The organism is Bradyrhizobium sp. JYMT SZCCT0428 (assembly GCF_018131075.1).
GTDB lineage: Bacteria > Pseudomonadota > Alphaproteobacteria > Rhizobiales > Xanthobacteraceae > Bradyrhizobium.
In genome coordinates this window covers 57,672-113,324 of record NZ_JAFCLS010000003.1, presented here as the reverse complement: position 1 = coordinate 113,324, position 55,653 = coordinate 57,672, and the positions used below count along the sequence as shown (strand labels likewise).

Below are 55,653 nucleotides of genomic sequence, written 5' to 3'. Positions count from 1 at the left end.
CGATCCGTCCAGCACCCGCGCACCGGCATCGAGCGCAGCGGAGGCGTTGGCGATGCCCATGCCGCGGGTGTCGTGCAGATGAATGCAGACCGGCTTTGGTCCCGCGATCTTCACCACGGCCGCCGTCAATTCCCCGACCTGCTTCGGCCCGGCATAGCCGACGGTATCGGCGACCGCGACCATGTCGACGCCGGCCTCGAACAGCTTTTCCGCGATCCTGATCACTTCGTTCGGGTCGACGGCACCGACAATCGAACAGCCCAGCGCCATCGAGATTGCGGCGTTCACGACAGGTTTGTGGACGGTTGCACCGCGGAGCTCGCAGAGCCGCCTGACGTTGGCGATCGCGGAGTCCCGGCTGCGGTTGGCATTGGCCTGGCTGTGCTCTTCGGTCGCCGAGACCACGGTGGCCACTTCGGCCACGCCTGATGCCAACGCCTCGTTGACGCCGCGCTCGTTCAGCGTCAGCGCGATGCCATAGGCGCCCGGCAGTGACGCGATGGTCGCGATGATGTCGCGCACATCGGTGAATTGCGGGAAGGTTTTGGCCGGCAGGAACGAGCCGACCTCGAAATGCCGCACGCCGGCGGCGTATTCGTCGCGGATCCAGCGCTGCTTGGCGGCGGTGGACGGAAACTTCTTCACCAGCTGCAGCCCGTCGCGCAAACCGACTTCGCGCAGAATGATCTTGTTGTCGGGATAGACGTCCTGAAGACGGGTCATGGCAGCCTCACGCAGCGTTGTCGGTTGAAGTCTGTTTGTTCAGTTCGGCTCTGACGGAATCGGTGTCGGCGCCGAGCACCGGCACCTTGAGGCCTTCGCCGATATTGCCGCCGTTCCATTCCACCGGCAATGCGGGCACGCGGAACGGCGCGCCATCGGCGTTGAAATTGTTGACGAGCCCGCCGGGGCGCAGCACATGCGGGTCCTGCAGCAAATCCTCGGGGCGGTTGATCGGCGAGAAGCAGATGTTGAGCGCGTCGAGCCTGGCCGACAGCTCGGTGACGTTCCAGCCTTTGACCACCTCTGCGACGCGCGGAATGATCCGGTCACGCGTCATGATCCGCTCCGTGGTGTTGCGCAAGGTCGGATCGTCCAGAAATTCCTGCAAGCCGAACTCGCGGCAGAAACTCTGCCAGTGACCTTCGGTGACCACGCCGATGAAGATGCGGTCGCCACCGGCGGTGTCGAAAATATCGTAGATCGGCCAGGCATGTTCGCGCTCCGGCATCGAGCGCGGCTTGCGGCCGGTCATTTCATACTCGACCATGTGCTGCGCGACGAGAAACAAACAGTTCTCGAACAGCCCGATCCTGATATCAGCACCACCCTTGTTGCCGCCGCGCTTCTGGTAAAGCGCGGCCAAAATCGCGATCACGCCGAACATGCCGCCCATGATGTCGTTGGCAGACGAGCCGACCCGCTGCGGCTTGTCGCGCGTGCCGGTCATGGCGGCGATCCCCGACATCATCTGCACGACCTCATCGAGCGCCGGACGATGCTCGTAGGGACCGGACAAAAAGCCCTTGTGGCCCGCGACGATCAGATGCGGATGTTTTCTGCGCAGCTCTTCGGTGCCGAGCCCCTGCTTTTCGAGCGCACCATCGCGAAAATTCTCCACGAACACGTCGGCGCTGGCGAGCAGCCGGTCCATGGTCTCGCGGTCCTCCGCCTTGGAGAGATCGAGCACGACACTGCGCTTGCCGCGGTTGAACAGCGGGAAGAACGAGACCCCCATGCCCCCTAGGCTGCGGGTCTTGTCGCCAACGGGCGGTTCGACCTTGATCACCTCTGCGCCGAGCTGCGCCAGGATCATGCCGCAGGTCGGGCCCATCACCATATGGGTCATCTCGACGACCCTCACGCCCTCCAGCGGCAGTCCCGTCCCGGTCATGGTTTCTCCCTTGCGCCGTCTTTCGACAGCCAGACTAGGCCTTCCGGACTTCTCGGGAAAACATAATCTGCCTGATGGTGCCGCCACGGCTGCATGACGCAAATGCATGGGCGGGATCGTCACCGGCGATCCCTGCCCGGGTCTTCTGCCGGGTCTTGCCGAAGCCCGATTGCATCTCTACCTCTCGCGAGGGTTTTTCGAGCGAAACAGAGGCCATCATGCTGGACGCCGCCGTCAAGGCGCTTTCCCAAATCCTGTCGCCGCCGATGCGCACCATTCTGTGGCGCTCGATCGGGCTGGCGCTGGTGCTGATCACGGTGTTGGCAATCGGATTGCAGCGGCTGCTCAGCTGGTTCGCCGAATATGGCGAGGTCTGGGCGGAAGGGCTACTGGGACCTGGCTTTCACACGCCGCTGAACATCCTGGCCTGGATCGTCTCGATCGCGGCCGGGCTCAGCGTCGTGGTCGGCGGCATCTTCCTGATGCCGGCGATCACCTCGCTGATCGCCAGCGTGTTCGTCGACGACGTCGCCGACCATGTCGAGCGCGAGCATTATCCGGCAGAAAAGCCCGGCTCCGCGCTGCCGCTTGGCGTCGCAATCCCCGAAGGCATCAAGACGGCGCTGCTGACCATCCTGGTCTATCTGATCGCGCTGCCCTTCTTGCTGTTCGCCGGCGCCGGCTTCCTGATTTTCTTCTTCGCCACCGCCTGGCTATTGGGCCGGGAATATTTCGAGCTCGCGGCAATGCGCTTCCGCTCGCCCGCGGAAGCCAAGGCGATGCGCAAGGACAATGCGGCGACCGTGTTCACAGCGGGACTGTTCATCGCCGCCTTCGTCTCGATCCCGATCGTCAATCTGGCGACACCGCTGTTCGGCATGGCCTTCATGGTCCACATGCACAAGCGACTGAGCGGCCCGCGGCCCGAGTTGATCGAGCCCGGGCGGCGAACGGGGATGCCGGTGGTGTGAGGCGAGATCGCGCTTCTCCCTCGCCCCGCTCTTGCGGGGAGAGGGTCGGGGTGAGGGGCTTTCTCCCCGGGAGTAGTCTATCGATAGACCTGTACCCCCTCACCCGGAGTGCTTCGCACTCCGACCTCTCCCCGCAAGCGGGGCGAGGTTAGAACCTCACACCGTCTTCTCCGGCCAGCGGCAGAGATCGTTGATCAGACACACATCGCAGCGCGGCTTGCGGGCGAGGCAGATGTAGCGGCCGTGCAGGATCAGCCAGTGGTGGGCATGCAACATGAACTCGGACGGGATTATCTTTTCCAGCCCGAGTTCGACCTCGAGCACGTTGTTGCCGGGCGCCATCCCGGTGCGGTTGCCGAGGCGAAACACATGGGTATCCACTGCCATCGTATGCTCGCCGAAGGCCATATTGAGCACGACATTAGCCGTCTTGCGGCCGGCGCCGGGTAGCGACTCGATCTCGGCGCGGGTGCGCGGCACTTCGCTGCCGAACTCGGCGATCAGTTTTTCCGACAACGCGATGACGTTCTTGGCCTTGTTGCGAAAAAGCCCGATGGTCTTGATATAGTCGCGCACGGTGTCCTCGCCGAGCGCCAGCATCTTCTCGGGCGTATCCGCCACCGCGAACAGCGCGCGCGTCGCGCGGTTGACGCCGGCGTCGGTCGCTTGCGCCGACAGCACCACGGCGACCAGCAGCGTGTAGGGGTTGAGATGTTCGAGCTCGCCCTTCGGCTCCGGATTGGCCTTGCGAAAGCGGCTGAATGCCTCATGGACCTCGGCTGAGGTCCAGGGTTTTGGCTTTGGTGCTTTCTTCGCCGCGGGCTTGGACGCCGCTTTGGCTGGCTTGCTGGCCGCGGCCTTTGCCGCCTTGTTTGCTGTTTTCCCGGGCACGGATGGAACGCTTGGTTTTTTGGCAGCTTTAGCGCGGATGATTTTGGCCATGATCCGGGTATACTGACCGGCGATGACCGCAAGCAACGACTTTGATCGGGATGTTGACCGGCCGAAGCTGTTTTCGGCGCGGCTGACGCCGCATCGTTCGCTCAACCGCACCGGCTTCCTGGTGCTGATGGCATTCCTATGTGCGGTGAGCTTTGTCGCGGGCGTCGCGTTTCTGTTGATGGGCGCCTGGCCGGTGTTCGGATTCTTCGGGCTCGACGTGCTCGTGATCTACTGGGCGTTCCGGGTCAATTTCCGCAGCGCCAATGCGTCGGAGGAAATCACGGTGACGCCGTCGGAGCTGCGAGTGCGCCGGGTCAGCCATCGCGGTCATGTGGTGGAATGGGTGCTCAATCCGCTCTGGGTGCGGCTTGACCAGACCGGCGACCCCGAATTCGGCATCGAGCGGCTTTATCTGGTCTCGCGCGGACGCCGCGTCTCGGTCGGGCATTTTTTGGGACCGGACGAAAAAGCAAGCTTTGCCAAAGCCTTACTGGCCGCGCTGCAAGCCGCCAAACGCGGCATCACCTACAATCCCATAACGTGAATCCGTATCGGAAATCGGGTGGTTGGAACGTCAGATGAGCCCTAAATCTGATCCCATGATGACACTCGCCATACATGACCAGCGCCTGGCCAAGCCGGGCCCCCAGAACGCCGCGCTGCGCGACTATGATTCCGTGCGCCGCGCCATCGCCTTCATCTCGGAACACTGGCGCGCGCAGCCGACCATCGAAGCGATGGCGGATGCCGCCTCGGTGACGCCAGACGAATTACACCTTCTGTTCCGCCGCTGGGCCGGACTGACGCCCAAGGACTTCATGCAGGCGCTGACACTCGATCATGCCAAGGGATTGTTGCGCGACTCGGCCAGCGTGCTCGACGCCGCCCTCGATTCGGGACTGTCGGGTCCGGGCCGGCTGCACGATCTGTTCGTGACGCATGAGGCGATGTCGCCGGGCGAATGGAAGAACGGCGGCGCCGGCATGACGCTGCGTTACGGTTTCCATCCCTCCCCGTTCGGCACTGCCATCGTGATCGCCAGCGGCCGTGGCCTTGCCGGACTTGCCTTCGCCGATCCCGGCGAGGAGCCGGCATCTTTCGCCGACATGAAGCGGCGCTGGCCGAACTCGACCTATTTCGAGGATCGCGACGGCACCGCCGGCCTCGCGCAGCGCATCTTCGACACCAGGATGTGGCGGCAGGACCAGCCGCTGCGCGTCGTCCTGATCGGTACTGACTTCGAGGTGCGGGTGTGGGAGACTCTGCTCAAGATCCCGATGGGCCGCGCGGTCAGCTATTCCGACATCGCCAACAAGATCAAGAATCCGAAAGCCTCTCGCGCCGTTGGTGCCGCGGTCGGCCGCAACCCGGTGTCGTTCGTGGTGCCCTGCCATCGCGCACTCGGCAAAGGCGGCGCGCTCACCGGCTATCACTGGGGCATCACCCGCAAGCAGGCGATGCTGGGCTGGGAAGCCGGACAGGTGGGGCTGCATTGAGATCGTTGTTCGTAGTTCGTAGGATGGGTTGAGCCCTTGCGAAACCCATCACGTTTGTCGCGCAATTGATGGGTTTCGCGAAGAGCTCAACCCATCCTACGGCCTCCCATTACCCATAGCTGATATGCCAACCTCGCAGAGCCCCCGACCGGAACACTGACGGCGCGCGTCGATTGACGATCGCGTATCGATCGCTCACAACCACCCTGGGGTAAACAGCGAAAGGCCCGTCGATGCAGAAACGCCGCCCGGTGATGCTAGCGATATTGGATGGTTGGGGCTGGCGGGAGGATCCGGCCGACAATGCTGTTCGTCAGGCCAAAACACCGAACTTCGACCGCCTGTGGAACGCGGGTCCGCGCGCCTTCCTGCGGACGTCGGGACGGGACGTCGGGCTGCCCGATGGGCAGATGGGCAATTCCGAAGTCGGGCACCTGAACATCGGCGCGGGTCGCGTGGTGATGCAGGACCTGCCGCGGATCAACGACGCCATTACGTCAGGCGAAATCAAATCCGCGACGGCGCTCACCGGACTGGTCCAGGCGCTGAAGCAGAGCGGCGGCACCTGTCATCTGATCGGCCTGGTGTCGCCGGGCGGCGTCCACTCGCATCAGGACCACGTCGCCGCACTGGCCGCGATCCTCGCTGAGCACGGCGTGCCGGCAGTCGTACACGCGCTCACGGACGGACGCGATACGCCGCCGCGATCGGGGGCCGATGATTTGAAGCGGCTGAGCGCTGCGCTGCCGCCACAGGTTCCGATCGCAACCGTTGTCGGGCGATATTATGCGATGGACCGCGACAAGCGCTGGGAACGCGTCGGCAAAGCCTATGACGCCATCGTCGAGGGCGAAGGTCCGCATTTTGCCGACGCACAATCGGCAATGTCAGATGCCTATGCGCATGATGTCACCGACGAGTTCGTCGTACCGTCGGTGATCGGCAATTACGCCGGCATCAAGGATGGCGATGGCGTGCTGAGCTTCAACTTTCGCGCCGATCGCGTCCGCGAGATTCTTGGTGCGATGCTCGATCCGTCGTTTGACGGCTTCAAACGCAGACGCAGCGTCCGGTACGCTGCCGCGGTCGGCATGACGCAATACAGCTCTGATCTCGACAGGCTGATGCAGACGATATTTCCGCCGCAGGCGTTTCCAAACATCCTGGGCGAAGTCACATCAGCGGCAAACCGGACGCAATTGCGGATGGCCGAAACGGAAAAATATCCGCACGTCACTTATTTTCTCAACGGCGGACGGGAAGAGCCTTTTTCCGGCGAGGACCGCATCATGGTGCCATCGCCCAAGGTCGCGACCTATGACCTGCAGCCGGAGATGTCGGCTGCCGAGCTGACCGCGAAGGCCGTGGAGGCGATCGATTCAGGCAAGTACGATTTGATCGTCCTGAACTACGCCAACCCGGATATGGTCGGCCACTCGGGAAATCTGGCGGCTGCGATCAAGGCGGTCGAAACCGTCGATACCGCGCTCGGGAAAATCTCGGAGGCGATCGAGCGATCCGGCGGCGCGCTGCTGGTGACCGCCGATCACGGCAACTGCGAAATGATGCGCGACCCCGTCACCGGCGGTCCGCATACAGCTCATACGACGAACCCGGTGCCCCTGCTGCTGCAGGGCGGCGGCGGCGCGACCTTGGCGGAAGGCCGGCTGGCGGATATTGCGCCGACAATGCTCGACCTGATGCAATTGCCGAAACCGCCGGAGATGACTGGCAAATCATTGCTGCGTCCGAAATAGCAAAGAGAGGCGCTCGTGGACGATGTGACACGAAACGAACTGGACCTTCTCTGGAGCGAGAACGTCGGAGCTTCGATTGTGGACGAATTGTTGGTCGCTAAATTGATCAAGGAAGATCAAGCTGAATGGGCCCGCCAGATAGTCGCCCAAGACATTCATATCAAACTTGTCTCGGGCTACAGGCCCCCAAATTCAAACTGAGACACTACCGAGTCTCGGCGCGTCGTCGAATTTCAGAAGTCGCCGAGGCCCAGCACATCGGCCATCGAATACAGGCCGGGCGTCTTGCCCTGCGCCCACAACGCCGCCTTGACCGCGCCTTGCGCAAACATCGTGCGGTCCTCGGCGCGGTGGGTCAGCTCGATGCGCTCCATCGCACCGGCAAAGATCACGCTGTGTTCGCCGGTGACGGTGCCGCCGCGCAATGCCGCAAAGCCGATATCGCCGGCCTTGCGCGCGCCGGTAATGCCGTCGCGTCCGCGCGCCGAGTGCAAATGCAGGTCGATGCCGCGGCCCGCGGCGGCGGCCTCGCCCAGCATCAGGGCGGTGCCCGACGGTGCGTCGACCTTGGCCTTGTGGTGCATCTCGAGGATCTCGATATCGAAATCGGTATCGAGCGATTGCGCGACGCGCTTGACCAGCGCCGCCAGCAGATTGACGCCAAGGCTCATATTGCCTGACTGCACGACGATGGCACGGGAGGTCACGCTCTTGATCACGGCCATGTCGGACTCCGACAGCCCGGTGGTTCCGACCACGTGCACCAGCTTCCGTTCGGCGGCGATCGCCACATTGGCGATGGTGGCGGCGGGAACCGTGAAATCGAGAATGCCGTCGGCGTTGGCCGAGAGCGCCCAGAGATCGGCCGAGAGCTTGACGCCATTTTCGGGCAGGCCGGCGAGGACGCCGGAATCCTTGCCCAGCAGTTCCGAACCCGGCGCCTCCAGCGCGCCGGCAAGCGCCGCACCTGGCGTCTCCGAAATGACGCGTGTCAGCGCGCGGCCCATCCTGCCGCCCGCACCAGCTACGATCAAACGCATGTCGGCCATGGCTTCACCTCTTTACGGGTATAGCGGGGGCGGGCTGCTACGGCAACTTCCCGTCATTGCCTGCGACAAACGCGAAGCGATTGCGCAGGGGAGCGAAGCGACGAAGCAATCCAGCTATCCCCGCATGGCGAGGGGCGAGGTGGATTGCTTCGCTTCGCTCGCAATGACGGCAACTCTCACGCGGGCTGCGGGCCGTCATAGCCTTCGATGATGACGAGATCGCCTTCCGAATGCGGGCTACGGAGCGCGACCAGGCGGGCGTATTCCGGCGAATTGTAGCAGGCCAGCGCAGTCTCGTAGTCCTTGAATTCGAGCACCACGTTGCGCGATCGCGAGGTGCCTTCCCGGGCCTCATGCGTGCCGCCGCGCACCAGGAATTTGGCGCCATACTTGGCGAAGACCGCGCCGTTCTGTGCGATGTAGTCCTTGTAGCCGTCCATGTTGTGGACGTCGATGCGCGCGATCCAGTAGCCTTTTGCCATCTTCGGTTCCTCCTTCTGTGGCCTTGTTTTCTCGCCTTGCTCTCAGCCCAGCGTCTGCGCGATTTCGGTTTGAATGGCATCCGCGGCGGCTTTGGGGTCGGCGGCCTCGGTGACCGGCCGTCCCACCACCAGATAATCCGCGCCGGCGGCAATGGCGCGCGCCGGCGTCATGATGCGCTTCTGGTCGCCGGTCGCCGAACCCGCCGGCCGGATGCCCGGCGTCACCAGGTTCATCTGGTGGCCGACGATCTTGCGCAAACTCGCCGCCTCTTCCGGCGAACTCACCAGCCCGTCGACGCCGAGCACCTGCGCCTGCTGGGCGCGCGCCTCGACCAGATCGGAGACGTTGAGGCGATAGCCGGCGGCATGCAGATCGCCGTCGTCATAGGAGGTCAGCACGGTGACCGCGAGGATTTTGAGATCCGAGCCCGCACGTGCTTCCACCGCCGCCTTCATGGTCTGCGGATAGGCGTGCACGGTGAGAAAGGTGGCGCCGAGTTTTGCGATGCTCTCGACACCGCGCGCAACGGTGTTGCCGATATCGTGCAGCTTGAGATCGACGAACACTTTCTTGCCCGCACCGGATAATTGACGGACCAGCGGCAGGCCGCCGGCATAGGCGAGCTGATAGCCGATCTTGTAGAACGTCACGCTGTCGCCGAGCCGCGCCACCATCGCTTCGGCCTCGGCGACGCCGGGCAGATCGAGCGCCACAATCAACCGGTCTTTCGGAGCGATACTGGCAGGCTGCATGTCACCTCACATCATGCGTTGGGAATGATCGATCAGCTGCCGCACCAGCGCTTGCAGCGCCTCGACATCGGCAGGATGCTTCAGACGGTCCATCTCGTCATAGGCCTGGTCCGCGAACGACAATGCGAGCTGGTTCGGAACCACGCTGGCGTGACAGGCCGACAGAATGAGGCGCAGCGCCGCCAGCGCGCGCGTGCCGCCGAGCCGCCCGCCCGAAGCGGAAGCGATCGCAAACACGGCGCCGCGAAACACCTGGCCGCGGGTTTCATGCGTATCCTGCACCCGGCTGATCCAGTCGATGGTGTTTTTCACCAGCGCCGGCACCGACGAATTATACTCCGGCGTCACGATCAGGACGCCGTGATGGGCACCGATCATGCGCTTCAGATTGACCGCGTGCTTCGGCACGCCGGACTTCGCCTGCAGGTCGCCGTCATAGATCGGCAACGGAAAATCCGACAGCGAGATGCGGGTCACTTCGGCGCCGGATTGCACCAACTCATGCGTGATGGCGGCCGCCAGCCGCGCATTGTGCGAGCCTGTGCGAAGCGATCCCGGGATCACGAGGATTTTCAGCGCGGACATATTTTATAAATCGCGGTTCGGGCCAATCCCGCCGCGCAGACGCGCCGGGCAGTCTTAGCCCTTGCGATACACCCAGACCCGGGCGGGCGGAAGGTTCATCCAGATCCGCTCGGAAGCTTCTGTGGACACGCCGGGCAGCGATTTCGGGATCGGCGGCGCGACCGAATAGGTGAACTGCACGAAGGGCGCCCCTGGCGCGAGCGCCGTAAAGGCGTCGCGGATCAGTTTGAGCCGCGTCAGCATCGGCTTTGTGACCAGCGGCAGGCCGGAGACCACGGCCGAGGCCGGCACGTCGAGAACCTTCAACAGCGAGTCGCGAAGTTTGTAGGCGTCGCCTTGCACCACTTTGGCGTGCGGATAACGGTCGCGCAGCAGCGCGCAGAAGCCCGGATTATACTCAACCAGCACGAGACGCTTCTGATCGACGCCATGTTCGATCAGCGCGTTGGTGATCGCGCCGGTGCCGGGACCAAGTTCGACGACCGGTCCTTTCGAATTGACGTCGACATACTGCGCCATGGTGCGCGCGAGCAGCTTGCTGGACGGCATCACCGCGCCCATGTGCAGCGGCTTTTCGATCCATGAACGGAGAAAGCGCACCTCGTCGTCAAGACGGAGAGGTTTCTTCAACGCACGCACGGACGATTGCAGAGGCATGTCGCTACCAGGCGGGACCGCGAACGGCGGTTATGTCAGAAAACAGTCATAAAGAAGTATAGGTCGCAGCTCTTATGGTCAAGCAAAAGGCTCACTGCGGGGCAGCGCGGCTACCGAAGAAGTCCTTGACCTTAGTAAAGAAACCCGCCGCTTCCGGCTGGGTCGCACCCGACGACAGCTTTTCGAACTCGGCCAGCAATTCCTGCTGCTTCTTGGTCAGATTCTGCGGCGTTTCGACCATCACCTGCACATACATGTCGCCGGTCTGGCGCGAACGGAGCACCGGCATGCCTTTTGATGCGATGCGGAATCGGCGGCCGGACTGTGTTCCCGACGGCACCTTTACCTTGGTCTTGCCCTTGTCGATGGTCGGCACCTCGAACTCGCCGCCAAGCGCGGCCGCCACCATCGAGATCGGGACCCGACAATGCAGGTCGGCGCCGTCGCGCTGGAAGAATTCGTGGGTCGCCAGCGACAGGAAAATATAGAGATCGCCAGGCGGTCCGCCGCGGACGCCGGCCTCGCCCTCGCCGGCGAGCCGAATGCGGGTGCCGTCTTCGACGCCTTGCGGAATGTTGACCGACAGGGTCCGGTCGCGCGTTACCCGGCCCGAGCCCGCGCAGGAAGGACAGGGGTCTTCGATCATCTGGCCGCGGCCCTGACAGCCCGGACAGGTTCGTTCCAGCGTGAAGAAGCCCTGGGCTTGCCGCACCCTTCCCTGCCCGCCGCACAGCGAACAGGTCTTCGGCTTGGTGCCGGCCTTGGCACCGGTGCCGGAACAGGATTCGCAGGTGACCGAAACCGGAATCTCGATCTGGGCGGTCTTGCCGAGGAAGGCTTCCTCCAGCGTGATTTCCATATTGTAGCGCAGGTCGGCGCCGCGCTCGCGGCCGCCGCCACCGCGCCCGCGTTGTCCGGCCATGCCGAACAGATCCTCGAAAATATCCGAGAATGACGAGGCGAAGCCGGCGCCGAATCCGGGCCCGCCGCCACCCATGCCCTGCTCGAACGCCGCGTGGCCGTAGCGGTCGTAGGCGGCGCGCTTGTCGCCGTCCTTGAGGACCTCATAGGCTTCGTTGATTTCCTTGAACTTCACTTCGCTGGAAGCATCGCCCGGATTCTTGTCCGGATGCCATTTCATCGCAAGCTTGCGGAACGCGGCCTTGAGCTTGCCGTCGTCCGCGCTCCGTTCGACTTCCAGGGTTTCGTAATAGCAGCGCTTGGTGGACATCCGTCAGATCCGTCCGAATTTCGTCTTCATGCCGCAAGGGTGCATTGTTGAGGATGCCGCCTCGCGCTTAACGAAAAATGACCCCCACCCATCGAGACGCAGCAGGCGCTCTTTGGTGTGAGGGTCATGATCGAAAGCCCGCTTACGCCGACTTCTTGTTGTTCTTGTCGTCGTCGACCTCGGTGAACTCCGCGTCGACGACGTCATCCTTGGCCGCATCCTTCTTGGCGTCGGCTTCGGCCTGCTGCTTGTACATGGCCTCGCCGAGCTTCATCGAAGCCTGCGCCAGCGTGTTGGTCTTGGCCTTGATCGCCTCGGCATCGTCGCCCTTCAGCGCTTCCTTGAGGTCGCTGACGGCGTCCTCGATGGAACGGCGCTCGCTCTCCTCGACCTTCGAACCGTGTTCGGCCAGCGCCTTCTCGGTGGAATGCACCAGGCTGTCGGCATGGTTCTTGGCGTCGACCGCCTCGCGGCGCTTCTTGTCCTCGGCCGCATTGGCCTCGGCGTCCTTGACCATCTTCTGGATGTCGGCGTCCGACAGGCCGCCGGAGGCCTGAATCCGGATCTGCTGTTCCTTGCCGGTCGCCTTGTCCTTGGCCGAAACGTTGACGATGCCGTTGGCGTCGATGTCGAAGGTCACCTCGATCTGCGGCATGCCGCGCGGCGACGGCGGAATGCCCATCAGGTCGAACTGGCCGAGCACCTTGTTGTCGGCCGCCATTTCACGCTCGCCCTGGAAGACGCGGATGGTGACGGCGTTCTGGTTGTCCTCGGCGGTCGAGAACACCTGGCTCTTCTTGGTCGGGATCGTGGTGTTGCGGTCGATGATGCGGGTGAAAACGCCACCCAGCGTCTCGATGCCCAGCGACAGCGGGGTCACGTCGAGCAGCAGCACGTCCTTGACGTCGCCCTGCAGCACGCCGGCCTGGATCGCCGCGCCGATGGCGACGACTTCGTCCGGATTGACGCCCTTGTGCGGCTCCTTGCCGAACAGCTGCTTCACCACTTCCTGAACCTTCGGCATGCGCGTCATGCCGCCGACCAGCACCACTTCGCCGATCTCGGCGGCGGTGAGGCCCGCATCCTTCAGCGCCTTGCGGCACGGCTCGATGGTCTTCTGCACGAGATCGTCGACCAGCGCCTCGAACTTCGAGCGGGTCAGCTTCATCGTCAGATGCTTCGGACCGGTCTGATCGGCCGTGATGAACGGCAGGTTGATTTCGGTCTGCGTGGTCGAGGACAATTCGATCTTGGCCTTTTCGGCGGCCTCTTTCAGACGCTGCAAGGCAAGCTTGTCGTTGCGCAGGTTGATGCCCTGCTCCTTCTGGAACTCATCGGCCAGATAGCTGACGAGCCGCATGTCGAAGTCTTCACCGCCGAGGAACGTGTCGCCGTTGGTGGATTTCACCTCGAACACGCCGTCGCCGATTTCAAGAATCGAGACGTCGAAGGTACCGCCGCCGAGGTCGTACACCGCAATGGTGCCGGTCTTGGTCTTGTCGAGGCCGTAGGCGAGCGCGGCCGCGGTCGGCTCGTTGATGATGCGCAGCACTTCAAGGCCGGCGATCTTGCCGGCGTCCTTGGTGGCCTGACGTTGCGCGTCGTTGAAATAGGCGGGAACCGTGATGACGGCCTGCTCGACCTTCTGGCCGAGATGGGCTTCCGCGGTCTCTTTCATCTTCTGCAGGATGAAGGCGGAGACCTGCGAGGGCGAGTAGGTTTTGCTGTCGGCTTCGACCCAGGCGTCGCCGTTCGATGCCTTGACGATTTTATAGGGGACGAGCTTCTTGTCCTTCTCGACCATCGGGTCGTCATAGCGGCGGCCGACGAGGCGCTTGACCGCGAAGAAGGTGCGCTCGGGATTGGTCACCGCCTGACGCTTGGCAGGCTGGCCGACGAGGCGCTCGCCATCATCGCTGAAAGCGACGATCGACGGGGTCGTGCGCATGCCCTCTGCGTTCTCGATGACTTTAGCTGTCTTGCCATCCATTACGGCGACGCACGAATTGGTGGTGCCGAGATCGATCCCAATGACCTTTCCCATGGTCCTCATATCCTTCTTTTTGCGGCAGGTTGGCTGGGCCCTGGACGGCGCACCTAACCGAACCCCCAACGATCAATTACTCGCGATATTGCGACGGTGAGCCTCATATAGGAGGGGGGGTCCTGCCCGCAAGGACCGAACGCAACCTTAGGGCCTGAAAATGCTGACGTTTGAAAGATTGTGTCAGCTCAGGGCAGGTCAAGGTTCAGGCCCTTAGCCGTGTTAACAAATCGGCAAGGAGGTGAGCGCGCACTCATCACCACGTCCGGAAAACCCGGCCAACGCAGATCGCCACCAGCGCGGTATTTGGCCGCTCCGCAGACCTGACCGACTGTCGGGCAGGCCCGCCAAAATTGCCCATATCGCGCGAAAATTCCGGTGTTTCGGAACGTGATGAGGGAACGGACGCCGCCCTGCCCTGTTGCAGGGACATCAAAACCGCTAAAAGCGGGCTGACTGAACCGAGCCCTCGAACCCTTGAGGGCTGCGCTGGCCGACCATTGAACGGCCTCAATGTAAACCCGGTAGACCCTTCATGAAGCCTGTTCGATACCTCGCTGCGGTTGCCCTTACCATCGCCGCGACCTGCGCCGCGTTCGCCGCCGACCCGGTCTTTCCGCCGGGCGCGCGGGTCGGCATGACACCGCTGGTCGGCCTGGTCAAAGCCAGATCATTCGTCGGCTTCGAGACCGAGGATCAGGGCGTCAAGGTACTGGTGGCGGACCTGCCCGCCGAGGCCTATGGCGAGGTCGCCAATGCATTCAAGGCAAATCCCGGCGGCACTGGCGGCATCAAGCCGGAGAGCATCGAGACGGCGGCGGGGCTCGCCTATTACACCGCAGAGAATGCCAAGGACGGCGCCACCAATGTCCGGCGCTACTCGATGATCGTGCCGGGTCCGACCTTCTCCGGCTACGTCGCCGTGCAGGTGCCGGAGAATGCCTCCCGGATCTACACCGACGACGCCATACGGCAGATGTTCGCTTCCGCCGTGATCCGAAACGAAGTTCCGGTCGATGAGCAGCTCGGCCTGATGCCGTTCAGGATGGCCGAGCTCAGCAATTTCAAGACGATCCGCACGCTGGCGCCGGGCGCAGCCCTGATCATTGCCGATGGCGACGAAAAAAGCGGTTTTGAAACCGCGCCCTTCATGATCGTCGGCGTGGTCGGATCCGCGCCGGCGCAGCCCGACGACCGCGGACGTTTTGCCCAGCAGATGGCGACGACGATCCCCGGCGTACGCGACGGGCGGATCACGATGTCGGAGGCGGTCCGCATCGACGGCCAGCCTGGATACGAAACCCGCATCGAAGCCACCAGCGGCAAGGACAATACGCCGGTGACGATCGTGCAATGGCTGCGGTTCGGCGGCCAGAATTCGCTGCGCATCATCGGCAGTTCGCCGCGCGACGGCTGGACCACCGCGTTCACGCGTTTCCGCGCCGTGCGAGACGGAATTCGCCCGCGCTAAACACGACCCGTTCGGTGCCGAAGTTTCAGCCGCAGGCCGCCGCCTAAAGCTGCTTTACGCTGTGCCTGCGACCTGATTTGCTGAAGCTCTTTTCTTGACGCGTTTTCTTCACGCGAACCGGTCCCCACTTCGCTCGAAAACGCTATAGAAGTTGACCTCTTTGACAGGGAGATGCACCATGTTCGAGCGCAGGCAAATTCTCACGGGCTTCGGCACGATTCTCGGCACGGCGGCAATGGCGACCATTCTTTCGAAGGCAGCTTTGGCCGCGTCGATCAAACCCGACAATGCATCGGCGTTGCTGGTGATCGACGTTCAGAATTGTTTCCTGCCGGGCGGCAGCCTTGCGGTGAAAGATGGCGACCAGGTCGTTCCCGTCATCAACCGCATCGCCAAGAGCTTTGCCAACGTGGTGCTGACGCAGGACTGGCACACGTCTGGCCATGTCTCGTTCGCCACGACGCATTCGGGCAAGAAGCCGTTCGAGACGATCGACCTGCCCTACGGCAAGCAGGTGCTGTGGCCCGATCACTGCGTGCAGGGCACCGAGGGCGCTGCGCTGTCAAAGGACCTCTCGATCGCCCATGCCGGACTTGTCATCCGCAAGGGCTCCAACAAGGACGTCGACAGCTATTCGGCCTTCACCGAAGCCGATGGCAACACCACGACGGGGCTTGCCGCCTATTTGAAGGCGCGCAAGGTGGAACGCGTGTTCCTCGCCGGTCTCGCTACTGACTTCTGCGTGGCATGGAGCGCGCTCGACGCCCGCAAGGCCGGCTTTGAAACCTATGTCGTCGAAGACGCCTGCCGCGGCATCGATACCCAGGGCTCGCTCGCGAAAGCCTGGGCCGATATGAGCGCAGCCGGCGTCAAGCGCATCCAGTCGAGCGATATCGCAGCTTAAAAAGTTCTCTCACGAGAGAGCAGCAATGCCGGATTTAGCCGCGCCGCTCGCGTTCGAGCTGATCCGCCGTGCACCCTCACAGCGCACGGCGGGCCTGATCACGGGAATGACGGGCTATCGCGAGACCGCCCCTGGCCGGTTTTCGCAGCGTGAAGCCGCGCACCTGATTGTGCCGCTGATCATCAGCCTCGGCAGCCCGTTCCTGATCGCGCTGGGCCGGGAGCCTTATGCGGCCGACCGCCAGCCAAGCTTCGCCGCGGGCCTCTATGCCGGGCCTGTTCATATCGAGTCCGATGGCGGCGCCGAATGCGTGCAGGTGGATTTCACGCCGCTCGGCGCCTACCGCTTGTTTGGCGGGGGGGTGGTCGACCTCGCCGCGCGCATGGTCGATATGTCAGACGTGCTCGGCCGCGACGGCCGGCAATTGCGCGAGAGAATGGGCGCGACAACCTGCTGGCAACACCGCTTCGACCTGCTCGAGGACTTCATCGCCGGCCGCGCCAATCATCTGCCATCGCCGGAGATCGCCTTCGCCTGGCGCCGGCTGGCGCTGACCGCAGGCAACGCGCGGATCGCGGCGCTGGCCGGCGAGATCGGCTGGAGCCGCAAACATCTGGTCGAGCGTTTTCGATCCGAGCTTGGCCTCGCGCCCAAATCGATCGCGCGCATGATGCGCTTTGATCGGGCCTGCCGGCTGGCACGCAGCGGCACGGCTCCGGGTTGGGCCGGGATTGCCGCCGAGAGCGGCTTTGCCGACCAGGCCCATCTGGTCCGCGAATTCGGCGAACTGGCGGGCGAGACGCCGACGGCCTGGGCGCGGCGGCTGGCGCTGATTGACAGCCGGCTGACGCGCCCGAACGAAGCGCTTTCGGGCTGGTAACAAATCTTCAAGCCGCCACCGCGTCGGGTCCGCATATTAGCGGAAGTCGAACGAAGGAGTGTGCCATGACCAATAGCAATGACGCGCAGCGCATCTATCCGACGATGCGCTGCAGGGATGCCGAGGCGATGATCCGCTGGTTGAAGGACGTGCTTGGTTTCACCGAGCATGTCGTCTACCGCAGCGATGGCGTGGTGCAGCACGCGCAACTTGCCTGCGGCGCTTCGCTGCTGATGCTTGGTCAGGCTCGCGACGATGAATACGGCAGACTGGTTGGCGATATCAGCGGCCGCCGCACCGATGTGCTTTATGTCGCCGTCGAGGATCCCGACGCGCTGTGCGCCAGGGTGAAGGCATCAGGCGCCAAAATCGAAATGGAACTGCACAACACCGACTACGGCAGCCGCGATTTCGCCTGCCGGGGTCCGGAAGGCAATCTCTGGAGTTTTGGCACCTACTGGCCGAAGGCGAATGAGAAGCCGATGGATGCGTAAGTCGGATCGGCTCTTTCGCCTCAGGTCGTGATGTCGGCGGCAGGCGCCGCCTTGGCGCCGCCCTTGGATACCCCGACCAGCGCCGGACGCAGCACGCGCTCGCCGATCATGAAGCCGGCCTGCACCACCTGCACCACGGTGCCCGCCGGCACCGACGCGTCAGGGACTTCGTACATCGCCTGCTGGAAGTTCGGATTGAACTTCTCGCCCGACGGATCGAATTTCTTGACGCCGTTTTTCTCCAGCGTGTTGAGCAGCGACCGCTCGGTCAGCTCGACGCCTTCGATGAACGCCTTCAGCGCCGGATCGGCCGAGGCTTTCATTTCAGCGGGAACCGCATCCAGCGCGCGTTGCAGATTGTCGGCGATGTCGAGGATGTCGCGCGCGAAGCCGGTGATGCCGTAAGCCCGCGCATCGGCAACTTCCTTGGCGGTGCGCTTGCGCAGATTTTCCATCTCCGCCAGCGTGCGCAGCATCTTGTCGCGCGCTTCAGCCGCTTCCTTCGTCAACGCCTCGACCGATCCCTCCTCGGGATCGTCGGGCATGATGTAGGGCTTTGAGACCACGGGCTCGCTCGGCGCCGCCGCGTCATCATTCGGCCGGTTGGGATCGGTCATAAGTCTGCCTTCTCAAAAGAACCGTTCGGTTAAATGGGGATTTGCTGCCCGGGATATCGTGCTTTAGCGGGCGAAAATCAAGCGTTCCATGGCGTTTTCGAGCGATGCCTGCACCGGACCCGATCCGGGGTGGACCCCGGTTCGCGCCAGGAAGGGCAGTCAAAACAACAAAGCGAAGCTTTTTTCGGGCCGGATCAACCACCGAGCATCCGGCTGACGATGCGCGCGGCATAGTCCACCGTCGGAATCACCCTTGCATAGTTGAGCCGCGTCGGCCCGATCACGCCGAGCACCCCGACGATGCGGCCGGCGGCGTCGCTATAGGGCGCGATGATGGTGGAGGAACCGGACAGCGAGAACAGCTTGTTCTCCGATCCGATGAAGATCCGCACGCCCTCGGCACGCTCGGCGCGACCGAGCAGATCGATGACGCCGCGCTTGGTCTCGAGATCGTCAAACAGCGACTTCACGCGCTCGAGATCTTCCAGCGCATGCAGATCCTCCAGCAGATTGGCGTGACCGCGCACGATCAGCTGGCGGTCCTCGCTTTCGCCGCCGGACCAGCTCGCAATGCCGGCCGCGATGATCTTCTGCGTCAGCTGATCGAGTTCGGCGCGGCTTTGCGTCAACGCAGTTTCGAGTTCGAGGCGCGATTCGGCAAGGGTCCGGCCGCGAATGCGGGAATTGAGGAAATTGCTGGCTTCCGTCAGCGCCGATGAGGGAACGCCGGGCGGCAGGGTCAGCACGCGGTTTTCGACCTGGCCGTCTTCGCTGACCAGCACCACCAGCGCGCGTTCCGGTTCCAGCCGCACGAATTCGATGTGCTTCAGCCGCGAATTGGATTTGGCGGTCAGCACCACCGCAGCGGCGCGGGTCAGGCCCGACAGCCGCGTCAGGGCTTCGCCGAGCGCCGCCTCGACCGATTGCGCGCGGCCGACGGAGGCAAGCTGGGTCTGGATCGACTGCCGTTCGTCTTCGGTGAGGTCGCCGACCTGCATCAGGGCGTCGACGAAGAAACGCAGGCCGAGTTCCGTGGGCAGGCGGCCGGCCGAGGTATGCGGCGCGTAGATCAGGCCGAGCTGTTCGAGGTCCGACATTACGTTGCGCACCGAGGCCGGCGACAGCGGCATCGCGATCAGGCGCGAGATGTTGCGCGAGCCCACCGGTTCGCCGGTTGCGAGGTAACTCTCGACGATTTGACGAAAAATGTCGCGCGAACGCTCATTGAGCTGGGCCAGCCCGGCATTCGGTGCGATCAGGCCAATCGGATCGTGGTGGGCCACAATTACTCCCTCACAGCTGCCCCTAATCTGTCTATCCGGAGGGCCGGTGACAAGCACGCATTCAAAGCGTTTTCGAGCGAAGTGGGTGCCGGTTCGCGTGAAGAAAACGCGTCAGAACAAGAATCTAGGGCTTCGACCCGAAGCCCTAGCCCTCAAAGAGGTGGCAAAGGCCCTTGCCGCTGCCCGCTCCCCCTCCTACAAGCACCGCGAACCGCTTTTGCTTGATTTTCCGGAGGATTCCCCATGCGGCCAAGCCGCCGTGCGCCCGATGAGCTGCGCCCCGTGTCGCTGGAACGCGGCGTCGTCAAATACGCCGAAGGTTCCTGCATGGTGAAGTTCGGCGATACCCATGTGCTGGTCACGGCCACGCTGGAAGAACGCCTGCCGCCCTGGCTCAAGGGTCAGGGCCGCGGCTGGGTCACCGCCGAATACGGCATGCTGCCCCGCGCCACCCTGGAACGCACCCGCCGCGAGGCCGCCACCGGCAAGCAGGGCGGCCGCACCGTCGAAATCCAGCGCCTGATCGGGCGCTCCTTGCGTGCGGCGGTCGACCTTGAAGCGCTCGGCGAGCGCCAGATCACGGTCGATTGCGACGTGATCCAGGCCGATGGCGGCACCCGCACCGCCTCGATAACAGGCGCCTGGGTGGCGCTGGCCGACTGCATCTCGTGGATGAAGAACCGCAACATGCTGAAAGCCAATGTGCTCCGCGACAATGTCGCGGCGATCTCCTGCGGCATCTATCAGGGCACGCCGGTGCTCGACCTCGACTATGCCGAGGATTCCGAGGCCGATACCGACGCCAATTTCGTCATGACCGGCGACGGCCGCATCATCGAGGTGCAGGGCACCGCGGAGAAGACGCCATTCTCGCAGGACGAGTTCCTGGCGCTGATGGCGCTGGCGCGCAAGGGCGTCGCGCGTCTGGTGGACTTGCAAAAGATGGCCGTCGCGTAGTCTGATTGATCATGCACCGTCGAATCACAGGCCGCCTGGTGATCGCGACCCACAATCCCGGCAAGCTTGCCGAGATGCGCGAGTTGCTGGCGCCGCATGGCGTCGAGGCGATCTCCGCGGGCGAACTCGGCCTCGATGAGCCCGAGGAGACCGGCGAGACGTTTCGGGCCAATGCGGCGATCAAGGCGATCGCGGCTGCGAAAGCCGCGCAGCTTCCGGCCTTCGCCGATGATTCCGGCCTCGTGGTCGATGCGCTGGACGGCGCGCCCGGAATCTATTCGGCGCGCTGGGCCGGCAAACCTGCGGATTTTCTGGCGGCGATGACGCGGGTCGAACGCCTGTTGCAGGAGCGCGGCGCCAAAACACCTGACAAGCGCAAGGCGCATTTCGTATCTGCATTGTGCGTCGCCTGGCCCGACGGCCACGTTGAGGAGGTCGAGGCGCGGGTCGATGGAACCTTGGTGTGGCCGCCGCGCGGCACCGAGGGTTTCGGTTACGATCCGTCGTTCCTGCCCGATGGACACGGCCGCACCTTCGGCGAGATGGCCAGCATCGAGAAGCACGGCCTGCCGCCGCTGGGGCTCGGCCTGTCACATCGCGCCCGCGCCTTCGTCAAACTGGCGGAGATCTGCCTTGGCTAGCTTCGAGCGCCCCGAGATCCTCAAGACCGGCAAAGCGGCTTTCGGCGTTTATGTGCACTGGCCATTCTGCCTGTCGAAATGCCCGTATTGCGATTTCAACAGCCATGTCCGGCATGCGCCGATCGACGAGGCGCGGTTCGTCAGTGCCTTTGCGCGCGAGATTGAAACTTCCGCCGAGCGCGCGCCGGGGCGGGAAGTCACCTCGATCTTTCTCGGCGGCGGTACGCCATCATTGATGCAGCCGCAGACCGTCGGCGCCATCCTGGATGCAATCGGTAAACACTGGCGCGTCGCTGGTGATGTCGAAGTGACGCTGGAAGCCAACCCGACCAGCGTCGAGGCGACGCGGTTTCGCGGCTATCGCGCGGCCGGCGTCAACCGGGTGTCGCTCGGCGTGCAGGCGCTGGATGATGCTTCATTGAAAGCATTGGGCCGCCTGCACAGCGCGCGCGAGGCGCTGGATGCGGTGGCGATCGCGCGGCAATCCTTCGACCGTTATTCGTTCGACCTGATCTACGCCCGCCCCGACCAGACGCCGCAGATGTGGGCCGATGAATTGAAGCTTGCGATTTCGGAAGCCGCCGAACATCTGTCGCTCTATCAGCTCACGATCGAGGAAGGCACGCCGTTCTTCGGATTGCACGCCGCGGGCAAGTTGAAGACGCCGGATGAGGCCGTCGCCCGCGCGCTGTATGACGTGACGCAGGATGTTTGCGCCGCGCAGGGTCTTCCTTCCTACGAGATTTCCAACCACGCTCGCCCGGGCGCGGAGTGCAAACATAATCTCGTCTATTGGCGCGGCGAGGAGTATGCAGGCATCGGTCCGGGCGCCCATGGCCGCCTCGACATCGATGGCGAAAGACACGCGATCGCGACCGAGAAACGTCCCGAAGCCTGGCTGATGCGGGTCGAGGCCAACGGCCACGGTTTTATTACCGACGATGTCCTCAACAGCGAAGAGCGCGCCGACGAATTTTTGCTGATGGGGTTGCGGCTTGCGGAAGGTATCGATCCCAAGCGCTACGCCGCGCTGTCGGGGCGCACCCTCGATCCCGGCCGGATCGCCGTGCTGCGCGAAGAAGGCGCGATCATCGTCGATGCCGACGGCCGGCTGCGGGTGACGCAGGCCGGTTTCCCGGTGCTCGATGCGGTTGTCGCCGATCTGGCGGCGTAAATTTTATCCGTCGTCCCTGCGAACGCAGGGACCCATACGCCGCGGCCTCTCGGTGAGACAATGGTGGCAGAGACTTATTGCAAACAACAACGGCCGCGGCGTATGGGTCCCGGCTCAAGGCCGGGACGACGTGTTGAGAGAGCCAGGCTGTCGCCGCGTAAGGGTCTGATAACGTAAAGCGCAGTGTTTCGAGCGCTGAGCGCCCGGCCGTGCTAGATTTGTCCAGCGATTTGCCCAACCGCCATTTGCATGACGATCGTGAACGACCGGACCATCACCCCGCCGATCCATGATCCCGAGCTCGACCGCCGCGTCAAAGCCGCCGGCGCGAGCAAGACGGTTTATGCGCTGGTCACCCCCGAGACGGAAGCCGCGAAAAATTTCATTCTCGGCAACGCGGTCGCTGGCCCCGACGCTGCGCGGCGTCATCATCTCGAACAATTCCGCGACGCCTGGACCGGCAAGCAATTCGCCTCGCATGAAGCCTTCATCGAACGCTGGATGAATTGGGCGTCGCCCGTGGTTGCGATCGATACCGCCGGTTTTCCCTGGCGCTATCCGACCGCCGGCGGCAGTGAAGCGCTGTTTCACGTCATCACCGCCTACGGCAATCGCGCCCGCGTCGAAAAATTCAGTCCCGAGGTGCACGTCTTCGCCGGCGAGTATGAGGGCTACAAGGCCTATGCCGAAGCCTGCGGTATCGCCGTGATCGAACATCCGCGGAGCCAATGGCAGGCCGTTGCGCGCGCGCTGCCCACAGATGCCCTGTTCTGCCTGAGCCAGCCCTCGGCGATCGACGGCAATGTCTGGCCGCACGCCAATGATTTCCTGGCGTTGCTCGCCGCCGCCGAAAAGCCCCGCGTGCTGCTCGACGTCACCTATGTCGGCTCGATTGCCGAAGCGCCCGCCGCAAAAATTGCCGCCGACAGTCCGGCGGTGCAGGCGCTGGCGTTCAGCCTGTCAAAGCCGTTCGGGGTCTATTACGACCGCATCGGCGGCATGCTGTGCCGTCACGCGATGCCGAGCCTGTTCGGCAATCAATGGTTCAAGAATCTCACTTCGCTGCAGCTCGGCTTGACCTTGCTGGAACGTCACGACGTATTCGAGCTGCCGCGGCGCTACAAAACCGTTCAACGCGAAGCGGCGATTCAAGTCGGCCGACGCCTCGGGCTGACGCTCTCGCCCTGCGACGTCACCGTGCTGGCCCAAGCAGAAGCCACCACCACCGACCGCGCGCTCGCGGATTTCCTGCGTCGCCCGGCCGGCGCCCCCGATGCACGTTTGCGGCTGTGCCTGACGCCGGTCATGGCCGAAATGATCCGCACCGCCGGGCCGATCGCCGCTCCCGGAGGCGCGACTTGAAGAACCCGATCAGTCTGACGGATGCAAAAGAGATTCACCGCCACGTGCACGGTCTGTGGCGCAGCGCGCCGATCCGCGCCTCGCATGCCGATGGTGGCTTCATCCACGACATCGTCGAGCAGTTCGCAAGCCTGCCGCGGCTGTTTTGCGACGCCACCGACGATCGATTGGAGCGCGCGCATTTCTGCTCATGGTGGGGCGTCACCATGAACCGCGCTTACGACAATCCCGCGATCGAGGACCTCTATCGCCTGCACGAGATGTTCCACCAGGCGTTCATGCCCTACTTCCCCGGCATCGGTTTTGATGCCTTCCACCGCAAGATGGAAGACAATGAACTGAAGGCCAGCGTGTGTTCGGAGATCCGCGTCTATTTCGAACTGCCGCATTTGCGCGAGCAGGCCTTTGCGCATCCGATCTATGCCGATCGCTATTTGTCCGATCCGTCGATGCAGACGCTGTGGGCCAAGAACAAGCCCGTTGCGATCGAAACGCTGCAGGAAGCGCGGCGCGACGTGATGTTTTCAAAGCCCGAACATGAGATGGATTTGACCGAGCGCTGGATCCGCCGCTTCGCGCTGCAGAACCGTCAATGGTCGACCTGCTGGTACGATCGGTATCTGGAGATCGAGAGCCACATGTTCGAATTCCAGATCAAGGCGTTGCGCGGTGATCGCTCCGGCGCGATCGCTCAGCACGCCGCCTGGATTGAAGCGCAGGCCGGTCAGGATGCCGACGACCACATCCCCTACCGCCAGGAAGCCGCGCTGTTCGCCAACATCTATTGGAGCAACCGGCGGCGTTACGAGGCTGAATTCGCGAACGCCAAGAAAGCTGAATAAACAAGCTGAATAAAGCTTAAGCGCCAAAACTCTTCGGCGAGCCCGCAACCGGCGTGCCGCCGCCTTGCGCCACCTTCATCACCGCCAGCCCGCGTTCATTGCTGCCGTCGGAGCGGAAGCGGAACAGCCCGTCGATGCCGGCAAAGCCGGACGGATTGGTCAGCGTTTCCGCGGCGAAGCGCTGCGCGCCCTGCGTGCGCGACAAGGCGGCGACCAGAGCGACCGCGTCATAGGCCAGCGTCGCGGTGCGCACCGGCTCGCCGCCATATTTGGTGCGGTAGCGGCCGGCGAAACTTCGAAAACCCGACGGATCCGGGGCCGCATAGAGACCGCCCTGCAGCGCCGGGCTCGCGAACACCCGCGGACTGTCCCACAGGCCGGTGCCGAGCAACTGGATGTTGCGCAAATTCACGCCTGCGGCGGTGAGCGCATCGGCCGTGGCCACCACCGAATCGCCGTCATCGGCCATGAACAGCGCGTCGGCCTGGCCGAGCGACTGCGAGACGGTACGCACGGCGGCCGAGCGATCGGCGCCATATTTTTCGAACGCGACGATGCGGCCCTTGCGCGCCGCCGCTTGCTTGAAGGCACCTTCCACCACATTGCCATAGGCATTGTCGGGCAGCAGCGCGGCAAAGGATTTCTTGCCGATGCCGGCCGAGTAATCGACGATCCGGTTGACGTCGGATTCCGGCAGGAAGCTGAGCAGATAGACGCCGCGGCCGGCCACGCTGGAATCGGTCGAGAACGCAATCACGGACACGCCCTTCGCGCGCGTCTGCTGCGCGACCGCGGAAACCGACTGCGCAAACAGCGGCCCGAGGATGATCTCCGCGCCTTCACCGAGCGCCTGCTGGGTAGCCTGGCTGGCGCCTTGCGGGCTGCCGCCGTCGTCCTTGATGAGAAGCTGGATGTTGGGGTTCTGGAACTCGGCCAGCGCCATTTCGGCGGCGTTTTTCATCGACTGCGCGGCGACGCCGGCATTGCCGGCGGCCGAGAGCGGCAGGATCAGGCCGACCTTGACCTGCCCGGTGCCGACCGCGAGCGGTTGCTGCTGCGGCCCTGCGGGCCCGGCCTCGGGTTGCGGCGAGGAGAACGGGTTGGAAAACTGGCCAAAGCTCTGCTGCACGCTGGAGCAGGCGCCCAGCAGCGGCGCGCCGAGAATAAGGCCGACCGCCGTCCGCCGGGTTGCCCCTGACGGCTGAGGTTTGCGAATGAGCGGGCCCACCATCTTATCTCTTCTCGTGACCGACCTTGATCGGCCAGGACTTGAACCTCAAGGACTTGAACCTCAGGACCTGAATCCTAAGGCTCCAACCTCCGGAATAAAGGCGGGCGGATTCAGGCATATTGTCGGCGAATAGTTAACCAAAACAAAAGGATTATGGTCCCGCGGACTCAACGCCGGTTGCGGATACCTTGCCCCCTTCCCGTGATGCTAGCACCAACGTTGCCACCGCACTGTGGCGCTGGCGCTACTACCACTGTGTTCCGGTTCTAAACCGGAACACCCGGTCTTTGTATTGGCGCGTTTTCTTCGCGCGAACCGGTATCCACTTCGCTTGAAAACGCTTTAGATTGGCATGATGCGCGCAAAAACCAGCTCCAGCTACGGGCCTGAAGCCGAACCGGGTTCTGTGAACAGGACATTTTCGATCGGCGGCCATGTCCTGACCGCGCCAAAGCCGGTTCCCGGGCTCTATCTGGTGGCCACCCCGATCGGCCACCTCGGCGACATCACGTTGCGTGCGCTTGAAACCCTGGCCGGCGTCGACATCATCGCCTGCGAGGACACCCGCATCACCCGCCGCCTGACCGAGCGCTACGTAATCTCGGCGCAGCTCAAGCAATATCACGAGCACAATGCCGCGCTGGCGCGGCCAAAGATCCTGGAAAAACTGGCGCAGGGCGCCTCGATCGCGCTGGTCTCGGACGCCGGCACGCCGCTGATATCCGATCCCGGCTTCAAGCTGGTGCGCGAGGTCTGCGCCGCCGGGCATGCCGTGATCGCGGTGCCGGGCGCTTCCTCGGTGCTGACGGCGCTCTCGGTAGCGGCATTGCCCACCGACCGGTTTTTCTTCGAGGGATTTTTGCCCGCCAAGCAGCAGGCGCGCCGCACGCGGCTGGCAGAACTCGCCCGGATCGACGCCACGCTCGTGATGTTCGAATCCGGCAACCGCATATCAGACACGCTGGGCGACCTCGCCTCGATCATGGCCGAGCGCGACGCCGCGATCTGCCGCGAATTGACAAAACTGCACGAGGAGATTTCGCGCGCGCCGGTCGCCGAACTGGCGAAGCTCGCCGATACGCTGGAGACGCGGGGCGAATTCGTGCTGGTCGTCGGCCCACCCCGGGCGGATGCGCTGGTCATGACCGAGGCTGATCTCGATGACCTGCTGCGGTCATCGCTCGCTCAGGACAGCGTCAAGGATGCAGTCGCGCATGCCGTCGAACTGTCCGGCCGGCCGCGCCGCGAGGTCTATGCCCGCGCGCTCGAACTCGCCAAAGAAACTCGCGATGGAGACGGCGATGGCGAAGACTGACGGCGCCACGCCGCCCGACGCGTCCACAAAACTCGCCGCGCCCGAGCGGGTCGCCGCGTTCCAGACCGGGCTTTCGGCCGAGACCCGCGCCGCCGCCTTCCTGATGGCCAAGGGCTACCGCATCCTCGCCAAGCGTTTCAAAACTCCCTATGGCGAGATCGATATCGTCGCCAAGAAGCGCAATCTGATCGCCTTCATCGAGGTCAAGGCGCGCGCCCGGCTCGATGACGCCGCCTATGCGGTGACGCCGCGCCAACAGGCCCGCATCATCGATGCCGCGCAGGCCTGGCTGATGGCGCATCCCGAGCATGCCGAATTCGAGCTGCGATTCGACGCGATCCTGATTGCGCCGCGGCGATTGCCACGCCATCTGTTAGCGGCATTCGACGCCAGCGCTTAAACCACTCCTTTCACAGAGACTCGGACCCGCCCCATGAAATTGAATGTCGCCGTCCAGATGGACCCCATCGCGCGTATCAACATCCGCGGCGATTCGACCTTTGCTCTATTGCTGGAAGCCCAGAAGCGGGGCCACGCGATTTCCTATTACACGCCGGATCAGCTCTCGCTGCGCGGCGAGGAGTTGGTGGCGCCGGTGCAGGTGCTGACCGTACGCGACGAGCCCGGCAATCACTTCACGCTCGGCGAACCCAAGCGAACGGCGCTCAGCGCTTTCGACGTCATCCTGCTGCGGCAGGACCCGCCGTTCGATCTCGCCTACATCACCTCGACTCATCTCCTCGAGCGCATTCATCCCAAGACGCTGGTCGTCAACGATCCCGCCAGCGTGCGCAACGCGCCGGAAAAACTGTTCGTGCTGAACTTTCCGCAGCTGATGCCGCCGACGCTGATCTCGCGCGACATCAATGAGATCAATTCATTCCGCGACGAGCACGGCGCCGTCGTCATGAAACCGTTGCACGGCCATGGCGGCGCGGCGGTGTTTCGCGTGATGCCGCAGGACATGAATTTCGGTTCGCTGTTCGACATGTTCTCCGTCACCTTCCGCGAGCCCTGGGTGATCCAGCGGTTCCTGCCCGAGGTCAAACACGGCGACAAGCGCATCATCCTGGTCGACGGCGAATTCGCGGGTGCCGTCAACCGCGTGCCGGCCGCCGACGATCTGCGCTCCAACATGGTGCGCGGCGGCGCCGCCCAGGCCACCGACCTCTCGCCGCGCGAACGCGAGATCTGCGCCACGCTGGGGCCGCATCTCCGCGAGCGTGGCCTGCTGCTGGTCGGCATCGACGTGATCGACGGCAACCTCACCGAGATCAACGTCACCTCGCCCACCGGCATCCGCGCCATCGCCCGGCTCGACGGTCCTGACGTCGCTGCAATGGTTTGGGACAGCATTGAGGCGAAGCGGGGCGCGAAATAATTTTCTTCGCGCGGTTGTGCGCCTGCACATCTCACCTGCACGTCTGTTAGGCGTCTAATCCTACTTGCCAATTTCGAGGCGCGGGAGCAGCCTGTAGCCGCGGATGAATCTGTCCGGCGACAACGCAGTTCTACAAAAAACAGTGGAGGAAGACGCATGACGATGGACGTATCGCGACGGTCCCTGCTTGCTCTCGGTGCAGGACTTGGTGTTGGCCTCGGCGCCTCAACCATGCTCGGCGGCAGCGCGCTGGCCAAGGCACCCAAGCTCGGCACGCAAACGCCCTACTGGCACCGCTTCGTTCTCGGTGACGCCGAGGTAACCGTGGTCTCCGACGGCCCGCTGCCGCTCGGCCCGCCCAAGGGTACCTTCGTCGGCGTGTCCGACGATGAAGTGAAGAAGATGCTGACCGACAACTTCCTCGACGCCGAAAATGTCGTGCTCGAGCAGAACTCGCCGATCGTGAACACCGGCGACAAGCTGATCCTGTTCGATACCGGCATGGGCACGTCGAAAGCGTTCGGGCCGACCACCGGCCGCCAGCAGAAGAGCATGGCGGAAGCCGGCATCAAGCCGGGCGATATCGACGCCGTGGTGTGCTCGCATGCGCATATCGACCACATCGGCGGCCTCGTCGGCGCCGACGACAAACCGCTATTCCCGAACGCGCAGGTCTACATCACCCAGAGCGATTTCGAGTTCTGGACCGATGAAGGCAAGCTCGGCAGTCCGCTGAAGGATTTCGTGATTCACGCCCGCAAAAATCTGATGCCGGTACGCGACCGCATCGTCTTCATCAAGGACAACCAGGAATTCCTGCCCGGCGTGACCGCGATCGCAGCGCCCGGCCACACCGTGGGACACACCATCTTCATGGTGAGCTCGAAAGGCAAATCCTTCGCCTTCCTCGGCGACCTCACCCACCACCCGATACTGCTGCTGGAAAAGCCGCGGATGCAATTCTCTTACGACAGCGATCCGAAGCAGGCTGCGGACACACGCGTAAAACTGCTCGACACGATCGCGGCCAACAAGATCCCGGTCATGTCCTATCACTTCGCCTGGCCCGGCTTTGGCCACATCGGCAAGACCAGCGAAGGTTTCCATTACTATCCGTCGGCGATGGTGATGAATCTTTGAGCTGCAATTATTCGGGGCCGGCCGTGCTGGCCCCGAATACCGCCGGGCTGAACCCGGCACTAGGGATCGAACCCGGACTGGCGTAAGCAAGGTTCAGAGAATGCTGACCTGACGCTATCTAGGAGAGCCCCTTGACCGACCAACCGAACCCCAAGCCGGGCGACCTTGTCTATGAAGACACCGGAGCCGCCGCTCCGCTGGTCTATTTCGACATCGTCGGCGCCTACGGCACCATGAACGGCTCGGTCGAGATCGAACTCGCCACCCGAATTCTCATTCCCAAGACCGATGGCTCGACCGAGGTAAAATTCATCTCCTCAGGCCGCCTGCGCTGCAGCCAGAACGCCGCCGTCAATCTGCGCAACGGCCTCGATGCCGCGCTGAAGATGCTGGAGCAGCCGCAGCCCAATATGGCCGTGGTTGCGGCGGGGAAGCTGAACTAGCCCAAAGCCTCCATTTTTGGTGCTTTTATACCGCCCTTTGCTCCCTTAAAATAAATAAGGCTTCGCTATATATTTTAAGAACGGATATAATGCGCTTAGTTCCCTAGCGGAGGCTGCGATGGATATTCAATTTGAGGGTTGGGCCCGGAAGCATGGCCGCCTGAGCATCGCTTCATTCGACCTGACCAAAACGACGGCAGGTCCGGTTGGCACCGACTTTTCCAAGGAAGAGCCGCTTATCGTTCTCTCTGGCGACGGTGGGGTCGTCGAGCGCATAACGGTGAACTGCCACACCACGTCCGGCTAGGTGGTGACTATCAGGCGATGGTCACCCTCTCGAAGAAAGAGATCGCCCGGCTTTACTACCTGACGCACCAGATGGAAGTAGACGGCCTGATCAAAACGCTGCCCATTGCGCGATGAACCGGCCAAGACCTGCATGTTCCCGTAATGTTCTTGCACATCCCGCCCGGTTCCGCTACCTTTGGTAGAGGCAAGGGGTCGGCATGGTCCAACGGGTTTCTACCGTCGCTTTTGAGGGGATCGAGGCCCGCGCGGTCGACGTGCAGGTGCAGGTCGCGCCCGGGCTGCCGGCGTTTGCTATCGCGAGACGTCAATGACAAAACTGCTGACTTGCTACGTCTTTCGGAGTGGGCTTGATCGCGAATGCAGACAGTCACGGCGCTCGGGCGGAATGCTACACGGAGCATTTCGGAGAAGCTGGGGCGGGCGAAGCGGGTCCCCTTTGGGCGTATGGGACCCTAATTGATTTCATTCTGAGGAAGGATTTCTAGTTCCTCGGGTTTAAGGCCCCCGCTGCCGCCGAGCTAACTGCTGCACCGCTGCTCGTCCTTCTTTGAACGCCGTGGGTCCACTCAATTCATCCGCGTGCTCTATGGCAGCGTGCCCCTCGACTTCCGCACGGAGAGCGCGGGTGCCCTCGGAGGCCTCATCGGCCCACCTCGCTTGCACGTCCGCTGCTCGACTAAAATTGAAAGGCCTTAGGACCTGTTGCGTCCGCGCGCTCATGCTGCAGTGCTTGTCGGATGCGCTGTTCCTAGCTTCAGGTTGAGCAGCCGAAGGCGCGCTTGCGTTAAGTTGAATTTCAAGAAATGCTATCAACAAGGCTCGCAAGGTTTGGGAATGCCAACGGTACCGCCCTATGCGGCCATCTCTCATAGGCAGGAAGCGTTCTCCGGTGTGTATATCCGCGCTGTATGTGCGGTTACCGGGTGCGCGATCGAAGTCCCGAGTATTGACCATGATAAGATTGACTATTCGGTCCGTTCCCGAGTGGTCGGCTCGATCAGGAGTAAGCCTCAAATCGACATCCAAGCAAAATGTCAGATGAGCGGTGTGGCCTCAAACGATCCGGTGTCCTACTCCTTGGACTTGGAGACCTATGATAACCTGCGCGATCCGATGGTCAGCAACCCAAGGATTTTGGTGCTCGTCCTCGTTCCCTCTAACGTCAATGAGTGGATGGACCAAAGCGAAAAGACGTTGGTGATGAGCCATTGTGCTTACTGGGTCTCTCTGAAGGGGGCGCCATCGAGTTCAAATGCTACTTCGCAAACGGTGCACTTCCCGCGCAAGAACGTATTTAATCCGACCGCCCTGCAGACTATGATGTCCAACACGAGCAACGGATTGGACCTGTGAGAGCGATTATAAAAGACGCGCAGGCAATTGGATCGCTGACACCCATCAACGTGATTGGTTACCTACGTTCGCGCGGCTGGCAAAGGTTTAGCGATGTGCGCGGACGGTTCGGTATGGGTACATCACGATCACCCTGACGCGGAAATTCTTATTCCGGCAACAAGAGATGCGAGAGATTACGTTGCGCAACTCTCTGAGGCTCTCCAGGAGTTGGAGAATGTGGAGAACCGGTCACAACTAGACATTCTGAAGGACCTCCAGAACTCCGGTTTCGACGTCATCCGCTTGGCTGCGCAGGGACCAAACACTCTTGACGGGACTGTACGGATTGATGCGGGAGTGCAACTCTTCGAGCAAGCGCGCGACTTGCTGTTGTCGGCTGCGTGCGCCACCGTGAAGCCCCGTCCTGTATTTCATTCCCGTAGGCCACGGCTCGCTCTTGAATACATGTCTAAAGCGCGATTGGGACAAACGGAACGCGGCAGTTACGTTCTTACTATCCTATCCCCGGTGTCGCCGCAGCTAGCGCTTCAAAACGATACTGAGTTGTTCCCGCAGGAGCCTTTTGAGCGCTCTGTCGTAAGGAAGCTTGCCGGATCAGTTGATCTTGCGATGAGCGCTGCGGAGGCCTCTTCGACTTCAACGGAACTGGTTTTCGAACCGTTTCAAAATTCCGTGGAGGGCGGTGTCAGCGCGAATTTATGCGAAGCAATATCGGGGCTCTTTAGAACCATCGACGCCTCGGCCATTGACCTCAGTGTAGCTTGGTCGTTGAACCGCCCAATTCAGGCCGACGAGACACCTTCCCATGTGCGCATAAATTCGGATTTCATTCCTGCCCTGCAGGAGGCTGCACGTATATTTCGGGCACACGATAAAATTGAAGGGTATCTAATCGAGGGACCAGTTGTAAAACTTGAGCGGCTGGACGGACACGCCATCGGTCTTGTCACCGTCTACGCACCCGTTGAGGGGGTTATGCGAAAGGTAACAATAGCCCTTCCGTCCCCCAACTATGACGTCGCTGTTTGGGCGCACCATCTCCATCAAGCTGTCAGGGTGACCGGTACAGTGATGAGGGAAGGCCGCACATACTGGCTGCACAATCCTACGGAACTGCAACCCATTCTCGATGAAGATGACGAGGTAGGAGGGGATTTGCTCGGGTGAGCGGAAGAAGCTGAAGTTCCCCCTTAGACCGCGTCTCCCTGAGCCCGCTTTGTAACTTAAAAGCCACACCTGGAACACGGCGAGTCTTGTGCATCTGCATATCCCGATGTCCTACCTGCATACCCGATGCTAACCGCGCGGAACCACAGTGTGGTTCCATTGGGAAAAGGAGGAGAGGCTGACAAGCCTGATCCCTCTAGGAACCTCCATTCAGTTTCTCATAGGCCGCTTGATCCTCGTCGTTCCGTTCCTCGCGCTCTCGCTGCCGAATGTAGTCCTGCAACGCCACAATGAGTTGGGGGCACATCTCGCGGTCATAGAGCCACAAGGCTCGCGCGGTCACCTCGGGATCCTCGGAGAGCTTGTTGGTCATTCTCATAACGAGGTTATGTCTACTTGCCTCCGGTCCGCCTGACGCTCCACAGCGTGCTCCAGCCGCTCCCCAAGGGCTCCCAATGCTCGTGCAGCTCGTGCTATGACCCAAGCGAGATTGATGGCACTCCTTAGCGCGACGATGGTGACGGTGTTCCCCAATTCCATTGCAATCTCCGTGTGATGGCTCTTGCCAACGCCTATAGCGTTGTCATTCACACTCTGCAATGGCGATCGTCGGCCTGCCCGACAAGGCGGTTTCCGAGGCGCGCGAGCGGGTCCGCTCGGCGCTGATCGCCTCGGGGCTGGCGCTGCCGGCGCGGCGGATCACGGTCAATCTCGCGCCCGCCGACGTGCCGAAGGAAGGCAGCCATTACGACCTGCCGATCGCGCTCGGCCTGATGGCCGCCATCGGCGCGATCCCGCCGGACGCGCTCGCAGGCTTTACGGTGCTCGGCGAACTCGGGCTCGATGGATCGATCGCGCCGGTCGCGGGCGTGCTGCCGGCGGCGATCGGCGCCAATTCGCGCGACGAAGGGTTGATCTGTCCCGCCGCCTGCGGAACGGAAGCGGCCTGGGCGAGCCCGGATATCCAGATCATCGCCGCAAAATCGCTGATCCAGATCGCCAACCACTTTAAAGGCACGCAGCTATTGTCGCGCCCGCAGCCGAAAGTGCACGAGCGCGAGGAGACGCTGCTCGATCTGCGCGACATCAAGGGCCAGGAAAGCGCAAAACGCGCGCTGGAGATCGCGGCGGCCGGCGGACATCATTTGCTGATGATCGGCTCGCCGGGCGCCGGCAAGTCGATGCTGGCGGCGCGGCTGCCCTCGATCCTGCCGCCGCTGTCGCCGTCTGAACTTTTGGAAGTGTCGATGATCGCCTCCGTCGCCGGTGAAATCCGCGACGGCGCATTGACGGCGCGGCGGCCATTCCGGGCGCCACATCATTCGGCGAGCATGGCCGCGCTGACCGGCGGCGGCATGCGGGCAAAACCCGGCGAGATTTCGCTGGCGCATCAGGGCGTGCTGTTCCTCGACGAATTGCCGGAGTTCGATCCGCGCGTGCTGGACTCGCTGCGCCAGCCGCTGGAGAACGGCGAGGTCGCGGTAAGCAGGGCCAATCACCGCGTCACCGCGCTTTATGCTGGTGGCGGCGATGAACCCGTGCCGCTGCGGCCATGCCTATGAGCCCGGCTATTCCTGCAAGCGCGGCCGGATCGACCGCTGCACAGGGGATTATCAGGTGCGTATCTCGGGGCCGATGATGGACCGCATCGATCTGCGCATCGAAGTGCCGGCGGTGACCGCGGCCGACCTGATCCTGCCACCCCCGAGTGAAGGCTCCGCCGAAGTCGCCGCCCGCGTCGCCGCCGCGCGCGACGTTCAGCTCGCGCGTTACGCGGCGGCCGGCATGCCGCATGTCCGCACCAATGCGGAAGCGCCGGCGTCGCTCTTGGAAACCATCGCGCAGCCGGATGCGCAGGGACAAAAGCTGCTGCGCGACGCCGCCGAAACCATGAAGCTGACCGCGCGCGGCTATCACCGCGTGCTCCGTGTCGCCCGCACGCTGGCCGATCTCGACGGCGCGGAAAAGATCGGCCGGCTGCATCTGGCGGAAGCGTTGTCGTATCGTGCCTTGGCCGATGATGCGCGGCGCGCAGCGTGACGGTTTCGTAGGTCTCGTAGGATGGGTAGAGCGCAGCGAAACCCATCAATGATGTGTGACGGAGCTGATGGGTTTCGCTTCGCTCTACCCATCCTACAAGGTCACAGGTCTTGCGCTTCCAAATCAGAAAGCCGAAACAATCAAGTTGCGGTTGTTGCCTTAGGACCGTGCCGGACCCGCAGTCGCCAAGTCGTCACTCTGGCACCACGTAAGCCGTCCCGGCGGGCCGCTTTCTAATCTTGTCGCGACAAATTGACACGACGGGCAAATCAATTCTGAGTTTCAGAAATTGTGTCAAGCAGAAAATTTCCATCAGTGCGCATCTTTCGCCATCCCGCCCTGGTCAGAAGGGCGTCGGCCGTCGTCACGGACGTTGGGCGGGTTGCGGTGGACGCTGGGCTCACGTCTGACGACGGCGTGGATCGAGCGTACGGCAAAACCGTGTGGTCCTGGCACCCGTTGCTGGTGTCAAGCTGTCGGAGAAGCGCAAGCGGAAACGGCAGTGACGGAGTCAACCAAGAACTCGTCTCCGGGGAGATCACGGCATAAGCCGTAAAGCCATTGCGCAGGGAATGTCGGATGTTCTCCGCTGCCCTGTATGCTCGTGTGCACTTTGTTTTGTGCAAACCGCACACGGGACCGCGGGTGCAGCGCGCATCCGGCATTCCCTGCGCCCTCTTAATTTGGGGGCGGGAAGTTTCTGGCAAAGCTCGGGCGCAATGCGTCGCGAGAACGTGAGGTTATGTTCAGCCGTCATTGCGAGCGCAGCGAAGCAATCCATGTCTCAGCATGCCGCGCGATGGATTGCTTCGCTACGCTCGCAATGACGTGGATAGGCCGCGGCGTACTGGGTCACCTGCCTTCGCGAGCGACGCCTCGGCTCATAAACCCCGTAGTAACGAGTTTTCTTTACCCTCTGCCAACCATAAGCCCCCTGTCGCGGGCTTGTGCTGAGTGGGTAGTGTCATGTTGCGTTTCAAGGTTTTGGCCTCGGTGGTTCCGCTGGCCGTCGTCGCCCTGTTCGCCCGCGGCGAGTTCTCGGCCGGTCCGCGCCCCTGCATCGAGGTTGCGGGCGCTTCGGTCCAGATCGCGGCCCTGTCCTGGCAGGCCGAACGTCACGTCAGTTTCACCAGCGATCCCGGCCGCGCCACCGTCCGCGTCCAGATCTCCGACAGCGCGGAAGCGGCGGACTTCACCGTCATCGACGACATTGACAGCACCGAGCCTGGCGCCTGCGAAAGCCATTCGCCACCGCAGCTGGTCGCGATTTCCAGCTCGCCGTCGCCGTCCGAACCCGTCATCTATCTCTCGACGGAGGGACCGGCCGATTACCGCATCTTCGTGCGCTCGAAGAGTTTTTCGGTGCGCGACGCCGCCGCCCTCATCGTCAGCGCCCGCGGCGCACAGCCTCGCGTTGTCGCCGCCTCGCTGTGAATTAACACTTCATCAACCCTGTTTTTATCGCACCCGCGAAAGGCAGCCAGCTTCAAACACTTCGCAAGGTCGGCAACGCATCGTCTGCTTCAATGCACCGGGCGAATCGAGCCGCCTCAATTCGAGCAAACAATCTCAGGGTAACTGACGATGGGGCGGACTTACCGGATCAAACTATACTTCCGCCGCTTTGGCCGCCGGCATCCCTGGGTCAGCTTCACGCTCCGCTCGTTCATCGTTTTTTCCGCCACCTTTGGCGGCGCCTACGGCTTCATTACCGCAAGCCGCTCGGAAATATCCGGCTACAATCCGCACACCTTCGCGATCGGCATCAGCTTCCTGTTCGCGATCGCCTGCGTCGCCCTCGCCGCCCAGAGCGCCCGGTTTCGCTACCTGCGCAAGAAGATGCACAAGGTCGCCTTGCACAATGAAGCGATGGCGGACCGCAACTGGGAACTGCAGGAGGCCGAGCAGCGCACCCGCCGCCTGTTCGAATCGCAGGGCGACCTGATCATCCTGCGCGACACCGACGGCTGCATCACCTTCGTCAACGATGCCTATTGCGAACTGGCGCAAGCGCCGCGCGAAGCCCTGATCGGCAGCACCGCCACGCTCGATATTCTGGAACAGGGCGACAGCGTGCTGGAATGGAACGGCACGCGTATCCATGACCAGAAGATCGCGGGCCCCGAGGGGCCGCGATGGATCGCCTGGCGTGAAGCGCTGGTGCGCAACGACGCCGGCGGTCCCTCCGAAATGCAAAGCGTCGGCCGCGACGTCACCAACCGCACCGAGAGCGAGCGCGCGCTGGCCGAGGCCCGCGACCAGGCCGATGCCGCCAGCCGCGCCAAGTCGCGCTTCCTCGCGATGGCGAGCCACGAGATCCGCACGCCGCTGAACGGCATCATCGGCATGAGCGGGCTGTTGCTGGATACGCCGCTGACGCCGGAACAAACCACCTATGTCAAGGCGGTGAAGACCTCCGGCGACGCGCTGCTGTCGCTGATCGAGGAGCTATTGGACTATTCCAAGATCGAGGCCGGCAAGATCGATCTCGAACATCGCGCCTTCGCCCTGCCGGAGCTGATCGAGGGCATCACCGAATTGCTGGCGCCGCGCGCCCAGGCCCGCAAGCTCGAGATCGCCGCCTATATCGACGAGCGCCTGCCGATGGAAGTGGTCGGCGACGCGGCGCGGCTGCGCCAGGTGCTGCTCAATCTTGCCGGCAACGCGATCAAGTTCACCGCGACCGGCGGCGTCGCTTTGATTGTCGAGCCCGGCATCCGTCCGGGTGAAGTCAGTTTTGTGTTGCGCGATACCGGCATCGGCATCGCGCCCGAGGCGCAGGAGCGCATCTTCCGCGAATTCGAGCAGGCCGACGACCGCATCGCGCGCAGCTATGGCGGCACTGGATTGGGCCTCAGCATCAGCGACCGCATCGTCAAGCGGATGGGCGGCCGCATCACGCTGGAGAGCAAGCCCGGTATCGGCTCGACGTTCGAGGTGACGATCCCGCTGCCGGCCCCCGATTCCGGGGCGCCGAAGACGTTTGCCGCACCCGACCTGACCGGCCAGTCGATCATGCTGGTGTCGCCGCAGAGCATCGAGGCCTCATTGACTGCGCGGCGGCTGCAGCGCTGGGGCGGCCAGACCTGCATGGTTTCCGACGCCGACGTCGCCCAGGCGCTGCTGCCGGAGCGGCTCTGGCACGCCATCCTGATCGATCATGCGCTCGGCACCAAAGCCATCGAAGCGTTCGGCGAGGCCGCACGGCTGCACGCCACGCAGCGCATCGTGATGTTCACGCCGGCCACGCGGCAGGAGCTGCAGCCATCAGCGGCATCCCCCTTCACTGGCTATCTGGTCAAGCCGCTCCGCGCCGCCTCGCTCGCGGCGCGCCTGACCGCCACGCCGGAAATCTCGGCGCCGAGCGTCGTCAGCGATGCCATGACCGGCCTGGATGAGCCTGCCCCGACTCCGGCGCCGGCGAGCAAGGGGCTTTCGATCCTGGTCGCGGAAGACAACGAGATCAACGCGCTGTTGATGCGTTCATTGCTGAGCCGGCTGGGGCACCAGGCCGTCATCACCACCAATGGCGAAGAGGCGCTGGAATCCTGGCTGTCGGCCAAATCGGCCGGCGCGGGCTATGATCTGGTGCTGATGGACATCCAGATGCCGCAGCTCAACGGCATCGAAACCACCAAGCGGATGCGCACGCTGGAATCCGGCCTGCCCGGACGCCGGACGCCGATCCTGGCGCTGACTGCCAACACGCTGGTGGAAGATCGTTACGCCTGTTTTGAAGCCGGGATGGATGGTTTCCTGATCAAGCCGCTCGATCGCGAGAAACTGGCGGAGGCGATCGCAGGTCTTGCGGCCTCGCGCCACATCGCGGCGTAAACCACCGTCATTGCGAGGAGCGAAGCGACGAAGCAATCCACCTATCCGTTATGCCGCGCTATGGATTGCTTCGCTATCGCTCGCAATGACGATCTACCGCGGCTACAGCCGCCGCAGCGCCACCGTCTCGACGACGTGATCGGCGCCCTTCTTGAGGATCAGCGTCGCGCGCGGCCGCGTCGGCAAAATGTTGTCCTCGAGATTGGCAAGGTTGGTACGTTCCCAGATCGCCAGCGCCGTTGCCGTCGCCTCCTCGTCGGAGAGCAGCGCGTAGCGATGGAAGTAGGACCGCGGATCGGTAAACGCCGTGTCCCTCAACGCGAGGAAGCGCCGCACATACCATTGGCGCAGCACCGCCTCGTCGGCGTCGATATAAACCGAGAAGTCGAAGAAGTCGGAGACCACGGGAACCGCCTTGCCGTCGCGCGGCAGGCGGCCGGTCTGCAGCACGTTGACGCCTTCGACGATCAGGATGTCCGGGCGGTCGACCTCGATCCACTTGTTGGGAACGATGTCGTAGGTCAAATGCGAATAGACCGGCGCGCGCACCGGCCGCCGGCCGGCCTTGATGTCGCTCAGGAACGACAGCAGCATCGGCAGGTCGTAGCTCTCGGGAAAGCCCTTCTTCTGCATCAGGCCCTGCCGCTCGAGCACGGCGTTCGGAAACAGAAAGCCGTCGGTCGTCACCATTTCGACCTTGGGCCGCGGCGACCAGCGCGCCAGCAGCGCCTGAAGCACGCGCGCGGTGGTGGATTTGCCGACCGCGACCGAGCCTGCGACGCCGATGATATAGGGCACCTTGCGGTCGCGGATGCCGAGGAACTGACGCTGCGCCTGGTAGAGCCGCAGGGTCGCATCGACATAGATCGACAGCAACCGCGACAGCGGCAGGAAGATGTCCTCGACTTCCTGCAAATCGAGGCGGTCGTGCAGCGAACGCAGCCGTTCGAACTCGCCCGGCTCCAGCGTCATCGGCGTGTCGTCGCGCAATCGCGCCCACTGCTCGCGCGTGAAGATCCGGTAGGGGTTGTATTGCTGGTCCGTCGCCCGAATATCCATGGCGTCGCCTCTTGCTCAATCGCGCTTGCGTGCGGCTTTTTCTTCCAGCCCGGACTGGTTGGTACGTTGCCCGAGCGCGGTCTCGACTTCTTCCAGCGTCACGCCGCGCGCTTTCAGCAGCACCAGCAAATGAAACAGCAAATCGGCGCTCTCGGCGATCAGGTGGTCGCGATCGTTCTCGACCGCGGCGATCACGGTCTCGACCGCTTCCTCGCCCAGTTTCTTGGCGCAGTGCTCCGCGCCCTTGTCGAGCAACTTGCGGGTGTAGGACGCTTCTCCCCCCGATGCGGCCCGGGCATCGATGGTGGCGGCCAGATCATGAATCGTGAAACGTGGCATCAACTGAACTCAACACAGGCGCCGGCTGAAGGCCCGCGCCATCCCGATCACGGACTTAGCACTTTTGTGACGGGGAGTCGTCAGGGATCGAGCCGCATCGGCAGCCCGGCGCGCACCATGTGCTCCTTGGCTTGGCGAATGGTAAATTCGCCGAAGTGGAATATCGAGGCCGCCAGCACCGCGGTGGCGTGGCCCTGGCGGATGCCGTCCACGAGGTGGTCTAGGTTACCGACCCCGCCGGATGCAATTACCGGTACGGGAACACTGTCGGCGATGGCCTGCGTCAGCGGCAGGTCGAACCCCTGCCTGGTGCCGTCCCGGTCCATCGAGGTCAGCAGAATTTCGCCGGCGCCGAGCGAGACCACTTCCTGGGCGTATTCGATGGCGTCGATCCCGGTCGAATTGCGCCCGCCATGGGTGAAAATCTCCCAGCGGTCCGAGCCGCCGGCGCGCTTGACCCGCTTGGCGTCGATCGCGACCACGATGCACTGCTCGCCGAATTTTTCGGCGCCCTGCTTGACGAATTCGCGGTTGGAGACCGCAGCACTGTTGATCGAGACCTTGTCGGCGCCGGATCGCAGCAGCGTCTTGATGTCCTCGATGGTCCGCACTCCGCCGCCGACCGTCAGCGGCATGAAGCAGGCCTCCGCGGTCCGCCTGACAACGTCGAGCATGGTGCCGCGGTTTTCATGGGTGGCGGTGATGTCGAGGAAGCAGAGTTCGTCGGCGCCGGCGGCGTCATACGCAATCGCCGCTTCCACGGGATCGCCGGCGTCGCGCAGATCGACGAAGTTGACGCCCTTGACCACGCGGCCGTCCTTGACGTCGAGACAGGGGATCACGCGGACCTTGAACATCCTGGTCTCCCTACGCCGCGCTGCGCGCGTTGCGGATCAGCGTCAGCGCAGCGGCAGGATCAAGCCGGCCGTCATAGAGCGCGCGGCCGGCAATGGCGCCTGCCAGCTTCTTGGCGCGCGGCTCCAGCAGCGCCTTGACGTCCTCGATGGAAGCAAAGCCGCCGGAGGCGATGACGGGGATCGAGATGCTCTCGGCCAGCGCAATCGTGGCGTCGAGGTTGAGGCCCTTGAGCAGACCGTCGCGCGCGATGTCCGTAAAAATGATCGCGGCGACGCCGGCGTCTTCGAACCGTTGCGCGATTTCGAGCACGGTCACCTGCGAGGTCTCGGCCCAGCCTTCGACCGCGACCTTGCCGTCGCGGGCGTCGAGACCGACCGCGACGCGGCCGGGGAATTTTTTCGCGGCGCTCTTCACCAGTTCCGGGTCGCGCACCGCCGCGGTGCCGATGATCACCCGCGCAATGCCCTTGTCGAGCCAGGCCTCGATGGTCTTGAGGTCGCGAATGCCGCCGCCGAGCTGCACCGGCATGCTGACCGCCTTCAGCATGCCTTCGACGGCGAGCGCGTTCATCGGCTTGCCGGCAAAGGCGCCGTCGAGATCGACGACATGCAGATATTCAAAACCCTGCTCGGCGAAGGCGCGCGCCTGCGCCGCGGGATCGAGGTTGAACACGGTCGCCCGCGCCATGTCGCCCTGTTCGAGGCGCACGCACTGGCCGTTCTTCAGATCGACGGCGGGAAAAAGGATCACGGCTTCCATTTCAAAAAGTTCGAGATCAGACCCAGCCCAAAGCGCTGGCTCTTTTCCGGGTGGAATTGCGTACCGATCGCAGTGTCCTTGCCGACCATCGCCGTTACCGGCCCGCCATATTCGGCGCGCAGCAGCACATCCGCTTCATTGGAGGCGTTGAGGTGATAGGAGTGCACGAAATAGGCGTGGCGGCCCTTTGGTCCGAGCGGCAGGCGCTCCAGCACCGGATGCTCGCGCACCATGTCGAGCGTGTTCCAGCCCATGTGCGGAATTTTCAGATTCTCCTCGCGCGGCGTGATCTTTTCGACGTCGCCCGCAATCCAGTTGAAGCCGTCGGTGGTGACATGCTCCTTGCCGCGCGTCGCCATCAGCTGCATGCCGACGCAGATGCCGAAGAACGGCCGCGCCTTGGCACGCACGGCTTCCGTCATCGCTTCCAGCATGCCGTCGACGGCATCGAGTCCCCTGCGGCAATCGGCGAAGGCGCCGACGCCGGGCAACACGATGCGATCGGCGCGAAACACCGCTTCGGGATCGCGCGTCACCATGATCTTCGGCGGATTTTCCATGCTCCGCGCGGCGCGCTCGAACGCCTTGGCCGCCGAGTGCAGATTGCCCGAGCCGTAATCGATGATCGCAACGCTCATCGTGATCCTCCCGGCTCGGGAAACAGGCCGATGATGCCGCCTTGCGGCATCGGCGGCGGTTTCGAGAATGGCTGACCCGGAACGTTGCGGGTCGGCGGCGGCCCGCCGCGCTCAACCGCCCATTGGTCGTTGGTGAGGCCGCGCTGCCTTGCGGTCCAGCGATCGAAGAAGCGCTGCTCAGCGGCTTCCTCATCATCGGCCACCACGATATCGAGCTGCCGCCAGTTGCGCCGAGAGAACGTCCAGCGCCGCAGGCTGGCCGCTTCAAAGCCCATCAGAACCGCAACCAGGAAATTGGCGAACAGGATGGTACCACCGCCGGCGCCGAGCGCCCTCAGGCCGAATGCGATCGCAATGGTCAACGCGAGCCAGCCGATCAGCGCCAGCCACAGACGATGCCAGACCAGCCACGGCAGGCTCGCCACCGCGGCCCAGAAATGAAAGCCGTCACGGACGAATATAAACCTGTCGGTCGACGCCAGATCGGCGCCGCCATTGACCGGGGCATGCACTGTATAGACCGGCATCGTCACTCTCCGCCGCGAACCAGATCGAGCTGATTGGTCAGTCCGATCATCCTTTTAGTTCAAGCATGGACCGTTTCGGGGAAACCGGTTCCCACTTTTCGCTAGCGGGGCCCTCCGGGTCCAGATCATGGTCCAAAATCAGCCGCCGAGCTGACCCTTGGTGGATGGCACTTCGCCCGCGGTTTTGGGATCGATGGCAACCGCCGCACGAAGCGCCCGGGCCAAACCCTTGAAGCAGGATTCGGCGATATGATGGCTGTTCTCGCCATATAAGGTTTCGACGTGCAAAGTCACGCCGGCGTTGGTCGTAAACGCATTGAACCATTCGCGAACCAGCTCGGTGTCGAATTCGCCGATCTTGTCGCGTGGAAAATCCACCTTGAACACCAGCACCGGCCGGCCCGAAATGTCGATCACGACGCGCGACAGCGTCTCGTCCATCGGCATATGGATCGAGGCATAACGGGTAATTCCGGCCATGGTGCCGAGCGCCTGCTTCACGGCCTGACCCAGCGCGATGCCGACGTCCTCGGTGGTGTGGTGATGGTCGACATGGAGATCGCCGTCCGCCTTGACCGTGATGTCGATGCGCGAATGCCGGGCCAGCAGGTCGAGCATATGGTCGAAGAAGCCGATACCGGTCGAAACCTTGGACACGCCCGTGCCGTCGAGGTTTACCGCCACCTCGATGTCGGTCTCCTTGGTCTTGCGCTTGATGGTTGCCGTGCGCATGAAATGTGCTTTCCTTTGCCTCTTCCCGGCTGAAAACGCGGCCCTTTTAACAGGCCGAAGTCGCCTTCGCCACTGCGGGATCATGCTTAAAAGGCTCAACTTCCCCCTATAGTGACCAAATCCGGCAGATTGTAACGGCGCGCTCGAGCCCCTAAATCTGGTCGGACACGAGGTATTCCATGCAAGCATCCCCCAACGAGCCGTCGGTCTGGCACGGCACCACCATTTTAACGGTCCGCAAGGGCGGCAGAGTGGTGATCGGCGGCGACGGCCAGGTCTCGATCGGCCAGACCGTGATCAAATCCAACGCCAAAAAGGTCCGCAAACTCGGCAAGGGAGACGTCATCGGCGGCTTTGCCGGCGCCACCGCTGACGCTTTCACCCTGTTCGAGCGGCTGGAGAGCAAGCTGGAGCAGTATCCGGGTCAATTGACCCGCGCCGCGGTCGAGCTTGCCAAGGACTGGCGCACCGACCGCTATCTGCGCCGCCTGGAAGCGATGATGATCGTCGCCGACAAGGACGTCTCGCTGGTGTTGACCGGCACCGGCGACGTGCTGGAGCCGGAGGCCGGCGTGATGGCGATCGGCTCCGGCGGCAATTATGCGCTGGCCGCCGCCCGTGCGCTGATTGATACCGACAAGGACGCCGAGGCCATCGTTCGCCGCGGGTTGGATATCGCCGCCGATATTTGCGTCTACACCAACCGCAACGTGACCATCGAGGCGCTGGGCGGCTGATTGATGGCGGCTTACGTCTTTCGGCCCATGACCTCAGCGGATCTGCCGCTGATCCGGCAATGGCTCGCGCATCCCCATGTCCGGGAATGGTGGGGCGATCCGGACGAGCAATACGCGCTGGTCAGCGGCGATCTCGACGAGCCGGCCATGGATCAATTTGTCGTTTCGACAAACGGCGCCGATTTCGGCTACATCCAGTGTTATGATCTTACCGCCTGGAATTCCGGCTTCGGCACTCACCCCAAGGGCACCCGTGGCATCGATCTGTTTATTGGTGAACCCGGCATGATCGAACGCGGCCATGGCTCGGCACTGATTCGAGCCTTCGTCGACGCGCGGCTGGCGCACGGCGCGCCGCGCATGGTCACCGATCCCGACCCCGCCAACCACCGCGCCGTGCGCGCCTATGAGATGGCCGGATTCGAAAGAGCCCATATGGTCGATACACCCGATGGTCCCGCGCTGCTGATGGTCCGCAACCCATGACCACCGATAGCGCCGCCGCACGGCCTCCCCTCGCCAGCAGTGTTACGGCCTGGCACTGGCTGCTGATGGCCGCCGGCATCTTGGTGCTGCAGGCCTCGATCCTCTATGCGATGGGCCGCCTGCCGATCTGCGCCTGCGGCTACGTCAAGCTCTGGCACGGCGTGGTGCAGAGCTCGGAAAATTCTCAACACATCGCCGACTGGTACACGCTGTCGCACATCCTGCACGGCTTCCTGTTTTATGGCGCTGCCCATCTTCTGTTTCCACGTCTCGCCTGGCCCGCACGCCTGATACTTGCGATGCTGGTCGAGGGTGCTTGGGAGCTGGTCGAGAATTCGAGTTGGATCATCGATCGCTATCGGACCGGCACCATTTCGCTGGACTATTTCGGCGACACCATCGTCAATTCGATTTCCGACAATTTCGCCATGATCGGCGGTTTCCTGTTGGCCAGGAAGCTGCCGGTCGCGGCCACTGTGGCGCTGGCGCTGGCGTTCGAAATCGTGTTGGCGCTGCACATTCGCGACAATTTGGCGCTGAACATCATCATGCTGCTCTACCCCTTCGAGGCGATCAAGCAATGGCAGGCCGGCCCGCCGATCATCTAGAGCATGATCCGGAAAAGTGGGCACCGGTTTTCCCTCGGGACAAACGCAAAGCGTTTGCCCGGGGATCATGCTCAAAATATAGAACTGCTGGCCGCCTTGCCGTGAACGAAATTTCACCCTAGCTAAACCCTATGACCGACTTTTCCCCCCGTGAAATCGTCTCCGAACTCGACCGCTTCATCGTCGGCCAGGCCGACGCCAAGCGCGCCGTCTCGATTGCGCTGCGCAACCGCTGGCGGCGGCTGCAGCTCACCGGCAGTCTGCGCGAGGAGGTGCTGCCGAAAAACATCCTGATGATCGGGCCGACTGGCGTCGGCAAGACCGAGATCGCGAGACGGCTGGCGAAACTGGCCGGCGCCCCCTTCATCAAGGTCGAAGCCACGAAGTTTACCGAGGTCGGTTATGTCGGCCGCGACGTCGAGCAGATCATCCGCGATCTCGTCGAGGTCGCTATCTCCCAGACCCGCGAGCGCAAACGCAAAGACGTGCAGGCCCGCGCGCAGCTCGCGGCCGAGGAGCGCGTGCTCGACGCACTGGTCGGGCCGGCTTCGAGTCCCGCCACCCGCGATTCCTTCCGCAAGAAGCTGCGCGCCGGCGAGCTCAACGACAAGGAAATCGAAATCGAGACGTCGTCGTCCGGCGGCATGCCGATGTTCGAAATCCCGGGCATGCCCGGCGCCCAGCTGGGTGCGATTTCGATCGGCGATATTTTTGGCAAAATGGGCGGCCGGACCAAGACCCGCCGACTGACGGTCGAGAGTTCACACGAGACCCTCGTCAACGAGGAGTCCGACAAGCTTTTGGACAGCGATCAGCTGGTGCTGGAAGCGATCAACGCGGTCGAGAACAACGGCATCGTGTTCCTCGACGAGATCGACAAGATCTGCGTGCGCGACGGCCGCACCGGCGGCGACGTCTCGCGCGAAGGCGTGCAGCGCGACCTGCTGCCGCTGATCGAAGGCACCACCGTCTCGACCAAGCACGGCGCTGTTAAAACCGACCATATCCTGTTCATTGCTTCCGGCGCGTTCCATATCGCAAAACCGTCGGATCTGTTGCCCGAGTTGCAGGGCCGGTTGCCGATCCGGGTCGAGCTGGAAGCGCTGACGCGCGACGACATGCGCCGCATCCTGACCGAGCCCGAGGCGTCGCTGATCAAGCAGTATATCGCGCTGATGCAGACCGAGGGCGTCACGCTCGACATCACCGACGGCGCCATCGACGCGCTGGCTGATGTCGCGGTCGCCGTCAACTCCACCGTAGAAAATATCGGCGCGCGGCGTCTGCAGACGGTGATGGAACGCGTGCTCGACGAGATTTCCTTTGCCGCCCCGGACCGACACGGCGAGACCATCAAGGTTGATGCGGACTACGTGCAGAAGCATGTCGGCGATCTCGCCAAGAACGCGGATCTGAGCCGGTTTATTTTGTAGTATCAAAGCAAAGATTGTCGTCCCGGCCTTGAGCCGGGACCCATAACCCCGGTCGTCTATTGCCGAAAGAAGCCATCAACCCTTGTGCTAGGCAACGACGGCCGCGGCGTATGGGTCCCGGCTCGCGCTTCGCTTGGTCGGGACGACGATGAAGATGAATCTGCGTTTCTGGGAAAACCCCTGGCGCTTGATGCTCGCCGTCAATGTCGCCGTGTTCGTCGGGGTGTTCCTGCACAAGATCGCGCTGCCGCCCTTCGTCCCCTATATCCATCTCCTCGTCGATTATCATTTCGGCTTTACCAAGCGCGCGCTGATCGGCGCGATCGTGGCGCTGTTCACCGCGAAAGTGCCGGTGTGGCTGGTGTTCGCGCTCGGTGGCGCCGTCTGGCTCATCACGACGGGCCTGTTCGTGCGACTGTTCAAACGGACATTCGGCTTCGACGACGCGCATCTGCCGCTGTTCGTGTTCATGGCCGGTTCGCCGTTCTTCCTGAAGAATTTCATGCATACGCTCGGGCATTTCGACATCTATGGATGCCTGTTTGCGATCTGCCTGTTACTGATTCCGGCGCGCTCGCTGTTCTATGTAGGGCTCGCCACGCTGTTCTCGATGATCCTCGTGCTGATCCACCACATTCATCTCCTGATGTATGTACCGACCATCACCGCCATCGTGGTGGTGCGTTACTATCTGGTGCAGGGAGTGAGCCGCACCGGCGTGATCGCAGGCTTCGCCGCGCTTGCCGCCACCGGCATCCTTTTCTTCGCCGCACAGTTCTATGGAACAATGGCGGTGTCCGAAGCAGATTTCGTCGCTTATCTAAAGGGCCGGATGACCGATCCTAGCCGCAGTAACCTGCTGAGCTTTGGCTATATCTGGTATCAGCCGCTGTCGACGGAAGTTGCAGACACCTGGCAACGCCTGCCGCATAATCTGCTCGGCTTTCCGATCTTCGCTCTGCTGATCTGGCTGCACACGCCGCTGTGGCGATATTTTTCGAAGTTGATCGCGGCCCTCTCGGTTGATGCACATCGCCGAACCGTCATTGCGGCGATCACAATCATCAGCCTGGCCTATCTGATCATGTTCGCGATGGTGTTCGATTACTCGCGCTGGATTTCGAACTGGGCGGTGTGCCTGTTCCTGATCCTGCATGCGGTGAAAACCTTGCCCGCGTCGCGCGAGGTGACGCCGATATCGGGTGACGATCGGAGCACCACGATCTTCGGATGGATCGTTACGCTGATCCCGCGCGTCGGCATCGTGCGACCGTTTTAATTAGTCACCTGACCCTGCGTACCCGCACATACAGCGCGCCCTCGCCGCCGTGACCGATATGGGCTTCCTCGAATCCGACCACCAGCGAGCGGAATTCCGGCAGGCTGAGCCATTGCGGCACCTGACGGCGCAACACGCCGCGCTCGGCCTCTGAGCCGCCCACTTTGCCCTTGCCGGTGATGACGAGCACGAACGTGAGACCATCGCTGTGCGCGCGCTGCAGGAAGGTCAGCAGCACGCGATGCGCACGGATCTGCGTCATGCCGTGCAAATCGAGCCGGGCGTCGATCTCTTTCCGGCCACGCGAAAGCTGTGAGCGTTCACGGCGTCCGATCGGCGCCAGCGGTGGCGGCTCCGGCCGTGACGGAGGAATGATTTTTGGCGAAGGCATCGCCTTCGGAGACGCAACAGGCTTGGCAGCGACACCGGCTTCCGCCTCCGGCGCGGCTGCCGACGGCGTCACGGTGCGGTGCCGCTTGCGCAGCGGCTTAACCTGCTTGGCCACGCTTTCCCACAGCGCACGCTCCTCTTCGCTGAGGCTGCGCTTGCGCCGCGGCAGCATTGGTATTTCGGGGATCGAGCTCGAATTCCGGCGTTTCATTGACGGTGGTGGCGGAAGCGGCGGATGTGGCGGTGGCGGACCGGTTCGGAAACCGGTTTGACATCGGGACGGGCCGCCGGCAGCGGCACCGGTTTTACGACGGCAGCCTGCGCGGCGGATGTGGGAGTTGTCGCGGGCGACGTTGCAGCGGGAGTGGCGTTCTTCGGATCCTTCAGTGGATCAACCTGCGGAAACAGCTTTGCGATTTTCTCCGACGGCCGTTCGTCCGGCACCGGCAGCTTGCGGCCCAGCGCGGAAGGATCGAGGCTCTTTGGCAACAGCATGACAAAACGCATAGGATGGCGGAAGCGGCCTGCTACCTTGCCGGCGTCGGCCCCGGCGCCGAGATAGAGGTCGGCGCGGGCGGGCCCGACGATCGCAGACCCCGTATCCTGCGCGATCATCAGCCGGCGAAACGGCGTCTTGGAGGTGTCGGTGTCGATCGGCAACTCGCCCTCGATGAAGAACGGCGTGCCATAGACATGCAGCGCCTTATCAACCGCGATCGAGCGGCCCGGCGTCAGCGGCACACCCTGGGCGCCGACCGCTTCGTCCTTGTCGGAGAGGTTTACCTCGCGGAAGAACACGTAGGACCGGTTCTGGCGTCGCAATTCGTTGGCGCCATCGGGGTTCGCCGTCATCCACTCCCGGATCTTCTGCATCGACATCTGATCCCTGGGGATAATGTTGCGTTCGATCAGGATGCGGCCGACCGGCGTATAGGGATAACCATTATGCGCATCGTAATTGATGCGAACGGTCGAGCCATCATCGAGGCTGACCCGCGCCGAACCCTGTATCTGCGAGAACAGCAGATCGGTCTGGTCTTTCAGCCAGCAGATTTCGAGGCCACGGCCCTCGATCGCCCCGTCCTCGATCTCGGCGCGATCGTAATAGGGTACCAGCTTGCGGCGGCCGATCTTGCGAAACACCTTGCCCCCGTTGGGCAAACCGACCGAGCTCTGTGTGACGCCGCGAACGAACAGATTGGACGGCCGGCGATAGACCGGCACTTTGTAGACCTCGTTCTCCGTCCGCGAACCGTCGACGATGGGCTCGTAATAGCCGGTGACAAAGCCCTCGGGTTCGCCGAGCCGCGATATCCGCAAGGGCAGAAAATGCTCCTCGAAAAACGCTGTCGCCCTGGCGCCGTCGGTTAGCTCGAGGCTCCTGGCGACCCGGCACGGATCGCGCAGCGAGGTACCGATCGCTTTCGGTTCGGATGGTAGTTTGGTTTGCGCTGCGATCGGCTTGCAGCTATCGCGAAAGGTCTTGTAGGCGGCGAGATGATCGTCTTCGTGCCAGCCGGTAACGTCGGACCAGGCGACCGGCGCATATTGGGTGTTGGTGATCTGGAACGGCAAATCCAGCTGCGGATAAGGAAGGTGTCGCTCGGATACCGGGTGCGGCGGCGGATGTGCATGCGACCGCGCCCGACGCGCGGCAGATGCGTCCAGGGGAGCCAGTGACAACGCGATAGCGACCGCGGCCAGCGCCGGCCTTGCAAGCGACCTTACAAGGCTGTGCGCGCTAGCTGGCGCTTCCGGTGCCAACCAACTTCCAGTTCGGATCGCGGGAACTCGTGTCGCGGGCAAATGTCCAGACATCGGTGATATCGGCGACCTTATCCGGCGTTCCATCGACAATGGCGCCGGTCTTGTCGCGGGTGACCGAGATCATCTGCGACACGAACCGCACCGTCAGCTGCGCCGCCTTGTCGCGGGCTTCCGCACCCACCAGTTCGGCCTTGTCGATCGAAACAAACCGCGTTTCGGTTTTCTGCTCGTGCTTCTCGCGATCCTTGATCACCGCGTCGAAACTCTCATAGACCTCGCTCGACAACAGATCCTTGAGCGCGCGGCGGTCGCCATTGGCAAACGCCAGCACGATCATCTCGTAGGCGCTGCGGGCGCCGGAGAGGAAGTGACGGGGATCGAACGAGGAATCCTGCGCGACAAGCGCGTCGAGGCCTTGCGCCAGCGGCGTGCCCGCTTCCGCAATGCCCTTCCAGCGGTCGGTCGCCGGCGCAACGTCCGCGGTCGGCGCCAGCGGCGTCTGATCGATCACGGCACCGGGCATCGGCACGACGTTGTTGTCCTGCGTACGCTGCACGACGTTCGGCGCGGCGCGATCATAGGGCGGCCGTTCGCTTCCGGTGCGCTGTCCGAGGACGCTGCGCAGGCGCAGGAAGATGAAGACGGCCAGCGCCAGGAAGATGATAGTGTAAATATCCACGTCGTATTCGCTTTCTGGTTCTAACGCCGGCAACGGGTCCGGCGGTCGAGGGTTCCCTCATAACCCCGGGAACGGCAGAGATTACATCTTCAATCGAGACTGCAGCATGTAGGCATGAAACTTTGCCCGGCCAATGGCGCGTTTTGGCGCGGGTGAATTGTAGCGCGTTTTGGCCGCGAGGGGAAATCCGATCATGTCCGGAAATCACGCATATTCAATTATTTAGGATGACCCCAAAGGGGCTCGCTGGGAGGCCGGCCGCGCGCTATTAGCCATATCTGTCACAAATGGCGGTTGGCCGGACCCGCCTTCAGTCCGTCGTCCTTGTGGAATAAGGCGGGGCTATGATAGCCACTCGCCCGGCAAAGGCATTTCCGCCCGCCGAGCGAATTCAGACGATAACCCGGGCTCCGCTCGCCAGCGTTTTTAGGAGAGTTTCATGACCAACGGTAACGGCGCGCCCGCAGAGCAGGCCCCTGCCCAGCTCAACGTATTGGCGCAGTATACCAAAGACCTGTCGTTCGAGAATCCGAACGCCCCGGGATCGCTGGCGCCTCAGCAGCAGCAGCCGGCCATCAATATCCAGATCAATGTCGGCGCCAATAATCTCTCCGAGAGCGAGTTCGAGGTAACGCTTTCGATCGAGGGCAAGGCGGAAAATGCCGGCAAGCTCATGTTTTCGTTCGACCTCGCCTATGCGGGCGTGTTCCGCATCGTCAATGTGCCGAAGGAAAACCTGCACCCGCTGGTCATGATCGAATGCCCGCGGCTGCTGTTCCCGTTCGCGCGCGAAATCATTGCCACCGCGGTGCGTGACGGCGGGTTCCCCCCGCTGATGCTCGATCCCGTGGATTTCGTCGGCCTCTATCGCCAGAACATGGAGCGGCAGGCGGCAGAGCAGGCTGCCTCGGGCGCAAAACCCAGCTAACGGGGGCTCAGCGGCTAAACGCCGCTGCAGTGTTTCAAGCGGCTCCCAGAAACTCGTTCCAGATCGCCTTGTCGCCCAGCGTGGCGACAAAGGCCCGGTGCGCCTCGCGGTCGGCGTCGGTAATTCGGGGTGCGAGCGGCGTCTCACGCTGCCGGCGCGGCATGTCGCCGGTCCGCTCCGCCCGCGACTCGCGGGTCTCCGAGGCCAGGATCAGCTGCGACTGCCGTGCCCCGATCAGGTCGATATAGACCTCGGCCAGCAATTCGGAATCGAGCAGCGCGCCGTGCTTGGTGCGGCGGGAATTGTCGATCGAATAGCGCGAGCAAAGATCATCGAGCCTGTTGGACACGCCGGGATGCTTGCGGCGCGCCAGCAGCAAGGTATCGACCAGCCGATCGCGTGCGATCGCCGGCCGCTTAATGCGGTCGAGTTCGGCATTGATGAAGCTGATGTCGAACGAGGCGTTGTGGATCACGAGCGGCGCATCGCCGATGAATTCCAGGAACTCCTCGACCACTTCCGTGAACAGCGGCTTGGTGGACAGAAACTCAGCGGAGAGGCCGTGCACGGCAAACGCTTCGGCCGGCATGTCGCGCTCAGGATTGATGTAGACGTGAAACGTTTGCCCGGTCGGCATGCGGTTGTAGATCTCGATGCAGCCGATCTCGACCAGCCGGTCGCCGCGCAGCGGATCAAGGCCGGTGGTTTCAGTATCGAGAACGATTTCGCGCATGGAAGTTCTTCAAGGCCGGGAGACAGGGCGAATCAAGTGCGCCGCTGCGGCATCTTAACAACCTCGGCCAGAATGTCCCGTATCCGGACGCGTACGGGGTCGAGACCATGTGACGTATCCACCACGAAATCGGCGCGCTTGCGCTTTTCGGCGTCCGGCAGCTGGCGAGCCAGAATGGCGTCAAGCCTCGCCTCGTCCATCGTGCCTCGCGCCAGCACGCGCTCGCGCTGGATTTCGGGCGTGGTCGTCACCACCACGACCGCGTCAACGCGCTTCTCGCCGCCGGTCTCATACAGCAGCGGGATATCCAACAACACCACCGGCTTGCCCGCCGCTTCCGCATCTTCAAAGAATTTTTTTCGCGAGGCGCCGAGCATCGGATGGACGATCTGCTCGAGCTGCTTCATGGCGTCGGGATCGTGCACCACCTGGACGGAGAGCAGCGCGCGATCGACCTTACCGTCCACGGTAGTGCCGGGAAACGCCGCTTCGATTGCCGGCGCCGCCTCACCCTCATAGATTTTGTGGACCTCCGCATCGGCGTCATAAACGGGAACCCCCGCCTCCGCGAACAATTTTGCGGTGGTTGATTTTCCCATTCCAATCGAGCCGGTCAGTCCAAGGATCAGCATTCAGATCGCCGTTGTTTGAAGCTCAGACACTAAGCAGCCTCTCGCTGCGCAAAAAAGAGAACAGCGGCAGCAATGGCAGGCCGAGGATGGTAAAATGATCGCCTTCGATCCGTTCGAACAGATGCACCCCCAGCCCTTCCAGCTGATAGGCGCCGACGCTGGTCGTTACCGCCTCTCCTGCCTGATCCAGATAGGCCTCGGTCTCGCCTTTGCTTAGCGATCGCATCGTCATGTGTGCAACACTAACATCGGCGAACAATATCTTGCCGTCGCGGGCAACGGCAAATGCCGAGTGTAGTTCGTGGCGCTTGCCGGCAAGCAAGCCCAATTGCTCCGCTGCTGCGGCGCGTCCGGCGGGCTTGCTGAACAGCCGGTCTCCGAGCGCCAGCGTCTGGTCGGCACCGACGACGTAGCGGCCGGGCTTTTGCTGCGAGACCCACAGCGCCTTTTCCCGTGCCAGCAATTTAGCGATATCGCCGGGTGCCGAAAGCCCGGACTCCTTCTGCACGGCGCGCTCATCGATATCGGCCGGAACAGCTTCAAAGGTGATGCCGGCATTGGCGAGCAGCACCTGCCGCGCGCGGCTTTGCGAAGCCAGAATCAGCAAGTCTTTTCCAAGCCAGATGCTCATAATCGACGATTGTTGTTTTGACGCGTTTTCTTGACGCGAACCGGGGTCCACTTCGCTGGAAAACGCTCTGGTTTCATTCCGGAAGCCGTTGCCGCTGCCGGTCGGTGAAAAGTTTCAGGATCGCGGCCGCGGTTTCCTCGATCGACCGCCGCGTCACGTCGAGCTGCGCCCAACCGAACTTGGCGCTGAGCCGCCGCGCGTACGCCACTTCATCGGTGACTGATTGGCGATCGATGTAATCGTCGTTGTGGGTGTCGCCCATGCTCAGAAGCCGGTTCTGCCGGACCTGAATCAGACGCTCCGGCGTCGCATGGAGGCTGACCACCAACGGCTTCTTCAGCGTTTCCAGCTGATGCGGCAGCGGAATGCCCGGCACCAGCGGGACGTTGGCGGTACGGACGCCGCGGTTGGCGAGATAGATCGAGGTTGGTGTTTTCGATGTACGGGACACGCCGACCAGGACGATGTCGGCATCCTCGAGGCCTTCGACATGCTGGCCGTCATCATGAATCATGGTGTAGTTCAGGGCGTCGATGCGCTTGAAATATTCGGCATTGAGCACGTGTTGGGCGCCGACACGGCCCGTGGTCGCGGCACCGAGATAGGCCTCGAACATTTGCATCACCGGCCCAATGATCGACAGGCTCGGGATGTTGATATCCCTGCACTTGGTCTCGAGGCGCCCGACCAGATCCTTTTCCAGCAGCGTGAAAAGCACGATGCCCGGCGCCTCCTCGATCTCATCGAGCACACGGTCGAGCTGCTTCTGGCTGCGCACCAGCGGATAGACATGTTCGACCGCAGTGACGTTGGCGTACTGCGCCGCCACCGCGCGCGCCACGGTGATCAGCGTCTCACCGGTCGAATCGGAGACCAGATGGAGGTGAAAATAATTGCCGGTCGTGGGCACCAAAACCCCTGTGTATCCTGTGAATCCTTGTGGACCTTAGCCCAGAGATTTGGCCCTGGATCGCCCTCTCGGGGATAACCCGGCTTTTTCTACACAGGGCTCCCAAAAGGATAAGTCAGATCCCTGATCCGAACGATAGTGAGAATATGTGGATTTGTCTCTGCATAAGCTGCCGATAAATAGGCGCAAGCGTTTGATGCAAGGGGCGTTATTTGAATGATCCAATTCTCTTCCGGAAATGGTGATGGATGTGAACAAGCCGGGAGAACTGCGGGATGGTTTGTTGTGAGTCCAATTCACCGCTACTTAGACTCAAACCTAAGATTCTAAAAATATTAGTTAGAGAAGCGGTGCATTGAGGATATGTCTCCGTCCCCTACTGGCGGAAGCTGTTCAGGCAATGCTGAGAGCCTCTGGACGTTCCAAGCGGCGATGAGGACGAGGCGACGCACGATGTACGAATGGATCAAGGCACTGCATGTGATTGCGGTCATCTCCTGGATGGCCGGCATGCTCTATCTGCCGCGGCTGTTCGTCTATCATTGCGAGGCCGAGGTCGGATCGAAGCAATCAGAAACCTTCAAGGTGATGGAACGCCGGCTGCTGAAGGCGATCATCAATCCGGCGTTGATGATTACCTGGCTGGCCGGGCTGTATCTGGCCTGGAGCGGCCATTGGTACGCTTCCGGCTGGTTTCACGCCAAGTTTGCGCTGGTCATCGCGCTGTCCGGCGTCCACGGCTTTTTTTCGCGCTGGGTGAAGGATTTCGCCGCCGACAGGAATATGCGAAGCCATAAATTCTATCGTATTATCAACGAGGTACCGA

59 protein-coding genes and 2 pseudogenes (2 of these 61 running past the window's edge) are annotated in these 55,653 nt (G+C 62.8%); 33 read left to right on the top strand and 28 right to left on the bottom strand.

Annotated features, from left to right (window positions below):
* Both JQ575_RS03945 and JQ575_RS03940 read right to left on the bottom strand, forming a co-directional pair.
* Positions 1-723, bottom strand: partial view of a hydroxymethylglutaryl-CoA lyase gene (locus JQ575_RS03945; RefSeq protein WP_212031968.1) — the 5' portion only. 222 nt of this gene lie to the left of the window's left edge; 723 of the gene's 945 nt are visible here — the first part of the coding sequence; its start codon is at positions 721-723; the stop codon falls past the left edge of the window.
* 7 nt (positions 724-730) lie between these two features.
* A complete protein-coding gene (locus JQ575_RS03940) occupies positions 731-1,894 on the bottom strand; it encodes a CaiB/BaiF CoA-transferase family protein (RefSeq protein ID WP_212031967.1) in 1,164 nt (387 codons plus the stop codon).
* Positions 1,895-2,112: 218 nt separating this feature from the next.
* Here JQ575_RS03940 and JQ575_RS03935 point away from each other — a divergent pair, with 218 nt between their 5' ends.
* Positions 2,113-2,865 carry a sulfate transporter family protein gene (locus JQ575_RS03935; protein WP_212031966.1) on the top strand — a complete coding sequence of 251 codons (753 nt, stop codon included), beginning with the start codon at positions 2,113-2,115 and terminating at the stop codon, positions 2,863-2,865.
* 156 nt (positions 2,866-3,021) lie between these two features.
* Here the strand turns inward: JQ575_RS03935 and nth are convergent, their stop codons facing one another.
* Positions 3,022-3,807, bottom strand: a complete 786-nt coding sequence (gene nth / locus JQ575_RS03930; RefSeq protein WP_212031965.1) for an endonuclease III — start codon at positions 3,805-3,807, stop codon at positions 3,022-3,024.
* A 22-nt stretch (positions 3,808-3,829) separates the two neighbouring features.
* Between nth and JQ575_RS03925 the strand changes: the two genes are divergently transcribed.
* The 4 genes from JQ575_RS03925 (at position 3,830) to JQ575_RS03910 (ending at position 7,261) form a co-directional block, all read left to right on the top strand.
* Positions 3,830-4,351, top strand: a complete 522-nt coding sequence (locus tag JQ575_RS03925; protein WP_212031964.1) for a DUF2244 domain-containing protein — start codon at positions 3,830-3,832, stop codon at positions 4,349-4,351.
* A 55-nt stretch (positions 4,352-4,406) separates the two neighbouring features.
* Entirely contained in the window at positions 4,407-5,303 is an 897-nt protein-coding gene (locus JQ575_RS03920) for a bifunctional helix-turn-helix domain-containing protein/methylated-DNA--[protein]-cysteine S-methyltransferase (protein WP_212032116.1), read from the top strand.
* Between the two features lie 233 nt (positions 5,304-5,536).
* Positions 5,537-7,060: a 2,3-bisphosphoglycerate-independent phosphoglycerate mutase gene (gpmI, locus tag JQ575_RS03915; protein ID WP_212031963.1), complete on the top strand. Its 1,524-nt coding sequence runs from the start codon at positions 5,537-5,539 to the stop codon at positions 7,058-7,060.
* 15 nt (positions 7,061-7,075) lie between these two features.
* A complete protein-coding gene (locus tag JQ575_RS03910; RefSeq protein WP_212031962.1) occupies positions 7,076-7,261 on the top strand; it encodes a hypothetical protein in 186 nt (61 codons plus the stop codon).
* A 32-nt stretch (positions 7,262-7,293) separates the two neighbouring features.
* Here JQ575_RS03910 and dapB read toward each other — a convergent pair whose 3' ends face one another.
* From dapB to dnaK, 7 genes are all read right to left on the bottom strand, one after another.
* On the bottom strand, positions 7,294-8,109 hold the full coding sequence (dapB, locus tag JQ575_RS03905; RefSeq protein WP_212031961.1) for a 4-hydroxy-tetrahydrodipicolinate reductase: 816 nt from the start codon (positions 8,107-8,109) through the stop codon (positions 7,294-7,296).
* 176 nt (positions 8,110-8,285) lie between these two features.
* Positions 8,286-8,591, bottom strand: coding sequence for a DUF1330 domain-containing protein (locus JQ575_RS03900; protein WP_212031960.1), 306 nt, complete (start codon positions 8,589-8,591; stop codon positions 8,286-8,288).
* A 42-nt stretch (positions 8,592-8,633) separates the two neighbouring features.
* Positions 8,634-9,344, bottom strand: a complete 711-nt coding sequence (pyrF, locus tag JQ575_RS03895; protein WP_212031959.1) for an orotidine-5'-phosphate decarboxylase — start codon at positions 9,342-9,344, stop codon at positions 8,634-8,636.
* A 6-nt stretch (positions 9,345-9,350) separates the two neighbouring features.
* Positions 9,351-9,929 carry an NADPH-dependent FMN reductase gene (locus JQ575_RS03890; RefSeq protein WP_212031958.1) on the bottom strand — a complete coding sequence of 193 codons (579 nt, stop codon included), beginning with the start codon at positions 9,927-9,929 and terminating at the stop codon, positions 9,351-9,353.
* 54 nt (positions 9,930-9,983) lie between these two features.
* On the bottom strand, positions 9,984-10,586 hold the full coding sequence (locus tag JQ575_RS03885) for a class I SAM-dependent methyltransferase (protein WP_212031957.1): 603 nt from the start codon (positions 10,584-10,586) through the stop codon (positions 9,984-9,986).
* Between the two features lie 91 nt (positions 10,587-10,677).
* Positions 10,678-11,817 carry a molecular chaperone DnaJ gene (gene dnaJ / locus JQ575_RS03880; protein WP_192736167.1) on the bottom strand — a complete coding sequence of 380 codons (1,140 nt, stop codon included), beginning with the start codon at positions 11,815-11,817 and terminating at the stop codon, positions 10,678-10,680.
* A gap of 142 nt (positions 11,818-11,959) precedes the next feature.
* Positions 11,960-13,861, bottom strand: a complete 1,902-nt coding sequence (dnaK, locus tag JQ575_RS03875; protein WP_212031956.1) for a molecular chaperone DnaK — start codon at positions 13,859-13,861, stop codon at positions 11,960-11,962.
* Between the two features lie 535 nt (positions 13,862-14,396).
* Here dnaK and JQ575_RS03870 point away from each other — a divergent pair.
* The 4 genes from JQ575_RS03870 to JQ575_RS03855 all read left to right on the top strand — a co-directional run bounded on the left by JQ575_RS03870 (position 14,397) and on the right by JQ575_RS03855 (position 17,610).
* Positions 14,397-15,332 (top strand): hypothetical protein, encoded by a 936-nt coding sequence (locus JQ575_RS03870; RefSeq protein ID WP_212031955.1) that lies wholly within the window; start codon positions 14,397-14,399, stop codon positions 15,330-15,332.
* 178 nt (positions 15,333-15,510) lie between these two features.
* Positions 15,511-16,236, top strand: coding sequence for a bifunctional nicotinamidase/pyrazinamidase (gene pncA / locus JQ575_RS03865; RefSeq protein ID WP_212031954.1), 726 nt, complete (start codon positions 15,511-15,513; stop codon positions 16,234-16,236).
* A 25-nt stretch (positions 16,237-16,261) separates the two neighbouring features.
* Entirely contained in the window at positions 16,262-17,116 is an 855-nt protein-coding gene (locus JQ575_RS03860; protein WP_212031953.1) for an AraC family transcriptional regulator, read from the top strand.
* Between the two features lie 65 nt (positions 17,117-17,181).
* Positions 17,182-17,610, top strand: coding sequence for a VOC family protein (locus JQ575_RS03855; protein WP_212031952.1), 429 nt, complete (start codon positions 17,182-17,184; stop codon positions 17,608-17,610).
* A 20-nt stretch (positions 17,611-17,630) separates the two neighbouring features.
* Here the strand turns inward: JQ575_RS03855 and grpE are convergent, their stop codons facing one another.
* Both grpE and hrcA read right to left on the bottom strand, forming a co-directional pair.
* Positions 17,631-18,227 carry a nucleotide exchange factor GrpE gene (gene grpE, locus JQ575_RS03850; protein ID WP_192736161.1) on the bottom strand — a complete coding sequence of 199 codons (597 nt, stop codon included), beginning with the start codon at positions 18,225-18,227 and terminating at the stop codon, positions 17,631-17,633.
* A 194-nt stretch (positions 18,228-18,421) separates the two neighbouring features.
* Entirely contained in the window at positions 18,422-19,510 is a 1,089-nt protein-coding gene (gene hrcA, locus JQ575_RS03845; RefSeq protein WP_192736160.1) for a heat-inducible transcriptional repressor HrcA, read from the bottom strand.
* A 243-nt stretch (positions 19,511-19,753) separates the two neighbouring features.
* Here hrcA and rph point away from each other — a divergent pair, with 243 nt between their 5' ends.
* The 5 genes from rph to JQ575_RS03820 all read left to right on the top strand — a co-directional run bounded on the left by rph (position 19,754) and on the right by JQ575_RS03820 (position 24,486).
* Positions 19,754-20,467: a ribonuclease PH gene (gene rph, locus JQ575_RS03840; protein WP_212031951.1), complete on the top strand. Its 714-nt coding sequence runs from the start codon at positions 19,754-19,756 to the stop codon at positions 20,465-20,467.
* An 11-nt stretch (positions 20,468-20,478) separates the two neighbouring features.
* Positions 20,479-21,108, top strand: coding sequence for an RdgB/HAM1 family non-canonical purine NTP pyrophosphatase (gene rdgB / locus JQ575_RS03835; RefSeq protein ID WP_212031950.1), 630 nt, complete (start codon positions 20,479-20,481; stop codon positions 21,106-21,108).
* Positions 21,101-22,282, top strand: coding sequence for a radical SAM family heme chaperone HemW (hemW, locus tag JQ575_RS03830; RefSeq protein WP_249166419.1), 1,182 nt, complete (start codon positions 21,101-21,103; stop codon positions 22,280-22,282). The genes rdgB and hemW overlap by 8 nt, the downstream gene beginning before the upstream one ends.
* Positions 22,283-22,531: 249 nt before the next feature.
* Positions 22,532-23,644, top strand: coding sequence for an aminotransferase class I/II-fold pyridoxal phosphate-dependent enzyme (locus JQ575_RS03825; protein ID WP_212031949.1), 1,113 nt, complete (start codon positions 22,532-22,534; stop codon positions 23,642-23,644).
* Positions 23,641-24,486, top strand: coding sequence for a hypothetical protein (locus tag JQ575_RS03820; protein ID WP_212031948.1), 846 nt, complete (start codon positions 23,641-23,643; stop codon positions 24,484-24,486). The genes JQ575_RS03825 and JQ575_RS03820 overlap by 4 nt, the downstream gene beginning before the upstream one ends.
* A 16-nt stretch (positions 24,487-24,502) precedes the next feature.
* On the opposite strand, the gene JQ575_RS03815 is transcribed toward JQ575_RS03820, so the two are convergent.
* Complete coding sequence (locus tag JQ575_RS03815; RefSeq protein WP_212031947.1) at positions 24,503-25,717, bottom strand: penicillin-binding protein activator; 1,215 nt, start codon at positions 25,715-25,717, stop codon at positions 24,503-24,505.
* Between the two features lie 355 nt (positions 25,718-26,072).
* Here JQ575_RS03815 and rsmI point away from each other — a divergent pair, with 355 nt between their 5' ends.
* The 9 genes and pseudogenes from rsmI (at position 26,073) to JQ575_RS03775 (ending at position 32,828) form a co-directional block, all read left to right on the top strand.
* Positions 26,073-27,032, top strand: a complete 960-nt coding sequence (gene rsmI, locus JQ575_RS03810) for a 16S rRNA (cytidine(1402)-2'-O)-methyltransferase (RefSeq protein ID WP_212031946.1) — start codon at positions 26,073-26,075, stop codon at positions 27,030-27,032.
* Positions 27,019-27,432 carry a YraN family protein gene (locus JQ575_RS03805; RefSeq protein WP_212031945.1) on the top strand — a complete coding sequence of 138 codons (414 nt, stop codon included), beginning with the start codon at positions 27,019-27,021 and terminating at the stop codon, positions 27,430-27,432. Before rsmI ends, JQ575_RS03805 begins: the two co-directional genes overlap by 14 nt.
* 33 nt (positions 27,433-27,465) lie before the next feature.
* The gene (gshB, locus tag JQ575_RS03800; RefSeq protein WP_212031944.1) at positions 27,466-28,413 is read left to right on the top strand and encodes a glutathione synthase; all 948 of its coding nucleotides are present in this window, start codon (positions 27,466-27,468) and stop codon (positions 28,411-28,413) included.
* 156 nt (positions 28,414-28,569) lie between these two features.
* Entirely contained in the window at positions 28,570-29,553 is a 984-nt protein-coding gene (locus tag JQ575_RS03795; protein WP_212031943.1) for an MBL fold metallo-hydrolase, read from the top strand.
* 131 nt (positions 29,554-29,684) lie between these two features.
* Complete coding sequence (locus JQ575_RS03790) at positions 29,685-29,996, top strand: hypothetical protein (protein WP_212031942.1); 312 nt, start codon at positions 29,685-29,687, stop codon at positions 29,994-29,996.
* 118 nt (positions 29,997-30,114) lie between these two features.
* Positions 30,115-30,303 carry a hypothetical protein gene (locus JQ575_RS03785; protein WP_212031941.1) on the top strand — a complete coding sequence of 63 codons (189 nt, stop codon included), beginning with the start codon at positions 30,115-30,117 and terminating at the stop codon, positions 30,301-30,303.
* 199 nt (positions 30,304-30,502) lie between these two features.
* A pseudogene (locus tag JQ575_RS46370) lies at positions 30,503-30,601 on the top strand (ATP-binding protein); the annotation flags it as partial.
* Between the two features lie 493 nt (positions 30,602-31,094).
* A complete protein-coding gene (locus JQ575_RS03780) occupies positions 31,095-31,658 on the top strand; it encodes a DUF4365 domain-containing protein (protein ID WP_212031940.1) in 564 nt (187 codons plus the stop codon).
* Positions 31,659-31,712: 54 nt separating this feature from the next.
* Entirely contained in the window at positions 31,713-32,828 is a 1,116-nt protein-coding gene (locus JQ575_RS03775) for a hypothetical protein (RefSeq protein WP_212031939.1), read from the top strand.
* Between the two features lie 196 nt (positions 32,829-33,024).
* Here the strand turns inward: JQ575_RS03775 and JQ575_RS03770 are convergent, their stop codons facing one another.
* Positions 33,025-33,201, bottom strand: a complete 177-nt coding sequence (locus JQ575_RS03770) for a hypothetical protein (protein ID WP_212031938.1) — start codon at positions 33,199-33,201, stop codon at positions 33,025-33,027.
* 223 nt (positions 33,202-33,424) lie between these two features.
* On the opposite strand from JQ575_RS03770, the pseudogene JQ575_RS44370 reads away from it, so the two are divergent.
* The 3 genes and pseudogenes from JQ575_RS44370 to JQ575_RS03750 all read left to right on the top strand — a co-directional run.
* Positions 33,425-34,868 (top strand): annotated as a pseudogene (locus JQ575_RS44370) (YifB family Mg chelatase-like AAA ATPase); the annotation flags it as partial.
* Positions 34,869-35,834: 966 nt separating this feature from the next.
* Positions 35,835-36,302 carry a hypothetical protein gene (locus JQ575_RS03755; protein WP_212031937.1) on the top strand — a complete coding sequence of 156 codons (468 nt, stop codon included), beginning with the start codon at positions 35,835-35,837 and terminating at the stop codon, positions 36,300-36,302.
* Between the two features lie 150 nt (positions 36,303-36,452).
* Positions 36,453-38,702 (top strand): PAS domain-containing hybrid sensor histidine kinase/response regulator, encoded by a 2,250-nt coding sequence (locus tag JQ575_RS03750; protein ID WP_212031936.1) that lies wholly within the window; start codon positions 36,453-36,455, stop codon positions 38,700-38,702.
* 102 nt (positions 38,703-38,804) lie between these two features.
* Here the strand turns inward: JQ575_RS03750 and coaA are convergent, their stop codons facing one another.
* The 7 genes from coaA to hisB all read right to left on the bottom strand — a co-directional run bounded on the left by coaA (position 38,805) and on the right by hisB (position 43,614).
* A complete protein-coding gene (gene coaA, locus JQ575_RS03745) occupies positions 38,805-39,761 on the bottom strand; it encodes a type I pantothenate kinase (RefSeq protein ID WP_212031935.1) in 957 nt (318 codons plus the stop codon).
* A gap of 15 nt (positions 39,762-39,776) precedes the next feature.
* Positions 39,777-40,100 carry a phosphoribosyl-ATP diphosphatase gene (locus tag JQ575_RS03740; protein ID WP_192736143.1) on the bottom strand — a complete coding sequence of 108 codons (324 nt, stop codon included), beginning with the start codon at positions 40,098-40,100 and terminating at the stop codon, positions 39,777-39,779.
* Positions 40,101-40,180: 80 nt separating this feature from the next.
* Positions 40,181-40,957, bottom strand: a complete 777-nt coding sequence (hisF, locus tag JQ575_RS03735; protein ID WP_192736142.1) for an imidazole glycerol phosphate synthase subunit HisF — start codon at positions 40,955-40,957, stop codon at positions 40,181-40,183.
* A gap of 10 nt (positions 40,958-40,967) precedes the next feature.
* Entirely contained in the window at positions 40,968-41,717 is a 750-nt protein-coding gene (gene hisA / locus JQ575_RS03730; RefSeq protein WP_192736141.1) for a 1-(5-phosphoribosyl)-5-[(5-phosphoribosylamino)methylideneamino]imidazole-4-carboxamide isomerase, read from the bottom strand.
* Positions 41,705-42,355 carry an imidazole glycerol phosphate synthase subunit HisH gene (hisH, locus tag JQ575_RS03725; protein ID WP_212031934.1) on the bottom strand — a complete coding sequence of 217 codons (651 nt, stop codon included), beginning with the start codon at positions 42,353-42,355 and terminating at the stop codon, positions 41,705-41,707. The genes hisA and hisH overlap by 13 nt, the downstream gene beginning before the upstream one ends.
* Positions 42,352-42,882: a DUF2628 domain-containing protein gene (locus JQ575_RS03720; RefSeq protein ID WP_212031933.1), complete on the bottom strand. Its 531-nt coding sequence runs from the start codon at positions 42,880-42,882 to the stop codon at positions 42,352-42,354. Before JQ575_RS03720 ends, hisH begins: the two co-directional genes overlap by 4 nt.
* Positions 42,883-43,020: 138 nt before the next feature.
* Entirely contained in the window at positions 43,021-43,614 is a 594-nt protein-coding gene (hisB, locus tag JQ575_RS03715) for an imidazoleglycerol-phosphate dehydratase HisB (RefSeq protein WP_212031932.1), read from the bottom strand.
* Between the two features lie 179 nt (positions 43,615-43,793).
* Between hisB and hslV the strand changes: the two genes are divergently transcribed.
* The 5 genes from hslV to JQ575_RS03690 all read left to right on the top strand — a co-directional run bounded on the left by hslV (position 43,794) and on the right by JQ575_RS03690 (position 48,157).
* Positions 43,794-44,351: an ATP-dependent protease subunit HslV gene (gene hslV / locus JQ575_RS03710; RefSeq protein WP_211995304.1), complete on the top strand. Its 558-nt coding sequence runs from the start codon at positions 43,794-43,796 to the stop codon at positions 44,349-44,351.
* Positions 44,352-44,837, top strand: coding sequence for a GNAT family N-acetyltransferase (locus tag JQ575_RS03705; RefSeq protein WP_212031931.1), 486 nt, complete (start codon positions 44,352-44,354; stop codon positions 44,835-44,837).
* Positions 44,834-45,445 (top strand): DUF2585 domain-containing protein, encoded by a 612-nt coding sequence (locus JQ575_RS03700; RefSeq protein ID WP_212031930.1) that lies wholly within the window; start codon positions 44,834-44,836, stop codon positions 45,443-45,445. The genes JQ575_RS03705 and JQ575_RS03700 overlap by 4 nt, the downstream gene beginning before the upstream one ends.
* A 131-nt stretch (positions 45,446-45,576) precedes the next feature.
* Positions 45,577-46,878: an ATP-dependent protease ATPase subunit HslU gene (hslU, locus tag JQ575_RS03695; RefSeq protein WP_212031929.1), complete on the top strand. Its 1,302-nt coding sequence runs from the start codon at positions 45,577-45,579 to the stop codon at positions 46,876-46,878.
* Between the two features lie 154 nt (positions 46,879-47,032).
* On the top strand, positions 47,033-48,157 hold the full coding sequence (locus JQ575_RS03690) for a hypothetical protein (RefSeq protein WP_212032114.1): 1,125 nt from the start codon (positions 47,033-47,035) through the stop codon (positions 48,155-48,157).
* 4 nt (positions 48,158-48,161) lie between these two features.
* Here the strand turns inward: JQ575_RS03690 and JQ575_RS03685 are convergent, their stop codons facing one another.
* The 3 genes from JQ575_RS03685 to JQ575_RS03675 all read right to left on the bottom strand — a co-directional run bounded on the left by JQ575_RS03685 (position 48,162) and on the right by JQ575_RS03675 (position 50,993).
* Complete coding sequence (locus JQ575_RS03685; RefSeq protein ID WP_212031928.1) at positions 48,162-48,758, bottom strand: Smr/MutS family protein; 597 nt, start codon at positions 48,756-48,758, stop codon at positions 48,162-48,164.
* Positions 48,755-50,122: an MltA domain-containing protein gene (locus JQ575_RS03680; protein ID WP_312015877.1), complete on the bottom strand. Its 1,368-nt coding sequence runs from the start codon at positions 50,120-50,122 to the stop codon at positions 48,755-48,757. Before JQ575_RS03680 ends, JQ575_RS03685 begins: the two co-directional genes overlap by 4 nt.
* Positions 50,123-50,288: 166 nt before the next feature.
* Entirely contained in the window at positions 50,289-50,993 is a 705-nt protein-coding gene (locus JQ575_RS03675; RefSeq protein ID WP_192740658.1) for a Tim44/TimA family putative adaptor protein, read from the bottom strand.
* Between the two features lie 439 nt (positions 50,994-51,432).
* Between JQ575_RS03675 and secB the strand changes: the two genes are divergently transcribed.
* Positions 51,433-51,921 (top strand): protein-export chaperone SecB, encoded by a 489-nt coding sequence (secB, locus tag JQ575_RS03670; RefSeq protein WP_192740657.1) that lies wholly within the window; start codon positions 51,433-51,435, stop codon positions 51,919-51,921.
* A 34-nt stretch (positions 51,922-51,955) separates the two neighbouring features.
* On the opposite strand, the gene dnaQ is transcribed toward secB, so the two are convergent.
* From dnaQ to JQ575_RS03650, 4 genes are all read right to left on the bottom strand, one after another.
* A complete protein-coding gene (gene dnaQ, locus JQ575_RS03665; protein WP_211995297.1) occupies positions 51,956-52,654 on the bottom strand; it encodes a DNA polymerase III subunit epsilon in 699 nt (232 codons plus the stop codon).
* A gap of 32 nt (positions 52,655-52,686) precedes the next feature.
* On the bottom strand, positions 52,687-53,286 hold the full coding sequence (coaE, locus tag JQ575_RS03660) for a dephospho-CoA kinase (protein ID WP_212031926.1): 600 nt from the start codon (positions 53,284-53,286) through the stop codon (positions 52,687-52,689).
* Positions 53,287-53,308: 22 nt separating this feature from the next.
* Positions 53,309-53,917 (bottom strand): Maf family protein, encoded by a 609-nt coding sequence (locus JQ575_RS03655; protein ID WP_212032113.1) that lies wholly within the window; start codon positions 53,915-53,917, stop codon positions 53,309-53,311.
* 73 nt (positions 53,918-53,990) lie between these two features.
* On the bottom strand, positions 53,991-54,827 hold the full coding sequence (locus tag JQ575_RS03650) for a pyruvate, water dikinase regulatory protein (RefSeq protein WP_212031925.1): 837 nt from the start codon (positions 54,825-54,827) through the stop codon (positions 53,991-53,993).
* A 453-nt stretch (positions 54,828-55,280) separates the two neighbouring features.
* Here JQ575_RS03650 and hemJ point away from each other — a divergent pair, with 453 nt between their 5' ends.
* Positions 55,281-55,653 carry the 5' portion of a protoporphyrinogen oxidase HemJ gene (gene hemJ / locus JQ575_RS03645; RefSeq protein ID WP_212031924.1) on the top strand. The gene runs 50 nt beyond the window's last position, so only the first 373 of its 423 coding nucleotides appear in the window; the start codon lies at positions 55,281-55,283; the stop codon falls past the right edge of the window.

Bases quoted from the DNA above. Each gene is read 5' to 3' on its own strand.
- JQ575_RS03940 (WP_212031967.1), bottom strand. From the start codon at position 1,894: ATGACCGGGACGGGACTGCCGCTGGAGGGCGTGAGGGTCGTCGAGATG.
- JQ575_RS03935 (WP_212031966.1), top strand. From the start codon at position 2,113: ATGCTGGACGCCGCCGTCAAGGCGCTTTCCCAAATCCTGTCGCCGCCG.
- nth (WP_212031965.1), bottom strand. From the start codon at position 3,807: ATGGCCAAAATCATCCGCGCTAAAGCTGCCAAAAAACCAAGCGTTCCA.
- JQ575_RS03925 (WP_212031964.1), top strand. From the start codon at position 3,830: ATGACCGCAAGCAACGACTTTGATCGGGATGTTGACCGGCCGAAGCTG.
- JQ575_RS03920 (WP_212032116.1), top strand. From the start codon at position 4,407: ATGATGACACTCGCCATACATGACCAGCGCCTGGCCAAGCCGGGCCCC.
- gpmI (WP_212031963.1), top strand. From the start codon at position 5,537: ATGCAGAAACGCCGCCCGGTGATGCTAGCGATATTGGATGGTTGGGGC.
- dapB (WP_212031961.1), bottom strand. From the start codon at position 8,109: ATGGCCGACATGCGTTTGATCGTAGCTGGTGCGGGCGGCAGGATGGGC.
- JQ575_RS03900 (WP_212031960.1), bottom strand. From the start codon at position 8,591: ATGGCAAAAGGCTACTGGATCGCGCGCATCGACGTCCACAACATGGAC.
- pyrF (WP_212031959.1), bottom strand. From the start codon at position 9,344: ATGCAGCCTGCCAGTATCGCTCCGAAAGACCGGTTGATTGTGGCGCTC.
- JQ575_RS03890 (WP_212031958.1), bottom strand. From the start codon at position 9,929: ATGTCCGCGCTGAAAATCCTCGTGATCCCGGGATCGCTTCGCACAGGC.
- JQ575_RS03885 (WP_212031957.1), bottom strand. From the start codon at position 10,586: ATGCCTCTGCAATCGTCCGTGCGTGCGTTGAAGAAACCTCTCCGTCTT.
- dnaJ (WP_192736167.1), bottom strand. From the start codon at position 11,817: ATGTCCACCAAGCGCTGCTATTACGAAACCCTGGAAGTCGAACGGAGC.
- dnaK (WP_212031956.1), bottom strand. From the start codon at position 13,861: ATGGGAAAGGTCATTGGGATCGATCTCGGCACCACCAATTCGTGCGTC.
- JQ575_RS03870 (WP_212031955.1), top strand. From the start codon at position 14,397: ATGAAGCCTGTTCGATACCTCGCTGCGGTTGCCCTTACCATCGCCGCG.
- pncA (WP_212031954.1), top strand. From the start codon at position 15,511: ATGTTCGAGCGCAGGCAAATTCTCACGGGCTTCGGCACGATTCTCGGC.
- JQ575_RS03860 (WP_212031953.1), top strand. From the start codon at position 16,262: ATGCCGGATTTAGCCGCGCCGCTCGCGTTCGAGCTGATCCGCCGTGCA.
- JQ575_RS03855 (WP_212031952.1), top strand. From the start codon at position 17,182: ATGACCAATAGCAATGACGCGCAGCGCATCTATCCGACGATGCGCTGC.
- grpE (WP_192736161.1), bottom strand. From the start codon at position 18,227: ATGACCGATCCCAACCGGCCGAATGATGACGCGGCGGCGCCGAGCGAG.
- rph (WP_212031951.1), top strand. From the start codon at position 19,754: ATGCGGCCAAGCCGCCGTGCGCCCGATGAGCTGCGCCCCGTGTCGCTG.
- rdgB (WP_212031950.1), top strand. From the start codon at position 20,479: ATGCACCGTCGAATCACAGGCCGCCTGGTGATCGCGACCCACAATCCC.
- JQ575_RS03825 (WP_212031949.1), top strand. From the start codon at position 22,532: ATGACGATCGTGAACGACCGGACCATCACCCCGCCGATCCATGATCCC.
- JQ575_RS03815 (WP_212031947.1), bottom strand. From the start codon at position 25,717: ATGGTGGGCCCGCTCATTCGCAAACCTCAGCCGTCAGGGGCAACCCGG.
- rsmI (WP_212031946.1), top strand. From the start codon at position 26,073: ATGCGCGCAAAAACCAGCTCCAGCTACGGGCCTGAAGCCGAACCGGGT.
- JQ575_RS03805 (WP_212031945.1), top strand. From the start codon at position 27,019: ATGGCGAAGACTGACGGCGCCACGCCGCCCGACGCGTCCACAAAACTC.
- gshB (WP_212031944.1), top strand. From the start codon at position 27,466: ATGAAATTGAATGTCGCCGTCCAGATGGACCCCATCGCGCGTATCAAC.
- JQ575_RS03795 (WP_212031943.1), top strand. From the start codon at position 28,570: ATGACGATGGACGTATCGCGACGGTCCCTGCTTGCTCTCGGTGCAGGA.
- JQ575_RS03785 (WP_212031941.1), top strand. From the start codon at position 30,115: ATGGATATTCAATTTGAGGGTTGGGCCCGGAAGCATGGCCGCCTGAGC.
- JQ575_RS03770 (WP_212031938.1), bottom strand. From the start codon at position 33,201: ATGACCAACAAGCTCTCCGAGGATCCCGAGGTGACCGCGCGAGCCTTG.
- JQ575_RS03755 (WP_212031937.1), top strand. From the start codon at position 35,835: ATGTTGCGTTTCAAGGTTTTGGCCTCGGTGGTTCCGCTGGCCGTCGTC.
- JQ575_RS03750 (WP_212031936.1), top strand. From the start codon at position 36,453: ATGGGGCGGACTTACCGGATCAAACTATACTTCCGCCGCTTTGGCCGC.
- coaA (WP_212031935.1), bottom strand. From the start codon at position 39,761: ATGGATATTCGGGCGACGGACCAGCAATACAACCCCTACCGGATCTTC.
- JQ575_RS03740 (WP_192736143.1), bottom strand. From the start codon at position 40,100: ATGCCACGTTTCACGATTCATGATCTGGCCGCCACCATCGATGCCCGG.
- hisF (WP_192736142.1), bottom strand. From the start codon at position 40,957: ATGTTCAAGGTCCGCGTGATCCCCTGTCTCGACGTCAAGGACGGCCGC.
- hisA (WP_192736141.1), bottom strand. From the start codon at position 41,717: ATGGAAGCCGTGATCCTTTTTCCCGCCGTCGATCTGAAGAACGGCCAG.
- hisH (WP_212031934.1), bottom strand. From the start codon at position 42,355: ATGAGCGTTGCGATCATCGATTACGGCTCGGGCAATCTGCACTCGGCG.
- JQ575_RS03720 (WP_212031933.1), bottom strand. From the start codon at position 42,882: ATGCCGGTCTATACAGTGCATGCCCCGGTCAATGGCGGCGCCGATCTG.
- hisB (WP_212031932.1), bottom strand. From the start codon at position 43,614: ATGCGCACGGCAACCATCAAGCGCAAGACCAAGGAGACCGACATCGAG.
- hslV (WP_211995304.1), top strand. From the start codon at position 43,794: ATGCAAGCATCCCCCAACGAGCCGTCGGTCTGGCACGGCACCACCATT.
- JQ575_RS03700 (WP_212031930.1), top strand. From the start codon at position 44,834: ATGACCACCGATAGCGCCGCCGCACGGCCTCCCCTCGCCAGCAGTGTT.
- hslU (WP_212031929.1), top strand. From the start codon at position 45,577: ATGACCGACTTTTCCCCCCGTGAAATCGTCTCCGAACTCGACCGCTTC.
- JQ575_RS03690 (WP_212032114.1), top strand. From the start codon at position 47,033: ATGAATCTGCGTTTCTGGGAAAACCCCTGGCGCTTGATGCTCGCCGTC.
- JQ575_RS03685 (WP_212031928.1), bottom strand. From the start codon at position 48,758: ATGAAACGCCGGAATTCGAGCTCGATCCCCGAAATACCAATGCTGCCG.
- secB (WP_192740657.1), top strand. From the start codon at position 51,433: ATGACCAACGGTAACGGCGCGCCCGCAGAGCAGGCCCCTGCCCAGCTC.
- dnaQ (WP_211995297.1), bottom strand. From the start codon at position 52,654: ATGCGCGAAATCGTTCTCGATACTGAAACCACCGGCCTTGATCCGCTG.
- coaE (WP_212031926.1), bottom strand. From the start codon at position 53,286: ATGCTGATCCTTGGACTGACCGGCTCGATTGGAATGGGAAAATCAACC.
- JQ575_RS03655 (WP_212032113.1), bottom strand. From the start codon at position 53,917: ATGAGCATCTGGCTTGGAAAAGACTTGCTGATTCTGGCTTCGCAAAGC.